This is a genomic window from Bradyrhizobium ottawaense, assembly GCF_900099825.1.
Lineage (GTDB): Bacteria > Pseudomonadota > Alphaproteobacteria > Rhizobiales > Xanthobacteraceae > Bradyrhizobium > Bradyrhizobium ottawaense_A.
Genome location: NZ_LT629693.1, coordinates 1,305,586 through 1,361,886 on the forward strand (window position 1 = coordinate 1,305,586; position 56,301 = coordinate 1,361,886).

Genomic DNA, 56,301 nt, shown 5'->3' on the forward strand with positions numbered 1-56,301 from the left:
CGGCAGTTTTTGCGCGAAAGCCAGCACCGCGGCTTCGTCGCTGCGCGACATCAGGCGGAATTCGATCTCGCCGGCGTCGGTCTTGACGTGGCGCGGATAGGAACGTGTTTCACTCATGTCGATCTCTTACCTAACCAGTTGTCCAGTTTGGGCCACAGCCGCTTGATGGCGTTGGCGCCGGCGACGAGGCTGACGTGACCGCCCTTCAGCATGATCTCTTCCTTATCGGACGAGCCGACCTTGGTGATCAGATGCTTGGCCGCCTCATAAGGCACGATGTGATCGTGCTCGGCGACCGCATGCAGGATCGGCACCTTGATCTTGGAAATATCCGCTGCACGCCCACCGACCGACATGGTGTCGTTGAACAGCTTGTTATCCCACATCAGGTCCTTGGTAATGGTGCGGAAGTACTCGCCGGCCAGCGGCAAGGTGTCCGAGCCCCAGCGATCCATCATCCGGTAACCTTTGACGTATTCGTCGTTCCAGATGTTCTCCCACAAATGCACCTGGCTTGCGGCGCGCGACGCCGGTCGCAGCATGTCGAACGACGTCATGATCATCTCGCCCGGCACGTTGCCAACGCTGTCCACCAGCTTGTCGACGTCGAAATAGCGCCGGTCCGCGAAATTCGAGAACAGCTTCATCTCGCGGAAATCGATCGGCGTGGTGAAGCAGATCAGGTTCTTCATCGGCCCGTCGTGAAAGATCGAGCCGTACAGCAGCGACAGCACGCCGCCGAAGCAATAACCGATCACGCTGACATCCTGCTCGCCGGAATCCTGCTGCACGCGGCGAACGCAGTCCGGAATGAAGTCGAGGACGTAGTCCTCCATCCCCAGCCGTTTTTCTTCCGGCTTCGGCGCGGTCCAGTCCAGCATGTAGACGTCGTAGCCGCGCTTGAGGAGAAACTCGACGAAGCTCTGGCCGGGCACCATGTCGAGGATATAGCCGCGATTGGTCGTCGCCATCACGATCAGGATCGGCACGCGGTAGATTTCGTCCGCCATCGGGCGGTAGTGATAGAGATTCATCGTGCCGCGAACGGCCAAGATGTCCTTTGGCGTCGAGCCGAGCGACGGACCCGACGACGAAAAATATTCGACACCCTTGATGCTGCGCTGGATCGCGCGCTGCACTTCGGACTGGATCCGCTCAGGGATGCCAGCCAGATCGAGGCCTGCGGGAGCGTTCATTTTTGCTCTCCCTCCGACGGTGGACGTTTGGTGCGCGGCGGCCGTGGCGTGCCGTAGCCGCCTTCGGGCGCCAGCGAATTGTGGTGCACCTGCTGCAGCAGCGCCTTGATCTCGTTGAGCTGGCCTTCGATCGACTGGATGCGTTCGGCCATGCCGACCATCTGGGCCCGGCTCGGCAGGTTCATGGCGAGGAGATATTTCTCCATCAGTTCGCCGAGTTGCTTCTGCGCACCCGCCGAGACGCCGCCGACCTGATTCATCACCCTGGAAAACTCAGGCGACGCCATCGCCTGATTGGCGAAGGAGTTGAACCCCTTTTCCATCTCCCCGATCATGGTCTGCCAGATCACGGCAGGATCGTTGCCCTTGTCGGCCATCTTCGCGCTCTCCCGGAATGGTTACGAGCGCTTGCCACGCTTCGATTTCTTTCCGCCATACCACACCGTTGCGGCGGGCCGGTCAACACCGTCGTGGGCCTGCCGCGTCGAAAGCCTTCTGCGTTACCAAAAACCGTGGCATAGAGTTCTTCATCGCGTTACCATCAAGGAATGTCCTCTTTGAACCTCCCTGCCCATCAGCCGCCGCAGATCATCCGCGCCAATGGCATCGACCTCTGCTACGAGATTTTCGGCGATCCAGCCGCGGAACCATTGCTGCTGATCATGGGGCTCGGCGCCCAGATGATCCACTGGGACGACGAGTTCTGCCGCCAACTCGCCGCGCGCGAGTTTCGCGTCATCCGCTTCGACAACCGCGATATCGGCAAGTCCTCAAGACTTTCCGGCGGCAAACGCCTGGGCCCGATCGAGCTGCTCAAGATGCGATTCCTGAAAATCCCGGTCGCCGCGCCCTACCGGCTGATCGACATGGCCAAGGACACGGTCGGCCTGATGGACGCGCTCGGCATCAAGTCGGCGCATCTGGTCGGCGCATCGATGGGCGGCATGATCGCCCAGGAAGTCGCGATCTCGTTTCCGCAGCGGGTGCGCTCGCTGACCTCGATCATGTCCACCACAGGCAACCCGAAGATTCCGCCGCCGACGCGGGAGGCCGCCGCGATGCTGATGGCGCCGCCGCCGGCCACCAAGGAGGAATATTTCGAACGGTTCGCCAAGACCTGGAAAGTGCTGCGGGTCGGCTCGTTCCCCGAAGACGAAGCGCTCGATGCCTCGCGTGCCGCGCGCACCTTCGAGCGCGGCCTCAATCCGGCCGGTGTCGGACGGCAGTTGCGGGCGATCCTGGCCTCCGGCAGCCGCAAGGAACGGCTGCATTCGGTGACGGCGCCGACGCTGGTCATTCACGGCACCGTCGATCCGCTGGTACGTCCCGAAGGCGGCAAGGATACCGCAGCCTCGATCCCCGGCGCGAAACTCCTGATGGTCGAAGGCATGGGCCACGCGCTGCCGATCCCGATGTGGCCGCAAATCATCGGCGCGATCGCCGAGCACGCCCATGGCGCGGCAACGAAGGCGGCGTAGCAGCCGCCTTACACCTTCACCGCAATCCAGATGATGTGGCGTGCCCCGCCGCCTCTGCCGGTGGCGCGCACGTTGACTTCGTTGACGTCGAAACCGGCGCCGCGAAGCCGCTTTGCGAATGCCGGGTTCGGCCCCGAAGACCAGACCGCGAGCACGCCGCCCGGCCGTAGCGCCGCGTGCGCCGCTCTCAATCCACCGGAATCGTAGAGCCCGTCATTGGCCTGACGCGTCAGGCCTTCCGGACCGTTGTCAACATCAAGAAGGATCGCATCGAATGTCGCGCGGCCTGATCGAATGACCTCGGTGACATCCATCTCGCGAATGCTGACGCGCGGATCGTTCAGGCTGTCGCCAAAAATCGCGGCCATCGGACCCCGCGCCCAGACGACGACGGCAGGCACCAGTTCCGCGACCACGATGCGCGCTTTCGCATTCAATACGCCGAGCGCAGCGCGCAGCGTAAAGCCCATGCCCAATCCGCCGATCAGCAGATGAGGGTCTTTGACCGATTCGATTTTCTTGGCCGCCAACGTCGCAAGCGCCGCCTCCGAGCCCGAGAGGCGACTGTTCATCAGTTCGTTGGTGCCGAGCATGATCGAGAACTCGGTCCCGCGCCGCATCAGGCGCAGTTCCCCGTCGGTACCGGGAATGCGTGTGGTGTCGAGTTTTTCCCACGGAATCATGGCAGAGGTATTAGCATGGTCGGCTTCTCCTCGTCGTCCCGGCCAAGCGAAGCGCGAGCCGGGACCCATAACCACAGGACAACGCAGCTGAAGCTCGCTGTGGCTACAGCTCGCACAACAACAGGTATCGGTGGCTATGGGTCCCCGCTTTCGCGGGGACGACGGCATGTTGAAAGTCGCGACTACCCGCCCGCCCACACGTCGAGTACGTAACGGTTCCTGGTTCCGAGTTCGTCGATCCAGCGCGCCCCCGCTGCGGCATCGGCGCCGGAGCGTTCGCAGTAGATCGCGACCAGGGCCGCCTTGACGTCCGGCTCCATCTTGCCGCCGTCGCCGCAGACATAGACGATCGCGCCCTGCTCGATCAGGCTCCAGACGCGATCCTTTTGCGCCGCGACCAGGTGCTGCACATAGGTCTTGGGCCCGTCAGCGCGCGAGAACGCGGTGTGCAGTTCGGTGACGCCGCCGGCCGCAAAACCTTTCAGCTCATCCGCATAGAGATAGTCCTGCTCGGGATGCCGGCAGCCGAAGAACAGCATCGCAGGCCCCAGACTGGCACCCTGCGCCTTGCGGTGCGCACGCTCCTGCAGGAAGCCGCGGAACGGCGCCAGACCGGTGCCGGGGCCGATCATGATCACGGGCACAGCCGCGTCGTCCGGCAGGCGGAAGCCGGCCTTGGTTTCGCGAATGGTGGCGTGGATGGTGTCGTTGACCCTGCGGCCGGCGAGATAGTTGGAGCAGACGCCCTTGTACACGCCGCGCCCGGAACTGGCGGGCGCCTCGACGACGCCGACGGTGACACTGCAGCGCGCCTGATCGCCCGACGGCGAGGACGAGATCGAATAATAACGCGGCGCCAGCAGCGACAGCATTTCGAGATAGGCGTGGAACGGCAGTTCACAGGCCGGATGTTCCTCCAGCAGGTCGAATACCGATTTGCGCTTTCCCAACACCTCGTTGCGGTAGCGCTCGGCAGATGCGTCGTCGTCGCCGAGATAGGCCAGCAGTTTGGGTTTGGTCATCGGGCAGCGCGTGTGCTCCGACATGATCTGGATCTGCTTGCGGGTCGCGATCTGCTGCAACTCGACGAACTCGGTCAACAGACGCCCGACCGAGACGGCGTCGCCGACCGGCAATTGCGCGCGGCGGCCTTCGGCGACCTGCAGGCGGATCTGGTCCGCCGGCAAAAAGCCGAAACGGCGTGCGACCTGGTCGACCAGCGCCGGATCGTTGCGCGGCACCACGCTGAGATGATCGCCGACGCGGTAGCTGACGCCTGCCGGCAACTGCACCTCGATGTGCCGGGTCGAGCGGTCGGAGGGTTGGGCGCCATCCTTGTTCTGCAATTCGGAATTGAGCTGCACCTTCATCGGCGAAACGCCGCCCGCAGCCACGATGGTGTTGACCGCCGACGGCGCCACCGGCTCGATCGCGTAGAGCGGCGCATCGTCGGCGCTGCGGGTGATGTTCGACGCCAGGCCGAATTCCTTCGCCGCCGCCGGGCCGAGCGATGCGAACCATTTCTCGAACTGGCCGTCGAGATCGCTGCGGGCATCGCCCTCGCCGCGACCAAAGACACTGCGCGCGCCATGCGCCGCCAGTTGCTCGTCGATCAGGCGCGGGACCGACTGGTAGGTCGCGGCCCAGTCGCTGTTGCCGCAACCGAACACGACGTAGCGCACCTTGGCGAAGGCATCCTTCGGTAAGTCGCTCCCCAGCCAGTTGACGAACTGGGTGGCGTTATCGGGCGCGACGCCATTGTAGGAGGCGCAGAAGATCAGCACGCCGCCCTGCCCCGGCAATTTGCCGGCATACTCGTCGAGCGGCGCCAGCGTGGTGGCAAAGCCGTTGACCTCGGCGAGATCGGCGACACGCGTCGCCAGTTCTTCCGCGGTGCCGAGGTTGGAGCCATAGAGCACCAAAAGCGGCGTGTTGTGTCCCGGACGGGTCCGGGCCTGCGGCGCCGCCGCGTTCGAGGCGGCAGCAGCGACGACGGCACGACCGGCGAACGCGCCGCGTTCCTTGTCGTCGCGCGGCCGCACCTTGATCTTGAAACCGTCGGGCTTGATCGTCAGCGTCTCTTTCAGGTGCATCTGATAACGATGCGTGTCGATCAGCTTGAAGCGCTGCAGGATCATGCCGAGCGCGAGCGCGGACTCATGCATCGCAAAGCCACGGCCGATGCAGGCGCGCTGCCCGTTGCCAAACGGCTTCCAGGCATTGACCGGGCGCGCCGCCTCCGCCTCCTGGCTGAAATTTTCCGGGTTAAAGGCATCGGGATTCGGTCCCCACACGCTGGGGTCACGATGCAACGCCAGCACATGCACCAGAACGAACGTACCCTTCTTGAGTTTGTATTTTCCGCCGATGACCTCATCCTTGATCGGCGCCACACCGTAGGCCGGCGCGGGCGGCCACAGCCGCAGGGCTTCCTTCAGGATCTGCGTAATGTAGGTGAGCTGCGTGACCTGCTGATAGGTCGGCTTGACGTTGAGGTCACCTCCAAGCACCCGGTCGACTTCTTCGTAGGCTTTCTTGAGCACTTCGGGGTGTTTGAGCAACGCATAGATCGCGCAGGACAACATTCCGCTGGTGGTCTCGTGGCCGGCGATCAGGAAGGTATTGATCTGGTAGCGGATGTTGACGTCGTCGAGTTGTTCGCCGGTGGCGCGGTCGACGCCGGTCATCATGGCGCCGAGCATGTCCTTCTTGTCCTCGGCTCCTGCCGCGTTCTTGCGGCGCTCAGCGACGATCTCGTCCACCATCGCATTCATAAACGCGACGTCGCCGGCAAGGTCGCGATTTCGATTGCGCAGCCACAGCCCTTCGAGCGGAAGACCGCGGGTCAGCATGATGGTCTCGAGCGAGCGCACCAGTGCCGCCACGAACGGATGATAGTCTTCTCGATAGAATGAATTGAACCGGTAATCGAACCCGCACAACCCGACGGTATCGAGTGCCAGCGCGGTCGTGTCGTGAACGACGTCGACTTCATCGTCGGCGTTCATCCGCTCCCATTTCTTGACGAGCTGCTCGGCAATATCGAGCATGCTCGGATGATAGGACTGCATCGCGCGGTTGCCGAACGGCGTCATCAGGATGTTGTGGGCCTTGCTCCAGTTCGGTTCGTTGGTATGGGCCGTGAATAGGCCGTCGCCGCCGACCGCGCGGACCCGGCGCAGGGAGCCGCGCACGGACTTGTCGAAGCGTTTCTCATCGCTGATCTCATCGACCAAATCGGCGCCAGAAACAACGACGAGTGGCGCACCCATCATGTCGAGCCAGTAGATCGGCCCGAGTTCCTTTGCCAGCCGCATCATGTGCTGGATGGGCGCGTTCGGGTCCAGCGACAGCATGTTGCCGACGACAGGCTTGGTCGGCGGATGCGGGATCGGATCGAGCTTGTTGGGGGAAGCCATTTACCAGTGTCTCCTACCGTCTCGTTGGACCCACGTCGTCATTGCGAGGAGCCAACGGGTCCGGCCTCTGGCCGGCCCGATGACAGGCTCCGCGACGAGGCAATCCAGTCTCGCTTTGCCGCGCCATGGATTGCTTCCGCCTTCGCTCTTAGAGCTTCGGCGGACAAGTCGCTTCGCTCGCAATGACGAGTTCACCCAAACCGCTTTCTACGCCATTCGATCAGCTTGGCGCTGACCTCTTCCGGCTTTTCCTGCTGCGTCCAATGGCCGCTGTCCCGCACCAGGTATTTCTCCAGGTCGGGAATGAACTTTTCCATGCCGTCGGCGGCCGACGGCGGCAGCACCGCGTCGTTCTCGGCCATGATCATCAGCGACGGCACGCGGACGGTATGGTCGAGCCCGGCCGACCGCTCCCAGTTGCGGGTAAAGTTACGGTACCAGTTGATACCGCCAGTGAAACCGGTCTTCGTGAACGTATCGACGAAGACCTTCTTTTCTTCCGGCGACAGGATCGGCGTCCGCGGATCATGCCTGGCGTCGTAATTCGCGATCATCTGCGGGAACGCCAGGTTGAGCCGGGCTGACGCGCCGACGCCGGCGATCGGCTCCTCGGCCGGCGCATCCGCGGGACGCGGCGCCGGCTTGCGCATGAAGGCGTCGAAGGTCTGCTCGACCCGGCTGCCGAAGATCCGGTCCGGTTCGCGCCCGGGGTCCTGGAACTGCACGATGTACATGTGGTCGCCGAAGCGTTGGCGCATCAGCGCGATCGGATCAGCCGGCGCGCGATCCCAGTGCGGCGTGTTGACGCCGACGACGCCGGCGACGCGATCGATGTGCCGCAATGGCATCTGCCAGACGATGAAGCCGCCCCAGTCGTGGCCGACGAAGATCGCCTTGTCGATCTTGAGATGATCGAGCAGGCCGACGAGGTCGCCGGTCAGATGCTCCATGTCGTACGCCTCGACCGGCTCGGGCCGGTCGGTCGCGCCATAGCCGCGCTGATCCGGCGCGATCACGCGGATGCCGGCCTCGCTCAATGCCTTGAGCTGGTGGCGCCAGGAAAACGCCATCTCCGGCCAGCCGTGGCACAGCACGAGCGGCGGCGCGTCGGTCTTCGGCCCCGCCTCGTAATAGCCCATGCGAATCCCGTTCACCTGGGCGAACTGCAGCGACGGCATTTCAATCATCGTCAAACCCTATTCGGCCGCGCTGGTCATGTTCGGCGGCGGCGCAAACGCTGCCTCCAGCGCTTCAAATTCGAGCGGAAGCATGTCGCACAAAACCTGGACATGGGGAATGATGTTGGCGCCGGAGATGAAGCCGAAATCAAGCTGGTCGCGGTAGCTCTGCACGGTGATGTTGAGCGCGAGCCCGTGGGTCGAGATCGACACCGGGAAGATGTGCAGCAATTCCGCGCCCGCCGCATACAGCGTCTGCCGCGGTCCCGGCACGTTTGATACCGTGATGTTCGCGGCCGGCGGCAACACGTCGGAGAGATTCGAGCGGCTGTAGAGCAGCGCCAGAATCTGGACCAGGATCGGCGCCCCCAGCATCGAGATGTTCGACACCTGCGGCATCAGGGCGCGCAGCGGGTGCGACATTTCCTTGGACTTGGTGGATTGCGCGATGATCGCCTCCAGCCGCTCCTTGGGATTCTCGACGTTGGTGGCGATCGAGCAGATCATGCCGAACACCTGGTTGTTGGAGTCGGTGTTACCCTCCTCGCGCAGCGAAATCGGCACCGCGGCGGTCATCGACTTGGCCGGCAACGCGCCGCGCTCCAGCAGATAACGCCGGACCACGCCGGAGGACAGCGCCAGCACCACGTCGTTCAGCTTTCCGCCGGACTGCTTGGCGAGCGCTTTGGCGCGCGACAGCGAGATCGAGGTGCCGGCAAAGCTGCGCTCCGACGAAATCGTCTTGTTCAGGATCGTCGAGGGCGACGCCATGCTGGCGATGCTGTCGCGCGATTTCGGATCGGAGATCTTGCCGACGACGTCGGACACGCTTTTCAGCATGGTTGGGATACTGCCGGCGAATTTTACCGCGCTCTCGATCTGGAACATGGCGTTGTCGAACAGGATCGATCCGAGATCGCTCTTTCCCGAACGCGGCAGGTCGATGCCCTTCGCCGCCGACGAGCCGTCGAATGGCTGCCGCCAGAGCTGCTGGTAGGAATCGATCAGGTTGGCGGCGATGTCGCGCGCCTCGTTGCCGCCCTTGGCCTGCGGTATCGGCTTCTCGACCTCACGCGGCACCGGTGTGATGTCATAGATCATGTTGGTCAGCGCCGCTCCGGCGCCGCCGTCGATGCAGGCGTGGTGCATCTTGGAATAGAGCCCGATCTCGTTGTCTTTCATGCCTTCGAAGACATAGAACTCCCAGAGCGGACGGGCACGGTTGAGCAGCTTGGCATGCATCCAGCCGACGATGCGCTCCAGCGTCGCGCGGTCATACGGCGCCGGCAGGCTGCCGCGGAAAATATGGCGATCGATGTCGAACTGGTCGTCCTCGACCCAGGAGGGGTGATCGATGTCGAGCGGCGCCTTTTCCAGACGGCTCTTGAGGATCGGCGCAACATGCAGCCGCGAGGCGATCATCGCCTTGAATTCCTCGAAGAAGTTGCCGTTGTAGTTCTCGGGCAGGCGGAAGATCGCCATGCTTCCGACATGCATCGGCATTTCCGGCGTTTCCAGATACAGAAACGACGCGTCCATTGATGACAGTTTCCTGGCGTCCGCCATGTGTTCCTCCCGCTACAACAAACGCGGCGCCTTGGGTGGCGCTTCTGGGCGTTCAGACAGTCCCTAAGATCAGGGCGCTAATCAGGATTGTGCATTTTCCCGGGGCGCATATGCAATGGCAAACGGCCCGGATCGGTCAAATTGCTTGAATTCCCCCTCGGCTTGCGCCAGGCGATCTGCCACGGCCCACAGGGCCGCCGGATTGACGCCGAGCCCGACATGGCTTGCCAGATACACCTCGATATTTTCGGCCGTTTCCGACGGGTTCAAATGGCAGGTATGCCAGTTCACGATGCCGTCGGTACGGGAATAGATCGAGGTGGTCGGGACCGGCAGGTCGCCGGCAATGGCCTTCTGGATCTCCGGGTTGTCGTTGATCCCCTCGCCCGACAGCGCCTCATAGAGCCGCGTGGCGTTGGTCGCCCTGACGTCGCTGGTAAACGGACTGCCGAGCGTGATCACGGAGCGCACCAGGTCCGGCATCTGCAATGCCAGATCACGCGCGTAGATGCCGCCGAGACTCCAGCCGATGACGCTGACCTTGCGGCCGGTGGTTTCATGAATTCGTTGCAGCAGATCACGCAGCGCGCCGCGCTTGGAGGCGACGCCGCCAAGGTTGCGGCCCATGTTCCAGGCATAGGTGTCGTAGCCGAGCTCCTTCAGATAGCGCCGCATCGGCGCCATCGACAGATCGCTGGCGAGAAAGCCCGGCAGTGCCAGCACCGGATGCCCGTCGCCCTTCGGCGCGCGCAACAATAGCGGCGAAAACAGCAGGCTCGAATTCAGCTCAAAGATGCTCCGCGCCTCGGCCAGCATCATAAACAGGCTCGGCGGCCGAAGCCGCGGCTCTCCGGCAGTCTCGCCGCCGTCGGCGGCGGCCACTTACTTCTTGTCCTTCTTGGCCATGCCGCCGAGGCCGGCCATGGTCACGAACATGTCCTGAAATCGCTCGGCGATCTTGGGATCGAAGGTGAACCAGCTTTGAATCAGCGATTCCGGCGAAACCTTTTCGATGTTGGCCATCATCTGCTGTTGCATCTTTTCCATCACCGCCGTCTGCATCGGCTGCACGTCCGGCAGGCCGATAAACTGCCGGGCCTCGAGCGGCGTGCAATCTATTTCGACGTTAACCTTCATGACCGCTCCTTTTGGTGGCTTGCCGCAGTATCGCCGCGGGAGCCTCTGTCGCGCAAGGACAACACCGGCCCCCGCCCCCCGTCAATCGTCGGATATGGTCAACCAAAGCGTTCGACGGCAAACGGCCTGACGTCGGCAAACGGGGTCTCCCCGGTCATCATTTCGGCCAGCAGGCGCCCGGTCGCGGGTCCGAGCGTCAGGCCGTGGTGCTGGTGGCCGAAATCGAACCAAAGCCCGCTATGGCGGGGCGCCTTGCCGATCACCGGCAGCATATCCGGCAAACAGGGCCGCGCACCCATCCAAGGCCTGGCGTCGACCGGCTCGCCCAGCGGGAACAGCGCGTGCGCCCGCGGCAGGGCCCGCTCGACCTGGATTGGCGTCGGCGGCGCATCACGGCGGGCGAACTCGGCGCCGGTGGTGATGCGAATGCCGCGGTTCATTGGCGCCAGCAGATAGCCATTGTCGGCATCCAGCACGGGATGATGCAGCACAGCATTGCCGCTCGCCTTCATATGCAGATGATAACCGCGCTTGACGGCAAGCGGGATCGAATAGCCGAGCGGGGCAAAAATCTGATCCGACCACGGCCCCATCGCCACCACGACTTCGCGCGCGGTGATAGTGCCCTCCAGCGTCGCCAGCCGCCAGCGCGTGCCGGATTGTTCGAGCGTTCGCGCATCGCCGACGAGATATCGCCCGCCCTTGCGGCCGAACAAGGCCGCATAGGCCTTGGCCAGCCCTCCGGGGTCCGGCACGAATCCCGGCGCGGGAAAATGGACGGCGCCGCTGAACGCGCCGCTCAAATGCGGCTCGCGCGCGGCAATCGCCGCAGCGTCGAGAACCTCGCCCGCGACGCCATATTGCCGGGCGCGCTCCAGCTCGCTCACCGCCGTCGCCAGCGTCGCATCGGACCGAAACAGTTTGATCCAGCCGGTCCGCCGCCACAGCTCCGGCACATTGGCTTCCTCGATCAGCGCCTCGTGCTCGATCAGGCTGTGCTGGATCAGCGGCAGTTCGGCCATCGCGCTGTGCAGCGCACGCTCCGGCGAAGAAGCGAGGAAGTAGCGCACCAGCCACGGCAGGAAGACCGGCAAATCCGAGAAGTGATAGCGCACCTGCGGCGCGCGAAGCAGCGCGTAGCGCAGGATCTGGCCGGCATCCCGGGGGAACATGTAAGGAAAGACCGAGGCGCACTCGATCAGTCCGCCATTGCCGTAGCTGGTCTCTTCGCCGGCAAGCTCATGCCGGTCGATCAGGACCACGTCCCTGCCCCTTTTCTGCAGGTGCAGCGCGGCACCGACGCCGACCATGCCTGCGCCCAAAACCAGAACGTCGGCCTTCAGTTCCGCCATCCGGCACTCCGAAAGTTCAATGCCACGCGCTCGCGCGGCGCCTCAAGGTGAAGCTAGTCATTGCCGCCTCGCCGCGCAAACCGGTCACGACCATCGGCGCACTTGCGCCGCGGCTGGACTCGGGCAACATGGATCGGCAATATCCGCCGCAACCTGGCGGAAAAAAAGCTGATCAAAGCGGGGAATTCGAACACATGTCGGTACGTCAGAGTATGCTTGCAGTGGCCACGGCTTCCGTCCTCGCTTTCGCGGCGGTGCCGGCATCGGCCCAGACCCTGCGTTACGCCAACCAGGGCGACCTCAAGTCGCTCGATCCGTACACGCTCAAGGAAACCACCACGATCGCCCATCACGGCCACGTCTATGAGGGTCTGGTCGCGCGCGACAAGGATCTCAAGATCATTCCCGCATTGGCGGAAAGCTGGGAAACTCCCGAACCGACCCGCTGGCGTTTTCACCTGCGCAAGGGCGTCAAGTTCCACAACGGCGATCCCTTCACGGCTGACGACGTGCTGTTTTCCGCGGAGCGTATTCGCAGCAATGGGTCGAACTTTCTCACCAACGTTCCCGCCGACGCCAAGTTCACGAAGATCGACGACTACACCGTCGACGTGACGCTGGACTCGCCGAACCCGATTCTGATTTCGCAGTGGGACGGCTGGTACATCATGGACAAGAAATGGTGCACGGATAACAATGCCGTAGCACCTACGCCGGCGTCCGCGACCACACCGAGCTATGCATCGCTCCATGCCAACGGCACCGGTCCCTTCATGATCGAAAGCCATCAACCCGGCGTGAAGACCGTGTTCAAGGTGAACCCGAACTGGTGGCGAAAACCGGAACATAACCTCAAGGAAATCATCTTCACGCCGATCGGCTCGGACGCCACGCGCGTCGCGGCGCTGCTGTCGGGCGAAGTCGACGTCATCGAGCCGGTTCCGATCCAGGATATCGCGCGGGTGGATTCCAGTCCGAACGCCCAGGTGCTGAAGGGACCGGAACTGCGCACCATCTTCATCGGCATGGATCAGACACGCGACGAGCTGCTCTATTCCAACGTCAAGGGCAAGAACCCCTTCAAGGACATCAAGGTGCGCGAGGCCTTCTACAAGGCAATCGACATCGAGTTGATCAAGACCCGCGTCATGCGCGGCCTCTCGACCCCTTCGGCGTTGATGATCGCCCCGCAGCTTTTCAAGCTGTCCGGCGACTTCACCCGTCCGAAATTCGATCCCGACGGTGCCAAGAAGTTGCTGACCGAGGCCGGCTATCCCGACGGTTTCGAGGTGACGATGGATTGCCCCAACGATCGCTACGTCAACGACGCCGCGATCTGCCAGGCGGTGGTCGGCATGCTGGCCCGCATCGGCGTCAAGATCAACCTGCTGGCGCAACCGAAGGCGCAGTACTTCGCCAAGGTGCTCAAGCCGGGTGGCTTCCAGACGTCGTTCTACATGCTGGGCTGGACGCCTGCGACATCGGATGCCCAAAATGTTCTTTACGACATCCTGGGCTGCCGTGACGACCCGAAGTCGGCGCGCGGCGAAGCCAATCTCGGCGGCTACTGCAACAAGCAGATGGACGCCATCGCCGACAAGGTTCTGCTCGAGACCGACACCGGCAAGCGCGACCTGCTGATCAAGGAAGCCTTCGAGATCGCCGCCAAGGATTATGCATATATCCCGCTGCACCAGCAGGCGCTGGCGTGGGGCGTATCCAAGAAAGTGAAAATGACCCAGCGCGCCGACAACCAGGTGTTGCTGTACTGGGCCACCAAACAGGAATAGGCAGGCTTCAATCCAGGGTCCCGGCGGCTTCAGGCTTCCGGGACTTCTCGTTTCCAGGCGACAGCGACGTCAGCCGCAGCAGAGAAAAGTGAAAGGAAACCATGCTCGCTTTCACTCTTCGCCGCGCCATACAGGCCATCGGCGTCATGATTGCGGTCGGAATTATCTCGTTCTCGATGTTCCGTTTCGCCGGCGATCCGGTCAACCAGATCGTCTCGATCGACACATCGGCCGCGGAACGCGCGGCGGTGCGCCAATCGCTTGGCCTCGATGATCCCGTACCGGTGCAATTCGTCCGTTATTTTGCCAATGCCGCGCAATTCAAGTTCGGGGTGTCCTATCAATTCCGCCAGCCGGTGGCGAACCTGTTGATGGAACGGATGCCGGCCACGCTGGAGCTCGCGGTCTGCGCCACGTTTCTCGCGATGCTGTTCGGCATCCTGATGGGGGTCTACTCGGCATTGCGGCGCGACACTGTGCTGACCAGAATATTCCAGGCGGTCTCGCTGATCGGAATATCGCTGCCGACGTTCCTGATCGGCATCCTGCTGATCTATCTGTTCTCGGTAACGCTGGGCTGGCTGCCGTCGTTCGGCCGCGGCGACGTGGTGCGGATCGGCTGGTGGACCACCGGCCTGCTCACGCTTTCCGGCCTCAAGGCGCTGATCCTGCCCTCGATCACGCTCGGCCTGTTCCAGATGACCCTGATCATGCGTCTGGTGCGCGCCGAAATGCTCGAAGTGCTCCGTACCGATTACATCCGGTTTGCCCGCGCCCGCGGCCTGACCACACGCGCCATCCATTTCGGCCACGCGCTCAAGAACACGCTGGTTCCCGTCATCACCGTCGCCGGATTGCAGTTTGGCTCGGTAATTGCTTTTGCGATCATCACCGAAACCGTGTTCCAGTGGCCCGGTATGGGATTGTTGTTCGTGCAGGCCGTGCAAAATGTCGATATCCCGATCATGGCGGCCTACCTGCTGATGGTGTCGTTGATTTACGTCACCATCAATCTGGTGGTCGATATCCTCTACACCGTCGTCGATCCGCGCCTGCGCTCGACCCTCAGCCGTCCGACATAGAGAGAACACCATGTCCGACGCCGTGGTCCCCCATCCCGCCAAGCCGAACGCGCAAGCAGCACGCTTCGGCACCGGCTGGCTGAAGCGCACGCTCGACAGCGACGTGTTCTATTCGTTCCGCCGTTCCAAAATGACGATGGTGGCGGCCGCCGTAACCGCACTGTTTTTCCTGCTGGCGCTGTTTGCATCGCAACTCTCGGTGCAGAACCCGTTCGACCCCGCGCAGTTGCAATTGATGAATTCGCGGATCTCGCCGCTGTGGACCGCGGACGGCCAGTCGCCGTTCCTGCTCGGCACCGACGAACAGGGCCGCGACGTGTTCTCGGCCATTCTCTACGGCTTGCGGGTTTCGCTCGTCGTCGGCGTGCTCGGCATGTTGTTCGCCGGTGTGCTCGGCGTCACGCTCGGGCTGGTCGCGGGCTATGTCGGCGGCGCGGTCGATGGGCTGATCATGCGCATCGCCGACGTGCAGCTGACCTTTCCCGCGATCCTGATCGCACTACTCGTCAACGGCGTCGCCAAATCCGTGTTCGGCAACCGGCTCGACGCCATGAGCACGCTGGCGGTGCTGGTGTTCGCGATCGGACTGAGTTTCTGGGTGCAATATGCCCGCACCGTCCGCGGCTCGGTCATGGTCGAGAAGAGCAAGGACTATGTCGCCGCCGCGCAATTGATCGGGCTTCCCGCCTCGAAGATCATGCTGCGGCACGTGCTGCCGAACACGATGGGGCCGATCCTGGTGATCGCCACCATCAACCTCGGGCTCGCGATCATCACCGAAGCGACGCTGTCGTTCCTCGGCGCCGGGATGCCCGACACGATGCCCTCGCTCGGCACCCTGATCCGGATCGGCAACAATTATCTGTTCGCGGGCGAATGGTGGATCGTTGCCTTTCCCGGCCTTGCGCTGGCGGGGCTGATCCTCTCCATCAACCTGCTGGGCGACTGGCTGCGCGACGCGCTCAATCCGAAGCTCCGATGACAACTCCTATTCTTTCCGTGCGTAACCTCCAGGTGGAATTCCTCACCCGCCGCGCGACCTTGCGCGCGATCGACGGCGTTTCCTTCGATATCGCCAAGGGCGAGGTGCTCGGGGTGGTCGGCGAATCCGGTGCCGGCAAGTCGGTCACCGGACTAGCGGTAATCGGGCTGATCGATCCGCCGGGCCGGATCAGTGGCGGCGAGATCTATCTGTCGGGCATGCGGATCGATCACCTGCCGCCGGAAGAAATCCGCCGCATCCGGGGAAAACGGATCGGCACGATCTTCCAGGATCCGCTGACCAGTCTCAATCCGCTCTACAGGATCGGCGACCAGATCGTCGAGACCATTCGCACCCATACCAGTCTCACGGAGACTGCCGCGCGCAAGCGCGCCATCGATCTGCTGGCGGAGGTCGGAATCCCGGCCCCGGAAAAGCGCATCGACGCCTATCCGCACGAATTCTCCGGCGGCATGCGCCAGCGCGTCGTCATCGCGCTCGCGATCTGCGCCGAACCGGAACTGATCATCGCCGACGAGCCGACCACCGCGCTCGATGTGTCGGTCCAGGCGCAGATCATTTCACTGATCAAGCGACTCGGGCGCGATCACGGCACCGCCGTGATGCTGGTCACCCATGACATGGGCGTGATCGCCGAGACTTCCGACCGGGTTGCCGTGATGTATTCGGGCCGGATCGCCGAGATCGGCCCGGTCAGGGATGTCGTGCAGAATCCGCTGCACCCCTATGCCAAGGGCCTGATGGGCGCGATCCCGACACTGGCGGGCGAGGACAAGCGGCTGGTGCAGATTCCGGGCTCGATGCCGCGGCTGTCGGCGATCCCGCCGGGCTGCTCGTTCAATCCGCGCTGTGCGTTCGCCTTCGACCGCTGTCGCGTCGACCGGCCGGAACCGCTGCTGCACGGCACGCAGTCGGTTGCCTGCCATCTCTACGATACCGCGCCCCATGAAGCCGCGAAGGAGACTGCGGCATGAGTGCGGCGCCCTTCGTCGACGTGAAGAACCTGCGCCGCGTGTTCGACGTCTCGAAACCGTGGCTCAACCGCGTGCTGGAAGGCGGCCATCTCGAATTCCTCAAAGCCGTCGACGGCGTCACCTTCGACATCAAGAAGGGCGAGACCTTCGCGCTGGTCGGCGAATCCGGATCCGGAAAAACCACGGTGGCGCGGATGGTCGTCGGCCTGCTGCCGCCGAGTTCCGGCGAAGTCGTCATCGACGGCGTGTCGATGACCAGCACCAGGCAGGCGCAGGTACAGCAGCGCCTGCGCCGCCGCATCCAGATGATCTTTCAGGATCCCTATGCCAGCCTCAATCCGCGCTTTCGGGTCGACGCCATCGTGTCCGAGCCGATCCGCGCCTTCGACCTGATCCAGGGCGAGCGCGACATCGCCGCCCGCGTCGGCGAATTGCTGGGCCTGGTCGGCCTGCATCCCGACGACGGCCTGAAATTTCCACATGAATTTTCCGGCGGCCAGCGCCAGCGGATCGCGATTGCGCGGGCATTGGCATCCGAGGCCGAGTTTATCGTCTGCGACGAGCCGACCTCGGCACTGGATGTTTCCGTGCAGGCGCAGATCCTCAATCTGATGCGCGACCTGCAGGACAAGTTCGGCCTGACCTACCTCTTCATCAGCCATAACCTCGCCGTGGTGCGCCACATGGCGACCCGGATCGGCGTGATGTATCTCGGCCGTATCGTCGAGATCGCGGAAGGGCGCGAATTGTTCGCCAATCCGCGGATGCCCTACACAAGGATGCTGCTGGGCGCGGTTCCAGATCTGGCGATGTCCGGCCGGCAGCGGATTCCGGTCCAGGGCGAGATCCCCAATCCGATCGATCCGCCGCCCGGATGCGCGTTCAACCCGCGCTGCCCGCTGGCGTTCGATCTGTGCCGCAAGGAAGCGCCCGCGCTGATCGGCGGTGTGGCCTGCCACGCCGTCAACAACCCGGCCGCCATCCCCGTCCCGGCATGATTTAATCGCGTATCGTACGAGCGGCGCGAGCGCTGCGGTCGCAGCTAGCATCGGTGCCGATCGCAAAGCCTGACGCGATCACGATGCCCCTCGTATTCCAGCCTTTGCCTTGTCGGCGGAATTTGGCTTGCGGCTCGTCGGGCGCCCCTTGCCAGCGGTGCGCTTGTGGCCCGCAGACAGTTCTTGCTGCGACGCACCGAGCGCAAGCGAAGGCGCTTGCGACACTTCGCGGCTGCTGCCTCCAGTTTCGGCCAGCGGGAAAAGCGGAATCTCACCTTCCGCATGGAGCCCGACCAGAAAGTCCATGCCGGCACGCATCACGTGTTCGGAAGCCAGCGTCGCGGCCGCGCGCTCGTCGCCCTCGATAATGGCCCGCAATATTGCCGCGTGTTCGTTCCAATTGCGCGCTTGCCGGGCCGGATTCATCGGCGAGAACAGCATCGCGGTTCTTTCCCGCAATTTCTGCATGATATCCCCAAGGACCGTGTTCTGTCCTGCCGCGGCGAGTTCGCGATGAAACTGCTGGTTTAGATCGAACAGCTGCTCGAACCGCCTGGCCGTGACGGCCGCCGTGCCCTTGTTCAAGACGGTCTCGATACGCTTGATGATCAGTTTGTCCTGACGGCGTGCCGCCAGTCTGGCATTGTGCCCCTCGAGCAGCGCACGTACTTCGATGGTCTCGCGCGCTTCCTGCTCCGTCATCGTCGCAACCGCCGCCCCGCGTCGCGCGGTGACTTCGATCAGGCCCTCGGATGCCAACGCACGAATCGCCTCGCGCACAGGGTTGCGGGATACGCCCAGTTCGTCGGCCAGCCGACCCTCGACTAACCGTTCGCCCGGTTTCAATCGTCCGGACAAAATCGCCTGACGAAGCTCGGTGACGACCCGGTCATGAAGCGAGGAATGGTCCTCGCCAAGCCGACGCTTCGGGAGTCCAGTGGTGAGCGCCATGTCGTTAACCTATCTCAAGAACCGATCGGCAAACCTGCAGGAATATGATGATCAACGCGCTGAAATGTCGATCGCCTGATGCTTGCACCAAGGCAGGCTGCCTGCAGCCATTCTACCGGAATCGCATTGATTTGCCATCCCGTTGCCCGAAACCAGCTCGTGTGTGAGCCGGCCGTCATGCTCACGGCTCCGGCTTGTCCTGCGCCGACGTCGTCATCGCCGCTGCCGGCTCGGCACGCGGAACAGCCGCGCCGCGTTCAGCCAATGGCACCCAGGACACGCTGACGTCGCCGTGCAGGAACGTCTGGCAAGCCATTCGGTACCCCGCCTTGAACTGTTCTTCGGTCAGATGCTTGCGTTCCTTGGGCTTGACGGCATCGGTGTGTTCAAGCCCGGCCTCGATCCTGCATTTGCAGGTGCCGCATAAGCCGCCGCCGCACTTGAAGGGGATGCCGCCCTGCTCCCGCAGCGAAACCCGCAGCAGATTGCTGTCGGCCGGAGCGCTGGCCACTTTGCCACCGTTGGTCAGGAATGTGACTTGAATCATGTCGCGACCGGAAGGGTTCAGCTTGCTGACAGCGGCATCTTGCGCAGCTCGGTATCCATGTGACCGAATGTCGTCAGGTGCTCGAGCTCCTTAAGCGCCTGCGCCGTGGTCTCGAATTTTTCGAGGAATTTTGAAGGCACCTCGTTGACGATGGCGGTGTCGTCCTCGACCACGCGGATTTTGATCTTCTCTTCAAGCAGCTCCGCGATCACGAAATGCGCCTTGATGTGCCCGTAGAACCTGTAGTCGTAAGCCTCCAGAGGCCGCAGCCCGTCGACAGCTTCAGTTCTGAACTGTCCAGGCTTGCTCGTCAGGATGACATACATGCTCATTCCTCCTTGCTGCCGGCGCCTTGCGGAACGACGGCCGACACAGCCGACGCCGACACTGCCGACCAGGGCTCGATCGGGTTCTTGTCCTGCGCCAACTCGACATCGTGATTGAGCCACAACTGGCAAATCAGGCGGTAGCCATCGTCCAGCCGGGGGCCGAGCTGCTTCCGTTCCTTCCAGTTCGGCACCGGCAGCTGCTCTGCACCCTTGAGAACGCGGCAGGCACATTTCGCGCATTTCCCCATCCCGCATCCGTAGCGCAGATGCGGAAAGGGAAACTGCTTGATGCCGGCCCGGACCACCAGATTGGTGTTCTCGGCAATCTCGCCCTGGTAGGCGTGGCCGTCGCGATGAAGAATGACAGTCGGCACCTGGTTACGCCTGCAGCAATCGACGCTCGTCCTGCGGGACCTTGCGCTCGACGGCCTCGAGTTCGCTCATCGGCACCTCCTGCGCGACATAGTCCCAATACAGCGCCGTGGTGTAGAGCAACCGCATCTGCGCGCCGACTTCGCAGATCTTCAGGCATCGCTGCTGCAGTTCAACGGTGTTGGCATGTTCGAGAACGATCTGATAGCCGCGCTCGCCATGGATTTCGTCGGACACGATGTGGAGATCGAAGAACTCGACCTCTTCGTCGCTGAACTTGTACTTCTCGCGCAGCGTCGGGGTCTGCTTGCGATAGATCGACGGCACCTGCGACTCCAGCCCGACGACCAGGCCGGCGACCGCGACGATCGGATCCTCGCGCATGGCAACGGAATAGCACCAGCTCTGCAGGCCGCGCGTCGTAGCGGTCATGTTGTCGGGATCGATCACCCGCTCGCGCGTGGTGCCGCAGGCTTCGGCGAAGCGAATCAGCAGGTCGGTATGGCGGTCGCCGCCGATCTCCTCCTCGTACATATTGGCGAGCAGGAAATCCTTTGCTTCGGTGTAACGATCCGGCATCCGTGCATAGATATAGGCAAGGTAGTCCGCGAACGGTCCGACGTAGTGGAAGTGGTTCTCGGCCCACCTCGCCAGATGGGCGCGGCTGAGTTTTCCGGCGGCCCAGGCGATGCTGAACGGCGCCTTGTTGGCGCTTTTACCCTTGATCGCATTCTCGAGGGCGGTGCGGAATTCCACATGGTTCATCAATTCGGGCATCTTCGCTCTCCCTTTGTGCCTTTATGGCGAATTGGCTGCTGCGCCTCGTCTGGCTTCAAGGCTTATGATTGAATATTGTATACAATTCTAGGAGCGAGTCAAGACGGCGGATGGGCCCTGCCCTTTTGCCTGTGCGAGCAAACCTCGGTGGAGCAAATGTAGCTGAGATTCCTAGAAAAATCGACTATTTCTTAGGCAATGGATCACTGCGCGATTGCCCTGGGTCGAAGGCATGACCACACAATCCGAATCGAAATCCGCAGTTTTCTATTGCATTTTGGAATACAGTATACAATTCTGCACATCATTGAAACGATATCGCGGTAATCATCCGCTTTTGCCGGTCTCTGGGGGGAGCCATGACAAGTCACATCACCATCGGCGCGGCGCACTGGGTCTATCTCGCCGGGGTCGCCATCATCGTCGTGACCATGATCTTGCGCGCCAATGTCGTCGTGCCGTCCATCGTCGCGACCCTTCTGGTGGCGCTGGCCTGGTCGCATAGCCCGGTGACGGCTGTTGGCAGCGTCTTCAACGCGAGCTTCACGGCGGCAAAGGAGCTCTTCAACATATTCCTCGTGATCGCGCTGATGACGGCGCTGTTGAATGCCCTGAAGGTGCTGCGTTCGGACATCCGGATGGTCGAACCGTTTCGCGCGGTCATGAAAAACGGTCATGCCGCATACTTTGTGCTCGCCGCGATCACCTATGTGATTTCCCTGTTCTTCTGGCCTACGCCCGCGGTGCCGCTGGTGTCGGCGGTGCTGCTGCCGGCCGCGATCGCCGCCGGCCTGCCGCCGCTCGCCGGCGCGATGGCGATCGCCATCGCCGGCCAGGGCATGGCGCTGTCGTCCGATTACGTGATCGGCGTGGCACCCGGCATCAGCGCGAAGGCCGCGGGCGCAGCGGTGAGTGCGGCAATGGTGGCCGACCGGGCCCTGGTGCTGTCGCTGATCACCGGTTCGATCGCCCTGTTGCTGGCCTACCTCTCGATCCGCAAGTCGATCGTGCCGCCCAGCAATTCCCTGCTCGATCGATGGCAGGCGCAATCGAGCAACGGCGACCTGGCCCGGATCGAGGCCGAAGGAACCTTCGACAAGGCCGAGATCGCGCGCGGCACCAGCCAGGAGCCGCTGGTCAGCGATGCGCAGGTTTCCAAAGAGCTCTCGATGATCGGCCGGAAGCGGATCGGATGGTCGAAGTTCTTTGCCATCGCGACGCCGCTGGCCTTCCTCTGTGTCATCGTGCTGATGATGATGTCCAAGCTCGGCTACGGCCACGATCTGAAGGGTGGCGAAGCCGCCGCGCTGGTCGGCGGTGTCGCGGCATTGCTGATGGTGTGCGCGGCATTCGCCACCGACGGGCTGCGCAAGGCGATGGACACCAGCGCCGACCATGTCACGGAGGGTTTCGTTTTTGCTTTCCGTGCCATGGGGTCGGTGCTGCCGATCGCGGGCTTCTTCTTCCTCGGCGCTGGCGGCGATCTTGCGGCTTCGATTCTCAACGTGCCGGCCGCGCAGGCCCCGAGCCTCCTGTTCGAACTGATTCAGAGCGCCCAAGGCTGGATTCCCAACAACCACTTCCTGGTGGCGTTCGGCGTCCTGGTGGTTGGCATGATCACGGGAATCGACGGCTCCGGCTTTGCCGGCCTGCCGCTGACCGGCTCGCTGTCCGGCGCGCTGGCACCCGGCGCCGGGCTCCACCCCGCGACGCTGGCCGCGGTGGGCCAAATGGGAGCGGTATGGACCGGCGGCGGCACGCTGATTGCGTGGTCGTCGCTGATCGCGGTCGCCGGGTTCGCGCGCGTGCCGGTGTTCCAGATCGTGAATTCGGTGCTCGTGCCGGTGCTGACCGGACTTGGCGTATCGACATTGTGCGCTGTGATGTTGTGGAACTAGCGAAGGGTAAAGGTCATGAATGACGCGGCAGTATCGATGGCGCGCGCTGCGCCGGTGCGCGACGGAATCGAAAAGTTCAAAAACTATATCGATGGCGAATGGGTAGCGGGCCGGACCGGCGCGTATTTCGACGACGTCAATCCCGCCGATACGTCCGACATCGTCGGCCAATTCCCCGCCTCTTCGGCGGCAGACGCCGAAGTGGCCGTGCGCGCGGCGGCGGCTGCCTGCGCGAGCTGGAAAAAGACCCCGATCACCGTGCGGGCAAGGATCCTCAATGGCGCCGCCAGCTATCTGGAGACGCATGTTGATCGATTCGCGGAGGAGTTGACGCGGGAGCAAGGCAAGGCGCTCAATCTGAGCAAGGACGAGATCCTGCGCTCGGCGCAAACGCTGCGATTCTATGCCGTCGAAGGTCAGTCGTTCGCGGGCGAGACCTTCCCCAATGACGATGCCGACATGGTCGTCTACACCCAGCGCGAGCCGCTGGGTGTGGTGTCGGTCATCACGCCGTGGAACTTTCCGGTATCCATCGCGGCGCGAAAAATCGCGCCGGCGCTGATCGCCGGCAACACCGTCGTATTCAAGCCGTCGTCCGACGCGCCGCTGAGCGGCTATCGCCTCACGGAAGCCTTCGTCGCCGCAGGAATTCCCAAGGGTGTGCTCAATTTTGTCACCGGGCGCGCCGCCGATGTCGGCCCGGCGATCACCGTGCCGCCGGTCGTACGCGCTATATCCTTCACGGGATCTACCTCGGCCGGCGAACAGATTCACCGCTCGGTCGGCTTCACCACACGCACCCAGATGGAGCTCGGCGGCAAGAATCCGCTGATCGTGATGGAGGATGCGGATCTCGACAAGGCCGTGGACCTGACCATCAAGGGCGGCCTGTCGCTGAGCGGACAAGCCTGCACCGGGACCAGCCGTGTGCTGGTAATGCAACAGGTCAAGGCGGCGTTCACCGACAAGTTCGTGGCCAGGGTGAAGGCGCTGAAGATCGGGAGCGGTCTTGTTGCCGGAAACGATATCGGTCCACTGGCTACGGCGCGCCAACTGGAAACCGTGCTGCGTTACATCGAGATCGGCAAGCGCGAGGCGACGTTGCTGTGCGGCGGCGAACGCCTGAGCGGTCCGGCTTACGGCCGCGGCTATTACGTATCGCCCGCGATTTTTACCGATGTCACCCAGGACATGCGGATCGCGCGCGAGGAGATATTCGGACCAGTGATCGCCCTCATCGAGGTGACGAGCTACGCGGATGCGATCGCGAAAGCCAACGATACCGAATACGGCCTGTCGGCTGCGATCGCGACGCGCAATCCGCGTTACATTCATGACTTCGCGAACGACATCGAGTCGGGAACCGTCAAGATCAACCGCACCACGACCGGCAATCTGATCAATGCGCCGTTCGGTGGGCTCAAGCGCTCCAGCACGTCGGCCTTTCGCGAGTCGGGTCGCGCCGGCCTAGAGTTCTACACGCAAATCAAGACGGTCTATCGCGGCTGCTGATCGACGACGGCTCGAACCATCCGTCGACACCTACAATTCGAACACCGGGACAAGGACATGAGAGCTGCATTCAAGCTGGAACTCGAGGAGGCGCGTCACATGGTTGCCGCTGCCATCCGCAAATCCAAGGAGATCGGCGTGCTGGAGACGGTCTGCGTCGCCGATGAAGGCGGCTATCCGTTGGCGCTGGAGCGAATGGATCGCGCCAGGGTGACTGGACCGCAGATCGCCTGGAACAAGGCCTTCACGGCGGCGGGCCACCGGCGATCGACCCATCTGTTCAATCAGTCGCCGAACGGGCCGGCGCTTCCCGGTAACGAGGCGTTCGGCATCCAGTGGAGCTTCGAGGGCAGGTTCGCCGTTTTCGTTGGCGGCTTTCCGATCGTGGTCGACGACGAAGTCGTTGGCGGGGTCGGCCTCAGCGGCGGCAATGGCGAGCAGGATATCGCCTGCGGCCTGGCCGCGCTTCAGGCTCTACAGGAACTGCTGGCGCCGAAGAACCATCGGGTGCTGGTTCTGGCCGACATCAAGATGTGATGGACCGCATGGTCTATCGGGTGCAGGTGGCCGGGACAGAGCGGGCGTTCGAGGCGACCCCGGACGAAACCATCCTCGACGCGGCGCTGCGTGCCAATGTCAACCTGCCGCACGACTGCAGACTCGGGGGCTGCGGCACCTGCCGCATCAGGCTGGTCGAAGGTTCGGTCAGCTATGCCGAGTTCCCGCTGGCGCTGACACCGGACGAGGAAAGCCGGGGTTACGCCCTCGCCTGCCAGGCGATGCCCGCCGGCGATCTGGTCATCGAACCGGCGCGCGGCCTGACTGAGATGCCGCCGGCGGCGCGCCACCACGCCGTGGTGACGGCCGTTCGACCGGTCAGCGCCCTGGTCACGCATCTTGTGCTGGAAGTCCCGGCAGCTGCTTTCCTGGACTACCGGCCGGGGCAGTACATGAACGTCATGTTGCCTGACGGAACCACACGCAGCTTCTCGATGGCGTCGATCCCCTGTGACAATCGGGTCGATTTTCAGATCCGGCAGATCGAAGGTGGATCGTTCACCCAGGGCATGCTGCAACGGGTGCAGGCCGGCGACAAATTGGAGGTCGAGCTGCCGCTTGGCACCTTCCACCTCCGTGCCGAGGACGACCGGCCGCTGCTGATGGTTGCCACCGGCACGGGGATCGCGCCGATCAAGGCCATCCTGGAATCGCTGATGGATAATCCGGATTGTCCGCCCGTCAGCCTGTACTGGGGCGGGCGCACGGCCGCTGACCTGTTTCTGTTCGACGAGATCCGGACATGGGGCAGACGGTTATTCGAGTTCAATTTCGTGCCGGTGCTGTCCCGCGCCGATGCAGCTTGGGAGGGGCGCAGGGGTCACGTGCAGCACGCCGTTACCGCTGATTTTGACGACCTCTCGGAACATGCTATTTATTTGTGCGGGTCGCCCGCGATGATCATCGACGCCAAACTGGCTTTCATCGACCGGCGCGCCTCAATGGAGCACATTTACAGCGAAGGCTTCAGCCACCAACGCGCACGACCCGTCCAAGCGTGATCCTTGGCATGATCACGCGGATGGGAGCAATGCGTGGCATACCACGGGTTGGCATCCAGCGCCGGCTGTGATCAAGTGCGGCCGCACCGAATACCAGCGCAAAATTGGACTCCCATGGGCAACATCAATCCCGATCCGTTCACAACCCGGCCGGAAATCGAAGGCACGTTCGGCGTGGTCACCTCGACCCACTGGATCGCGACCGCGGTCGGCATGGGCATCCTGGAAAAGGGCGGCAACGCCTTCGACGCCGGTGTCGCCACCGCCTTTACGCTGCAGGTGGTCGAGCCGCATCTCAACGGCCCCGGCGGCGACGTTCCGATCATTGTGCATGATACCAAACGCGGCCGCACCGAAGTGATCTGCGGCCAGGGCCCGGCGCCGGCGAAGGCGACCATCGCCCATTACAAGAGCGAGGGGCTGGAGATGGTGCCGGGCACCGGTCTTCTGGCGGCCTGCGTGCCCGGGACGTTCGAATCCTGGATGATGCTGCTGCGCGATTACGGCACGATGCGTTTGCGCGACGTGCTGGAACCCGCGATCGCCTACGCCCGCGACGGTTACCCGCTGGTCGAGCGCGCGGCGGCGACGATCCAGATCGTCGAAAAACTGTTCAAGAAGCATTGGCCCACCTCGGCCGCGGTGTATCTGCCGAACAATGAGGTGCCGAAGCCCGGCACGCTCTTCACCAACAAGCAGCTCTCGGAAACCTACGCCCGTATCCTGAAGGAAGCCGAGAGCGCCGGCTCCGATCGCGTGGCGCAGATCGAGCGCGCGCGGAAATCCTGGTCGCACGGCTTTGTGGCGGAAGCCATCGACAAGTTCTGCCGCACGCAGGAAGTTATGGACGTTTCCGGCTCGCCGCATAAGGGCGTGCTCTCGGCCGACGACATGGCGCGCTGGCAGCCGACCATTGAAGCGCCCCTCACCTACGACTACGGCCGCTATACCGTCTGCAAGCCGGGCGTCTGGAGCCAGGGCCCGGTGATGCTGCAACAGCTCGCGCTGTTGAAGGGATTCGAACTCGACGGGCTCGATCCCGCCGGACCCGACTTCATCCATCTGCAGATCGAATGCGCCAAGCTTGCATTCGCCGACCGCGAGAAATTCTACGGTGATCCTGACTTCACCGACATTCCGATCACGACGCTGCTGTCGGACGCCTATAACGACGAGCGCCGCAAGCTGATCTCGCGGGACAAGGCCTCGCTCGATTTCCTGCCCGGTTCGGTCGAGGGCTTTGGCTCGGTGGTCAAGATGCGCCGCGCGGAGGGGCATCGCGAGGCCGTTGGCGCCATGGGCGCGGGCGAGCCGACCGTCGGCCGCTTCGGCGAAGTGCGCGGCGACACCGTGCATTTCGACATTATCGACCGGGCCGGCAACATGATCTCGGCGACGCCGTCCGGCGGCTGGCTGCAATCCTCGCCGGTCATTCCCGAACTCGGCTTCTGCCTCGGCAGCCGCGCCCAGATGTTCTGGCTGGAGGAGGGTCACCCCGCGGCGCTGGCGCCGGGCAAGCGTCCGCGCACCACGCTCTCGCCGACCATGTGCTACCGCGACGGCGAGCCCTACATGGCCTGGGGTTCGCCCGGCGGCGATCAGCAGGACCAATGGACCACGCAGTTCTTCCTGCGCCATGTCCACGCCAAGCTGAACCTGCAGGAAGCGATCGACGCGCCGGCCTGGCACTCCGAACATTTCCCGATCTCGTTCTGGCCGCGCACCTCGCGCCCCGGCGTGCTCGTCGTTGAAAACCGCGTGCCGAAGCCGACGATCGATACCCTGAAGGACCGCGGCCATATCGTCGAGGTCGGCCCCGACTGGTCGGAGGGCCGCCTTACCGCCGCCTCCAAAATTGGCCGCCGCCGCCGCGCCGCCGCCAATCCGAGGGGCATGCAGGGTTACGCGGCGGGACGATAAAAGGCAGGGCGGCTTAGAGATGGTTTGCCGAACATGACCTGGTCGATCATCGCCCGCGATTCCCTGACCGGCCAGTTCGGTATCGCGGTTGCGACCAAGTTTTTCGCGGTCGGCGCCCGTGTGCCGCATATCGCGGCCGGCATCGGCGGCGTCGCGACGCAGGCGCTGGTCAATCCCTATTACGGCATTGATGGTCTCGCATTGTTGCGTGAGGGACGCGAGCCCCGCGCGATCGTCGAAACGCTGATCGCCGCCGATGCCGGCCGCGAGAGCCGGCAACTGCACATCATGGATGCCAACGGCCGTATTGCCGCCTTTACCGGCCGCGAATGCGTCGACTGGTGCGGCCATGTTCAGGGCGACGGCTTCTCTATCGCCGGCAACATGCTGGCGGGCGCATCCGTACTCGACGACACTGCAAAGGCGCTTGTCGCCAACGCCAGCCTTCCCTTTGCGCAGCGGCTGATCGCAGCCTTAAAGGCCGGCGAGGCCGCCGGCGGCGACAAGCGCGGCAAGCAGTCGGCGGCGCTGTTGATCCACGGCGAGGAGGAGTGGTCCGATCTCGACCTGCGCGTCGACGACCACGCCGATCCGCTGGCCGAACTCGAACGGCTCGAGCAAGTCAGCCGCGAGCGCTGGGTGCATTTCCGCCCCTTTCTGCCGACGCGAAAGAACCCGGCCGGAATCACCGACCGCGCGAAAATCGACGCAAGCGTCGAAGCGGCCACCGCGGGCAAGGCATGACGGCAGGCCCGCTGATCGAAATCGAGGGCCTGCGCGTCGTCTTCCATGGCGACGACGGCCGTACGACCCATGCGGTCGACAGCGTCGACCTCAGCGTCGCCAATGGTGCCACGCTTGGACTGGTCGGCGAGTCCGGCTGCGGCAAGAGCGTGACGTCGCTTGCCATCATGGGACTGTTGTCAAAGCACTCGGCCGAGGTCTCGGGCTCGATCCGCTTCGATGGCTTCGACCTGCTCGACGTGCCCGACCAGACCCTGCGCGACCTCAGGGGAAATCGCCTGGCGATGATCTTTCAGGAGCCGATGACGTCGCTCAATCCGAGTTTTACGATCGGCGACCAGATCATCGAGACGATTTTGCGCCATCGTGGCGGCTCCAAGCGCCAGGCGCGCGAGCGCGCGATCGAACTGCTGCGCCGCGTCCATATCCCCTCGCCCGACAAGCGGATCGACGACTATCCGCACAAGCTGTCCGGCGGCATGCGTCAGCGCGTGATGATCGCGATGGCGCTGGCCTGCGATCCCCGCCTGCTGATCGCCGACGAACCGACTACGGCCCTCGATGTCACCTTGCAGGCGCAGATCCTCGACCTGATGCGCGAATTGAAGGCGGCAAGCGGTGCCGCGATCATCCTGATCACCCACGACCTCGGCGTCGTCGCCGAAGTCTGCGACGAGGTCGCGGTGATGTATGCCGGCGAGATCGTCGAACGGGCGTCGGTGAATGAGCTGTTCGCCAACCCGCAACATCCCTACACGGTCGGCCTGCTCGGCTCGATCCCGCGGCTCGACCGCCGCACCTCGCATCTGGCAACGATCGAGGGCATGGTGCCGAACATGGCCAACCCGCCAGCCGGATGCCGCTTCGCCGCACGTTGCCCCTTCGTCGTCGCGGCCTGCATCGCCGCCCCGCCGCCGCTGGCGATGGTGAGCGACGGCCACGCCTCGCGCTGCATCCGGGCGCCGCTGGAGAGGCTGGTATCATGACAGCGCTCCTGGAAGTCGAAGGCCTGGTCAAACATTTCGTCGCCGCGCGTTCGGTGTTCGGCCGCCCCACCGCTCACGTCAAGGCGGTCGACGGCGTCAGCTTCACCGTCGAAGCCGGCAAGACGCTGGCGCTGGTTGGCGAATCCGGCTGCGGCAAGTCCACCGTCAGCCGATTGGTGCTGCGGCTGATCGAGGCGGATGCAGGCAGCGTCCGTTTCGAGGGCCGCGACCTCGGCACGCTGGACGCCACGGCGTTGCGGGCCTTTCGGCGCGACGCACAGATCATCTTTCAGGATCCGTATGCCTCGCTCAACCCGCGCATGACGGTCAGCCAGATCCTGACCGAGCCGCTGGCGCTGCACGACCTGGTGCCCTCCCCGCGCCGGCGCGAACGGGTCGAGCAACTGTTGCGGCTGGTCGGCCTCGAGCCACGATTCGCGCGCCGCTATCCGCATGAATTTTCCGGCGGCCAGCGTCAGCGTATCGCCATCGCCCGGGCACTGGCGGTGGAACCGAAACTGATCATCTGCGACGAACCGGTATCGGCGCTCGACGTCTCGATCCGCTCGCAAATCCTCAACCTGTTGCGCGACCTGCAGGACCGGCTTGGCCTAGCCTATATCTTTGTCAGCCACGATCTCGCCGTAGTGAAGCACATTGCCGACCGGGTCGCGGTGATGAATCTCGGAACCATCGTCGAGACGGCGGAAGCGCAGGCGCTGTTCGCCGCGCCAAAGCATCCCTATAGCCGCGCGCTGTTGTCGGCGATCCCGGTGCCGAGGCCGCCGGCCAAACGCAGCCGCATCGTGCTGGAAGGCGAGATGCCGAGCGCGCTCAATCCACCCTCCGGCTGCCGCTTTCACACCCGCTGCCCCTACGCCATCGCACGCTGTCGCGCCGAGGTTCCCCCATTGCTCGCCGATGCCTCCGGACACGCTACCGCCTGTCACCGCACGGCGGAGCTGCCACCGCCCGAAAACATCGTGCCGGCCGACGGCGGCTTTTCGCCGACGCTGGAAAAATTGGTCGCCGCCTTCAGCGGCGGTGCGGAAGGTGTGGCCCGCACCGGGGTTGATCAATCAGGAACACAGCCGGCAGTGGTGTAATCGTGGAGATGGGGATAGCAACAATGAAAATCCTGCGTTTGGCAGTCACCGCGGCGGCGCTGCTGCTGTCGTTCGAGACGAGCGTTCAGGCCCAGTCCACGCTGCGCATCGGGCTCGCCGAAGATCCTGATGTGCTCGATCCGACCATGGCGCGCACCTATGTCGGCCGCATCGTGTTCGCGGCTTTCTGCGACAAGCTGTTCGACATCGATGAAAAACTCAACATCGTGCCGCAGCTCGCGTTGAGCCACGAGACTTCATCCGACGGCAAAGCCGTGACGATCAAGCTCCGCCCCGGCGTCACGTTCCACGACGGCGAAGCCTTCGACGCCGAAGCCGCCAAGTTTTCGATCGAGCGCCACATCACCATGCCGGGCTCGTTCCGCAAGCCGGAGCTCGCCAGCGTCGACTATGTCGAGGTGGTTGATCCCCTCACCATCAGGCTGGTGTTGAAGGCGCCCTATTCGCCGCTGATCGCGCAACTGACCGATCGGGCGGGCATGATGGTGTCGCCCAAGGCCGCAAAAGCCGAAGGCGACAAGTTCGGATTGCATCCGGTCTGCGCCGGACCCTACAAGTTCGTCGAGCGCGTCCAGCAGGACCGCATCGTGTTCGAAAAATTCGCCGACTATTGGAACAAGGACAAGATCTTCATCGACAAGGTCGTGTTCCTGCCGATCGTCGACGCCACGGTGCGGCTCGCCAACCTGAAATCCGGCGGGCTCGATCTGATCGAGCGCGTGCTCGCGACCGACCTCAAGGAGGTTCGCGCCGACACAAGGCTGAAACTTTCGACCGCGATCGAGCTCGGCTACCAGGGCATCACGCTGAACATCGGCAAGGACAAGGCCAAAGGACCGCTGAGCCAGTCCGCCAAGGTGCGGCAGGCGCTCGATCTCTCGATCGACCGTGAAGCCATCAACCAGGTCGTGTTCAACGGCGAATTCAAGCCGGGCAATCAGTGGGTCAACCCGGATCACCCCTATTACCAGAAGGCGTTTCCAATTCGGCCGCGCGACGTTGCGAAAGCCAAGGCGCTGCTGAAGGAAGCCGGCGTCACGCCGCCGGTCAGCGTCGATTTCATGGTGCCGAAGGGCGCCGAGACCGAAGCGGTCGCCCAGGTGATGCAGTCGATGGCGGCGGAAACCGGCTTCGACCTGAAGATCAGGGTCACCGAATTCGCGACCTCGCTGAAACAGGCGGAGGCCGGCGAGTACCAGGCCTTCATGCTGGCTTGGAGCGGGCGGATCGACCCGGACGGCAATGCCTACATCTTCCTGCACACGGACGCGCCGCAGAACTACAGCGCCTGGAGCAATGCGGGCGCCGACAAGGCACTAGATGACGCGCGGCTGGTCACCGACATGGCGCAGCGCATGGCGCTCTACGAAAAGCTGACCAAACTGGAACTGGACGACGAAGCCATCCTTTACCTCTACCATCGCCGCATCATTATTGCGCACACCACCAAGCTCGAAGGCTACACGCAAATGCCGGACGGGCTCGTCCGCGTCGTCGGGTTGAAGCTGAAGTGACCACTGCAACGCTGGGGATGCGATAGCACCATGCTGAATTTCCTTGCGCGCCGCGTCATCCAGCTGGTTCCGACGCTGTTCTTTGTCTCGTTGTTGATCTTCTCGCTGCAGCATCTGCTACCGGGCGACCCGGCGCTGGTCATGGCCGGCGAAGAACGCGATCCCGCCGTGATCGCGCAAATCCGCCAGCAATACAAACTCGATCAGCCGATCCCGGTGCAATACGTCTACTGGGTCAAGGGCGTGCTGTCGGGCGATTTCGGCGAGTCGCTGCGCAACAAGATGCCGGTACGCGCGCTGATCGCGCAAAAACTGCCGGTAACGATGCAACTGGCCTCGATGGCGATCGTGATCGCGTTCCTGATCGGCATTCCCGCCGGCATCGTCTCGGCGGTCAAGAAGGGCACGGCGTGGGACTATGGCGCCAACCTGTTTGCGCTGTGGGGCATCTCGACGCCGAACTTCTGGCTCGGGATCATGCTGATCTTCCTGTTCTCGATCGAACTCGGCTGGCTGCCGGCATCCGGCTATGTCCCGCTCACCGAGAACTGGCGCGCCAGCCTCGCCTCCACTATCATGCCGGCTTTCGTGCTCGGCAATGCCATCGCTGCGGTCCTGATGCGCCATACCCGCAGCGCCATGCTGCAGGTGCTGGAAAGCGATTACGTCCGCACCGCGCGCGCCAAGGGGCTTTCCGAACGCTCGGTGATCCTCAAACACGCCATGCGCAACGCGCTGACGCCGGTCATCACGCTCGGCGCGCTCGAACTCGGCACACTGCTGTCGGGCGGGGTGCTGACCGAACAGATTTTCTCGATTCCAGGCTTCGGCAAGCTGATCGTCGATGCCGTATTCAACCGCGATTATGCCGTGGTGCAGGGCGTCGTGCTGACGACGGCAACGATCTACATCACGCTGAACCTGATTGCCGACATCGCCTATATCCTGGTCAATCCCCGGCTGAGGGCGTAACGCGATGACCGACGCAGCGCTCACCGCCATCCCCCCTGCCGTCTCCGAGGAACTGGAAAGCCCGTCGCGCCGCGCGCTGCGCCGGCTGTTCCAGCGCAAGGGCGCGGTGGCGGGCCTTGTCGTGATCGCGACGTTCGCGCTGCTCGCTGTGTTCGCGCCGCTGATCCTGCCCTATGATCCGATCGCGACCAGTTGGTCGCTGGTCCGCAAGCCGCCCTCCGCGCTGCACTGGTTCGGCACCGACGAGCTTGGCCGCGACATTCTCAGCCGTGTCGTCTATGGGGCGCGGGCCTCATTGATGGCCGGTGCGATCTCGGTCGGGATCGCGCTCGGTATCGGTGTGCCGCTGGGTCTGCTGTCGGGTTATCGCGGCGGCTTCATCGACGCCCTGATCAGCCGGATGACGGATGCGATGCTGGCCTGCCCGTTCCTGATCCTCGCCATTGCGCTGGCGGCGTTTCTTGGGCCCAGCCTCGGCAATGCCATGATCGCCATCGGTATCTCCGCGACGCCGATATTCGTGCGCCTGACGCGCGGGCAGGTGATGAGCGTCAAGGTCGAGGATTATGTCGAGGCTGCGCGCGCCATGGGCAATCCGCCCTGGCGCATTGCACTGTTTCACATCCTGCCGAACATCATGCCGGCGCTGTTGGTGCAGGCGACGCTGTCGATCGCGGCCGCCATCATCGCTGAGGCCGCATTGTCCTTCCTCGGCCTCGGCCAGCAGCCGCCGGCGCCGTCCTGGGGCAGCATGCTGAATTCCGCCCAGCGCTTCCTGACCAATGCACCCTGGATGGCGATCTGGCCGGGACTGGCGATTTTTCTGGTGGTGCTGTCGTTCAACCTGGTCGGCGACGGCCTGCGCGACGCGCTCGATCCCAGGGAGCGGTAGCCATCGGAAGCACCGTGGCAAAGTAGCCCGGATGAGCGAAGCGACATCCGGGACGGGTGAGTGTGTTCCCGGATATCGCTTCGCTCATCCGGGCTACGAAGCTGGCTGACCGCCCTCGCCGCGGAGATTTCAGATCACCACTTCCCGCATCACCCTTCGGCAATCCATCTCATATTCAAGATCGATCACGGGCGGTCGCGCGAAATGCCAGGTCAGGCCGGCGCGCGCGGCGCCGCGGCTTACCAGTGCATCGGCAAGGACGGGATGAAAGTCGTGGATGGTGTAGGCCTGCGTCGCCGTCGCATCCTTCCAGCTGAGCCCGAACTCGCCCATGCGCTTTTCCATGACGCCGACGACATAGCGGACTTTCTCCTTGATGCCGTCAGGACTGATATCCCGGTAGCGGACCGTGCGTTCGGCATAGCTCGCGGCCCCATCCTGCGACTCGCCGCTGCCCGCGATCACGAAACTCGGCGTAGCGCCCGGGCTCGGCCGCGTGAACGAGAAAGCGTAGAACGATGGCTCGGCCGGCGGATCGATCTCGGGGCAGACATTGCTGCGCGCCACCGGATTGGTTTTGCCGTCGTAGATACCCCATCCGGCCAGCGTCTTGACGTAGTGCAGGTTGAAATTCCGGAACCCCTCGTCGGTGAACGCCGCGGGCGAGCGCAGCTCACAGGCGCAGAACGAAGTCAACGGCCGCCCGGCGGCCTGAATATATTGCGCGATCCGCGCAAAGCCTTCCGCCAGCGGCACCCATTTGTCGAAGCGTACGCGCTCGATTTCATATCCGGGGTTGGCTGCCGCACCAGCCGAATACTGGAACACGGCCGGGATGAACCGGTAATTGCCGGCGGCGAAGTCACTGGTCATGTCGCTCCCTTTTCTTGTTATTCCAGTTGCATGCGGACGCCCTTGGCGCCGTTGAGCAGCCGTTTCAGGTGAAATCCGGCCAGCGCATCGTCGGCATGAAGGCCAACCAGCGCCGCAAAGGCCGGCATTGCCGTGGCGTCGCCGGCCTCGAGCTTGGCGAAGGCCTCCACATATTGCGCAGTCGCAGGTGCCTTGAACGGCGCGTCCTGTAGCGGTTCGAAGGCGCGAAGCGGCTCGCTGCGGCCGCGCAGCATAATATCGCCGACCGGCCGTCCCTGAAAATCGCCGGCGGCCTCCGCTACCGCGGCGCTGACGCAGATGCGGGTGCCGAGATGCTTGTTGGCGGCCTCGAGTCTCGCAGCGGTATTGATGGTGTCGCCATACGCGGTGTAGTCGAAAAAGCGACTGCCGCCGAAATTTCCGACCAGCGCCGACCCGGCATGGACGCCGATCCGCGTGACGCCGAAATTGACGCCCTTCTCTTTCCACCGTTCGCGGAACGCCTGGGCCCAGATGTCGAGGTCATGGGCGCAGGCAATGGCACGCCGGGCATAGTCCGGCTGGTCGCCGGGCGCATTGAACAGCACCTGGATCGCGTCGCCGATGATCTTGGCGACCGTCCCCTCATGGGCGAACACGACGTCGGTCATGCCGCCCACATATTCGTTGAGCAGCGCGCCCAGCACTTCCGGTGCCGCGGTCTCCACCAGCGAGGTGAAGCTGGTGATGTCGGTGAAGATGGTCGCGATCTCGCGCCAGTGCACTTCCATGCCGTCGCTGTCGCCGATGGCCGCGAGACGGCTCGCGATCTGCGGCGAAAAATACCGCGACAGCGAGGCGTGCGCGCGCTCGGCTTCGGCCTGGCGGCGGCGGGCCTCGCGCATCATCTCGACGTGGCGGATGGTCTTGTCGATCGTCATTTCGAGATCGCCGAAATCGATCGGCTTGGTCAGGAAGTCGAATGCGCCGCGGTTCATCGCGGTGCGGATGTTGCTCATGTCGCCGTAAGCCGAAACGATGATGGTCGACTTCTTGTCCTCGGCTTCCTGCAGCTTGGCCAGCAGCGACAGCCCGTCCATCCGGGGCATGTTGATGTCGGATACCACCATGTCGACATGCGGATGCTGCTCGATCGAGGCCAGCGCCTCGATGCCGTCATGGGCAAATACGAACGCCACCGCGCCGTCGCGGATCTGGCGGCGGAATTTCTGCAGCACCAGAGCCTCGAGATCGGGCTCGTCATCGACGACGAGGATGGTCGCGGTCATGCGGCTTGCCCGAGCCTGGCGTCGATCTCGTGCCGCAGCAGCGCGAAATCAATCGGCTTGGTCAAAAGGCCGATGGCACCGTTCTCTATCGCCTTGCGGCGCGTTTCGGCATCGCCATAGGCGGTGATCATGATAACGGGCACGTCGGGACGCTCGGCGCGCACTTTCGGCAGCATTTCGAGTCCGCTCATGCCGGGCATGTTGATGTCGGACAGGATCAGGATCAGCGACGGATCCTTGATATCGGCGGCACGCGCCAGCGCCGCGGGCGCCGACGGCGCGAACTCCATGGTAAAGCGGCCGGATTTCAGATCGCGGCGGAACTGCTGACGGAACAGGGCTTCGACGTCGGGCTCGTCATCCACGACGAGTATGTAAACGCTCAATTCTTGCCTCCATTAATCGGCTGTGCCGCCCCGCTTCTGGGCAGCGTAATAATGAATTCGGTAAATGCGCCGGGCTCGGTGGCGACGTCGATGGTACCGCCGTGCTGCTTCACGATAATGTCGTGGCTCATCGACAGGCCGAGGCCGGTGCCCTCGCCCGCCGGCTTGGTGGTGAAAAAGGGATTGAACATCTTCTCCTTCACCTCTGGCGGAATCCCGGTGCCGTTGTCGCGAATCCGGATTTCCACCTTGTTGCCCAGGCTCTTGGTGGCCGCGCTTAAGGCAGGCTCAAAGCCCTCGTCGCCGGCCTCCTTGCGCTTGGTCGCGGCATAGAACCCGTTCGAGATCAGGTTGAGGAAGACGCGGGTAATCTCCTGCGGATACAGATCGACCTGGCCCGCGGAGGGATCGAAGTCGCGCTTGAGCGTGATGTTGAAGCCGGACTTTTCGGCACGCGCGCCGTGATAGGCGAGATTGAGGCTTTCCTCGACGATCGCGTTGATGTCGGCGGGCCGGTGCTCGCCCGAGCCTTCGCGCGAATGCAGCAGCATGTTCTTGACGATCGAATCCGCCCGCTTGCCGTGCTGCACGACCTTTTCGAGGTTGCCCTTCAACATATGGGTGAGCTCGTCGATCTCTTCCCGGGTCTTGTCGTCAAGCGCCGCCGGCTTCAACACGTCGTTCAACTCGTCGATCAGTTCCCCCGACAACGCCGCGAAATTGTTGACGAAATTGAGCGGGTTCTTGATCTCATGGGCGATGCCGGCGGTGAGCTGGCCGAGCGAAGCCAGTTTCTCGGTCTGCACCAGGCGGTCCTGCGCGGTGCGCAACTCTTCGAGCGATAGCGAAAGCTCCTTGGTGCGCTCCTGCACCTGCTCGAACAAACGGACGTTCTCGATGGCGATGACGGCCTGGTCGGCAAAGGTCTGGACGAGATCGATCTGACGCTGGCTGAAAGGTCCGGGTTCCGGCCTTCCCAGCAACAGCACGCCCTCGACCGCGCCATCACGCATCAGCGGCACCGCGAGCACCGCGCGGTAGTTGCCAAGCGCCGGCGCACGGCCGAAATTATATTCGGAATCGCCTTTCACGTCAGGGACGTGGGCAGGCTTGCCATCCATGAAAACCCGGCCGGTGATGGTGTCGCGGCCGGGTTTGATGGGGTTGGCATGCATGAAATCGATGAACGCCTGGGTGCAGCCCGACTCGGCCTGCAGCCGCATCACCTCGCCGTCGCGCAGACAGATGATGCCGAGCGATGCGCCGCACAACGCCTTGGCCGATTCCGTCAACGTCGTCAGCACCGACTTCAGGTCGAACGCCGAGCGGCTGATGACCTTGAGCACGTCGGCGGTTGCGGTCTGCTGTTGCAGCGATTCACTCAGTTCCGACGTCCGCTGCTCGACCTTGTTCTCAAGGTCCGCATAGGATTCCTGAAGCCGTGCGCCCATGTCGTTGAATTGATTGGCAAGACCTTCGAGCTCGTCACCGGTCCTGATCGTGATGCGCTGGGCGAAATCGCCGCCGCCGATCCGTTCCGCGCCGGCGCTCAGTGCCCTGATCGGGCCGACCATGCGGCGGGCCAGGAAGATTCCGGCGAGCACGGCGAAGATCGACGCTCCCAGCAGCACGATCGCAAGCCGCTGCAACGCCTGGTACAGCGACGCATAGGCTTCCTTGACCGGCAGCTCGACGAACATGGTCCAGCCCAGCGGCGCGATCGGCGCGGATGCTGTCAGCACCTCCTGGCCCTGGATGTTCAGCGAACCCTGCAGCGCATCGGCGTCGTTCGCGTTTCCGTCGCGGGCAGCCTGAACCTGCACCAGCTTCGACATGTCGGTGTTGCGCAGCACCAGGCTGATGTCGGGATGGGCGATCAGCCGTCCTCCCGAACCCACCACATAGGCATGACCGCGCTCGCCTACCTTGATCTGCGAGACCACGTCCCAGATCAGCTTCAGATTGACCTCGGCGATGCTGACGCCGGCATCCTTGCGGGTACCGGCCAGCGACAGCGTCATGTAGGGTTCGGACTCGCGGCGGAAATAGACCGGCCCGTAATAGACTTTGTTGGCGACCGCCTCGGTGAATTTCGGGTCTTTGGAGAGGTCGAGGCCGGAGTCGACGACATCCATGGCGAGCCGCGATACCCGCAAGCGCTCCTTGCCGGTCGAATCGACCTGCGACAGTTCGGTGATGGCCGGCACCTGTCGCAGCAGCCGGAGCGCGTCGAAGCGGCGGTCCTGCAGCGAGCCGGCCGACCATGGCAGTTGCGTGGTCCAGCCGAGCTGGCTTTCGATTTCCTTGATGAACTGGCCGATTTTGGCGGCGGCGGCCTCGGCCTGTTCGTGCTGAATCCGGATCAGGGCCGCCTTGTGCTCGCGGTAATAGAAGAAAACCTCGAAAATCCCGTTGGAAAGCAGCGCCACGCCCACCACCGCGACGAACAGCGCGACATATTTGGCGAACAGGCGGGCGCGAACTTTCGGCCCCTGAGCTCCCTGCACGGGCGGCGCGGCCGCCGCGGATGAAGCCGCTAGCGTTCGTCCTTCCGAACTATCCGGATGCAGGGAAATACTCATCCCGGCCAAGCTAGCAAGAAGACTTGGGCTTGTCTCTTGCCGCAGCGCAACAACTCACTCGATGACCTCGTCGGCCAGTGCCACCAGTCTGGGCGGGATTTCAAGCCCGGTGGCTTTGGCTGTCTTGAGGTTGAGCACGAAAGGGTAACGGGTCGGCTGCTCGAACGGCAGATCGCCGGGGCTAGCGCCCTTGAAGATACGGTCAACCAGGGCGGCCGTCCGTTCGAACGACTCCGTCAGATCAGGCCCGTAGGACATCAGGCCGCCGTCACGAACCAGGAAGTCAAATTCATAGATCGCCGGCAGCTTCCTGGCCGTGGCGAAATCGAACACCCGCTTTCGATTGAGATTGGTGAGCGAGTCCGCCACCATCAGGATCGCATCCGGCATATCGCCGTCCATGGCGGTGAAAGCCTCGTTGAAATCGTCGGGTTCGCGAACACCCACGGCCTGCACCGTGATTCCGAGCGCTTCGGCCACCTTGGCCGATGCCTCGTAACGCAGCGTCATGCCAAGGTCGTCCCTGTTCCAGAGCATGGCGACCTTTTGCAATTTGGGCGACATTTCCTTGAGAAGCTGAAGACGCTTGGTGGTCAGCGTCGTCGCCACATCGGAGATGCCGGTAATGTTGCCGCCCGGATGCGCCAGACTATCGATCAGCCGGGTCTCGACGGGGTCGCCCAAGCCGGTGGCGCCTATCGTCGGAATGCCGGTCGGCTTCGCCGCCAAGGCAGTCGGATAGCCGATGACGACGATCGCATCGATGCCGCGCGATTTCAGCTCTTCGAGCATCGCAGGGATCTTCGCGATTTCTCCCATCGAGCCACGGGCGTCCCAGGTCAGGTTTTGGCCGACGGTGTAGCCGCGTTGTGCCAACGCCTTCACCACGATCTTCCCGAAGGGGCTATCTTCCGTCATGGGCGCTACCGGCGTCAGCGTTCCCAAATGATAGATCCGTCCCTGCGTCTGGGCCATCGCGCGCGGAGTCGTCAGCGCAGCCCCGCCGAGGAGTCCGAGGAATTCGCGTCGCTTCATCCGGACGTCCTGTTGTTGCGGGCCGGCAAAACCCCTCGCGCCCCCCCGAAAAGGCTAGCACGGGACAACGAAAAGGCGGCAACGGCTATTGCCGTTGCCGCCTGACTTTACCGGCATTACCAAAAGGACTTCAAGTCGGCTTGAGTGCCTCGTGGCCAAGATCGAAGTCCGCGATCTCCCTGGTGCGGTCGGATTCCGCATTGGCGCGGTGGTCGGTCGCGATCGCGACATAGACCGCGGGCAGCACGAACAGCGTGAACAGCGTGCCGATCGACATGCCCGACACCACGACGAGACCGATCGAGAACCGGCTCGCAGCACCTGCGCCCGATGCAGTCAGCAGCGGTATCAGGCCGGTAACCATCGCCGCTGTCGTCATCAGGATCGGACGGAGCCGGACGCGAGCCGCCATTTCGATGGCCGAGCGCCGGTCGAGCCCTTCCTTGAGCTGCAGTTCGTTGGCGAACTCGACCATCAGGATGCCGTGCTTGCTGATCAGGCCGACCAGGGTGAGCAATCCGACCTGGGTATAGATGTTCATGGTCGCCAGGCCGAAGAACAGCGGAATCATCGCGCCGACGATCGCCATGGGAACGCTGATCATGATCACCAGCGGGTCGCGCAGGCTTTCGAACTGCGCCGCCAGCACCAGGAAGATGATGATCAGCGCGAAACCAAAGGTGACTGCGAGCTGATTGCCTTCCTGCACGTATTGGCGCGAGTCGGCCAGATAATCGTGGCTGAACCCGGCCGGCAGATTCTTCGCAGCACTTTCGAGGAAGTCGACGGCCGCGCCCACCGTCACGCCAGGCATCGGCACCGCCGAGAAGGTCGCGGAGTTGAGCTGATTGTAATGCGTCAGCGCGTTCGGATCGGTGACGGTCTCGATCGAGACGATGGTCGAGAGCGGCACCAGCTGCCCGGTGTTGGTCGGGACGTAATAACCGCCGAGCGCTTCCGCCGACAGCCGCATGCCGCGCGGCACCTGCGGAATCACCTGATAGGAGCGGCCCTCGAGATTGAAACGGTTGACGTAATTGCCGCCAAGCAGCGTCTGCAGCGTGTTACCGACCTGCTGCATGTTGATGCCGAGGTCGCTGGCCTTCGAGCGGTCGATATTGACCCGCACCGTCGGCTGGTTGAAGTCGAGGTCGCTGTCGGAAACGATGAACATACCGCTCTTGCGCGCGGCGTCCTTCAATTTCGCCATCTCCTCATAGATGGCCCGGAAGCCGGCGGTCGAGTTGATCACCATCTGCACGGGCAGACCGCCCGGCCCGCCCGGCAGCGGTGGCAGGTTGAACGCGAACGCGTTGACGCCTTCGATCTTGGAGAGTTCGGCCTGCACCAGCGGCTTCAGCTTGATCGACGAGCGCTCACGCTCGTCCCACGACTTCAGCAGCATGCCGGCAATGCCGCCCTGCGGGCCGTTGATGCCGTTCAGCACGAAACGCAGATCGGTCTCGGGGAATTTGGCGAACATCCCGTCGAGCTTCTCGCCGTAGAAATCGACATAGTCGATGTTGGCGTATTTCGGCGCCTTGGTCACCGCGAACACGATGCCCTGGTCCTCTTCGGGCGCGAGCTCCTTGGAGGTGTGCATATAGAGGAAGCCGACCAGACCGAGGATGGTCAGCGCGAACAGCCCGGTGATCGGACGATAGTCGAGCGAACGATCGAGCTGGCGGCCGTACCAGTGCGTCAGGGCGCCGAACACCCTGTTGACGACCTTGGCGAACCGCCCCTCCTCGGCGCTCTTGAGGAAGATCGAGCACATCATCGGCGACAGCGTCAGCGCGATCACGCCCGACACGATCACCGAGCCCGCAAGCGTAAAGGCGAATTCGCGGAACAGCGATCCGGTCAAGCCGCCGAGGAAACCGATCGGCGCATAGACCGCGGCCAGCGTAATCGTCATCGAGATGACGGGCCCGACGATTTCACGCGCGCCCTGCAGCGACGCCTGCACCGGCGATTTACCCTCTTCCAGATGGCGGTGGATGTTCTCCACCACCACGATGGCGTCGTCGACCACGAGCCCGATCGCCAGCACCATCGCCAGCAGCGTCAGCAGGTTGATGCTGAAGCCCATCACCAGCATCAGGCTGCAGACGCCGACCAGCGACAACGGAATCGTGACCACGGGAATGATGACCGAGCGGAACGAGGCGAGAAACAGGAAGATCACCACGACGACGATCAGCACGGCTTCGCCGAGCGTCTTCTCGACCTCGTCGATCGACGACTGAATGAACTTGGTGGAATCGTAGGCCACCTTCATCTTCATCGACGGCGGCAGATTGCGTTCGAGTTCCGGGAACAGCGCACGGACACCCTTGACCAGCGTCAGCGGGTTGCCTTGCGGGGTTGCCTGCACACCGATGAAGATCGCGTGCTCGCCATTGAAGGCGACGCTGGCGTCCGAGCTCTGGGCCGCGAGTTCGACCTGCGCAATGTCCTCGATCCGCACGAAGCCGCCGTCCTTGGACTTGACGATCATCTTCTTGAACTGGTCGAGGTTCCGCAGGTCGGTATTGGTCGACACGTTGGAGACGATGAAATAGCCCTTGGCCTGTCCGGCGGCGGCCTGGAAGTTGTTGGCGGCGATGGCGGCCTGGACGTCGGTCGGCGACACGCCGCGACCGGCCATCTTGAGCGGATCGAGCCACAGCCGCATCGCGAACGTTTGCCCGCCGAGAATGTCGGCTGAGGCCACGCCGTCCACGGTCGACAGCACCGGCTGCACGACGCGCGTCAGGTAATCCGAGATCGCCGAGCCAGACAGCTGCTCGCTGGAGAAGCCGAGATACATCACGGCGGTGGTCTGGCCCGTCGTCTTGGTCACGATCGGGTCGTTGGATTCCTTCGGGATCAGATATTTGACCGAATTCACCTTGGCGAGGACTTCGGTCAACGCCTGGTTCGGATCGAAATTCAGCTTGACGTAGACCTGGATGGTGCTGGTGCCGAGCACCGACGACGACGTGATGTAGTCGACGCCTTCAGCGGAGGCGACCGCCTGCTCGATCGGCGTGGTGATGAAGCCCTGGATCAAATCCGCCGACGCGCCGGGATAGACGGTCGTGACGTTGACGACCGTGTTCGACAGTTTCGGATACTGCCGGATCGGCAGCACGGTCGCCGCCCGCAGGCCGATCAGGAGGATCAGGAGGCTGATCACGACCGAAAGAACCGGGCGCTTGATGAAGATATCGGTTAAGGCCATCGCGATTTATCCCGCTAAGTTCGGCAATTGGGCGCGGTCTCCCGAAGGAAACCGCGGCCCGCTTTTCATCTGCATGCGGCCCGTCGGGCCGTAAATCCTAGTAACGCGGCGGTGTTGCCGGAATCGGCGGCACCGGATCGGTCGAAATCGCAACGGCCGAGCCCGATTGCAGCTTGAGCTGTCCGACGGCGACGACGCGATCGCCCGGCTTCAACCCGGTGAGGATTTCAGCCCGCCCGTTGATACGGTTGCCGGCCTTCACGAAGGTGCGCACCACCGTCAGGCTGGTCTTGCCATCCTCGGCCTTCTTCTCGGTGAGCAGGTAGACCGAGTCACCATAGAGCGTGTAGTCGACCGACGTTTCGGGCACGGTGACGACCGCCGGCTTCTCCGGCAGCACCACGGTGGTGGTCGCGAACATGCCGGGCTTGAGGATGCGATCGGGATTGGCGATCGTCGCCTGCACGCGGATGTTGCGGGTATCGGTCGCGATCTGCGGCTCGATGGTCGTGATCTTGCCTTCGAAGCTGCGCCCCGGATAGGCATCGACCGCGATGCGAACGGTCTGCCCGACCTTGAGCTGGGCGGAGTCCTTTTCGGTCACGGTGAAGTTGGCATAGAGCTCGGACAGATCGGTCAACGACACGATCTGCGTACCCGCGGTCAGATATTGTCCGACCTCGACCTTGCGCACGCCGAGTTCGCCGTCGAACGGCGCCCGCACCAGCTTCTGCGAAATGATCGCTTCGGTCTTGGCGATGCCGGCATTGGCCTGGTCGAACGCTGCCTGCGCCGTATCGACGGTCGCCTGCGGCCCGAACTGGCGCGAGGCCAGTTGCTTGGCGCGATCGAGCGAGAGCTGCGCCACCGTCGCCTGTGCCTTGAAGTTGGCGAGATCGCCCTGGTCGGGGGCATCGAACAACTGCACCAGCGGCGTGCCGGATTTCACGCTGGCGCCCGCGGTGAACATGATGTCGGTGATGCGTCCGTTGACGTCGGAGGTGACGTTGACCTGATGCACGGCGGCGAGATCGCCGACGGCGGTCAAAAGATTCGGAATCACTTCGGACGCTGCCGTGGCGATGCTCACGCTGGTTGGCGGCGGCTTGTTGTTGGCGAAGAACTGCGCGATCATCTTGCCGCGGAAATAGTTGAACCAGACGAGGCCGCCGACCAGCAGCGCCAGCACCAACCCGACGATGATGAACCAGCGCACCATCCGGATCGGACGCTTGCGCTGGGCCTCGCCGATCGGCTTGCCCGACAGTTTCGGTTCAGTCACGATATTCATGTCATGCACTTTCTGCAGTTACCGATTGTCCCGAATTCGGCGACAGCTCGCAGTCCAGATGGGAAGCAATTGCAGCCTCGTTAAGTCCGATGCCGCGCAGGATAAACTGGCAAAGCTGCCGCTCGACGTCGGCGGCGTTGCCATAGGAAAGACAGGGTATGGCCGGAAGCCGCGTCAGCGCGGCCATCAACACGGTGTGGTGGGCGAACCAGAACAGGTTGAGCGGTTCGCTGCCGATCCGCGCTGCGTCGCCGGCCGCAACCGCGCGTTCGATCGACGCGGCGAATACCGGCCCAATCAAGGCGCCGACCTTGTCGTACAGCAGCCGCGCGAACTCGCCGTCATCGAGATGGCTCGTCGCCATCAACCTGATGCGTTGAGCCTCCTGCTCGTCCGGGCCGTCCGAGACGTGCATGAAGTGGCCGACCATGCCTTTGACCAGTTCGACCAGGGTGCCGGTCGACGGCTCCTGGCCGAGCAGATGCGCCAGATCCGGGTCGGCTTCGCATTCTTCCGCCAGGATCTCCGCATAGAGCGCGGCCTTGGAGGGAAAGTGCTTGAACAGCAAGCCTTCCGAGATGGCCGCCGCCGCCGCCACGCTCTTGGTGGTGGTGCCGGCAAAGCCGTTCCGGGCAAAGCATCGCTTGGCGGCGCTCAGTATCAATTGACGCCGTAAATCACTTGTCATGCGCAGGGTGGACATGGGCGTGTGAGTAATCACTCACCACGTCAGATGTCAAGGTTTTATTGCAGTGCGAAACGGCCATTTCGGTCAAAATCGCCAAGAATCTCAGCAATCCCACCGCCCGCAGATGCCTTGACCCCGGCGCCGGCACGAGATTTAAGATAGTTGCAGATGCGACTAATTCGAGACCGTCGCGCAACCATTCTGTTTCCACGATGAGCATAACGCGCCATGAATCAGGATGCACGCGAACTGGCTGACACGTTCGACCTCGAGAAACTGACACCGGACTTCTATGCCGACCCCTACCCGACCTATCGCGCGTTGCGGGAGCACGAACCGGTCAAGCGGCTGCCGAACGGTTCCTGGTTCCTGACCCGCTATGACGATCTGGTCGCGGCCTACAAGAACACCAAGGTGTTCTCTTCGGACAAGAAGAAGGAGTTTGCGCCCAAATATGGCGCCTCCCTGCTCTACGAGCACCACACCACGAGCCTCGTTTTCAACGATCCCCCCGCCCACACAAGGGTGCGGCGGCTGATCATGGGCGCGCTGTCGCCGCGTGCGATTTCGGGCATGGAGCCTGACCTGATTGCCCTGGTGGACCGGCTGCTCGATGCCATCGCCGCCAAGGGCAAGGTCGACCTGATCGACCACTTTGCGTCCGCGATCCCGATCGAGGTGATCGGCAATCTGCTCGACGTGCCCCAGGACGAACGCGAGCCGCTGCGCGACTGGTCGCTGGCGATCCTCGGTGCGCTGGAGCCGGTCGTCGCGCCGGACGTATTTGCGCGCGGCAACCAGGCGGTGAAGGATTTCCTCGTCTATCTCGAAGGTCTGGTGGCGCGCCGCCGCGCCAAGCCCGGCAATCCCGAGCGCGACGTGTTGACGCGGTTGATCCAAGGCGAGGACAATGGCGAGCGGCTGACGGAAAAGGAACTGCTGCACAATTGCATCTTCCTGCTCAACGCCGGCCATGAAACCACCACCAATCTGATCGGCAACGGGCTGGTGGCGCTGCTGGGTCATCCGGCCGAAAAGCAGCGGCTGATCGACAACCCCGCGCTGATCAAGACCGCCGTCGAGGAAATGCTGCGGTTCGAGAGCTCCAACCAGCTCGGCAACCGCATGACGGTCGAGCCGGTCGAACTCGGCGGCATCGCGCTGCCGGCGGGCACGCCGGTCACGCTGTGCATCGGCGCCGCCAATCGCGATCCCGCCCAGTTCGCCGATCCCGAACGTCTCGACATCGGCCGCACGCCGAACCGGCATCTCGCCTTCGGCACCGGCGCGCATCAATGCGCCGGAATGGCGCTGGCGCGGCTGGAGGGCGCGATCGCGATCTCGCGCTTCCTGGCGCGATTTCCAAACTACGCGCTCAGCGGCAAACCAGTGCGCGGCGGCCGGGTACGGTTTCGCGGATTCCTGAGCGCGCCGTGTCAAGTCGGCTAAGGCAGCGGAAGTAAATCAGCGGCTTAGCGCGGCTTCCTTGAACGCAGACAAAAGCGGAATTTCCAGCTTCCCATGCATGCCGCGCATGATCTCATAGGCCTGCTCGCGCGGCATCCCCGGCTTGTACGACCGCGCCTCGATGAGGGCTGCGAAAATATCTGAAATGGTCAGCATGCGTACAATGTCGGAAATGCTTGCCGCACAGAGCGCGTCGGGATAGCCGCTGCCGTCGAGATATTCATGGTGGTGACGGACGGCATCGAGAACTTCCGGAGAAATGCCCGACGTTCCCTTCAGCACTTCGTATCCGGCTGCCGGATGGGTTTCGATCAGCGCCCGCTCCTGCGGATCCAGGCGCCCCGGCTTGTCGAGAACGGCAAGCGGGATTCTGGCTTTGCCGATGTCATGAAACATCGCCGCCGTATGCAGGCGTTCGATATCGGCCTTCGCCAATCCCAGGCTCAAACCGAAATCGACCGCCACGCCCGTCACGAGAAGGCAGTGCTGATACGTGCCCTCATGATGACGGCGCACGGTATCCAGCCAATTGGACAGGCCGTCCTCGGCGATGTTGTCGGCAATACGTCTCGCCGCGCCCTTGGCGGCGGCCACGTCGATTGCACCACCCGTCAGCGCCGAGGAGAACATCGATGCGATGGCGGCTGCGCCGCCTGACGCGACATCGCGTGCGTCGCCCGTCGCTTGTCGGGTGGGAGCAAGCGGCGCGCCGCGGTCGGCCAGTGTCGCGATCAGAGATTTCTTGCCGACCGGATTGACGAGCACGTGCGTCGCACCGAGCGCGTAGGCCTGCGCGGCGAACAGCCGCTCCTGGTGGTCGATAATAAAAACCCGCTTTCGAACGTGCTTCAGCCGGGAAAGCAGTTCCTTTATCGCGGCAATGTTTTCGACGCTCCGAAGATCAGCGGCGACGATGGCCGCATCGCATCCCTGGTGCACGCCTGCTTTGCCCGTGAGCGGCGCACAACTGACCACGAACTCCGGCACCAGCATCGAACGCAGGTCCGCGGATTTACAGGGATTGTCTGTAATGACTTCGACGGACACCTGAAAAGTCCCTCTAGATCATAAAATGTCAGGCGCGGCGTATCCCCGCTAAAATTGTCCGGAGAAATGCTGCCACCGCAGTTTGCGGAACACCCGTTATTTGCAGGTTAACGTTCGTTGCAGAACGATATCGAAACTCGGCAAGCGGACTGCCCGCTTTTGCGGCAACTCAACGGGTTCCGCTGCCGCGGCCGGATCGGACAAGCAGGTTCCCGTTGCCGTCGATCTCGCCGACGCGGCCGCCAGACCGTTGCCGCCCGCGCGAAAGTGGCGAGCCTTCGCCGCGTCCACCCGCCGTCCAGCCGCACTAGGTGCCAGGCTGGTCTCCGGCGATGGCGCGGTCGATCGCGTCCACTCCCTGCGTCTCCACGAACTTGGCGCGCGCCCGTTCCGCCTTGTCGCGATCGAACGGGGCCGCGAGAACCTTCGCATGCGCATCGCGCTCCTCGACCATGCGGTCTCTTGCCTTTTTCAGCGTGTCCAGCCGTTCGCCCATAGGATGCTCGCTTTGTCTGTTCCATGTCCGCCGAACCGCGCGAACGCGCCGCCATCATGGTTCGGCGGTCTTTGTCAGCCTGGCAACGCGGAGAATCGCCGCGCGACCTTACGACATGGCAAGCCCGGTCGATTGAATTTAAATCCGCTTTTGCTCAACCGGCCCTATCTATTGCGCGCCAGGTTGCTACCTTTGCATAGTTCGATGCCCCTTTGAGACACCGGACGACATCAACCGCAGGGAGAGATCGGTATGCCCAAGGGCGAGCAAAAGGGTAATCGGGAAAAGAAGAAGCCGAAGAAGGAAAAGATCAAGTCGATCGCTGCAGCACCGAGCCAAAAGGGCGTCGGAAGTCTGCAGTCAGGCTTCGGTAACAAGAAATAGCGTCATGCTCCGGGAAGCCGGCGGATCGGCGCCGCCGCCGCCGGCGCGTTGACGCGCGCCTGAACGGGTTGGATCGCTATCAGTTTCCGGCGGTGTTGAAGCGGTCGAGGTCGCAATCCTTCGCCGCATATCTGGTCCGGCGGATGCCGTCGCTATCTTCCTCAACGGTCGGCTTGCAACGCGCGCTCCAGGCCTCTTCCGCCAACCTGTCGGCCTTGAGCTCTTCCTCCGTTCGCGGCACGACCTGGATGGTTGTGCGGCCGCCGACGGCGAAGTCGGTCTTTTGGCTGGGGAGAAGCGGAGTACCGTTCAGAATGGCCGAAGCCTTGGCATTGGCCGCGGCTTGCCTCTCATAGATGGCCTGGACGGCATCTGCCGCGTGCCCGTGATCCAGCGCAAACTGGGCTGACGCCGACGAGATCGAGGCGATGACAATCGAGACGGCGAAGACGATACGCATATTGGTTGCCTCATGAGATGAGCACTGCCTGTCAGCAATGACGGACAGGCATTGAGGCGCGGTAAAGCAGCGTAACTAACCGCTTCGCAATTTTTTCGTTAAAGATTTAACCGTCTCGCCGGCACCAAAAATGCGGGCCGCGAGATCACACGGCGAATGCCGGAATTCATTCGCGCGCGCCGCACGACACGGCGCGGGCGCGACAGGCATCGACTACTCGCTGCGGCCGAACTCGCAGCCCTTCTTGGCATAGGCCAGGCGGCCGACGCCTTCATTGTCGTAGGTGCGTACCGGCTTGCAAAACGCTTCCCATTTCTCGATCAAGGCGCGTCTTGCTTTTTCGTCTTCCTGTTCCTGGGCGAGGTCGCGCGCCGGCGCATCACGATAGGACGTCGTGCACATTCTGCCGAAGAACTTGCTGTAGGTGCATCGCTCAACGACGTCCCATCCCTCGGCCGAGGCCGATGTGGACAGAAGGGCGAGAGTTGCAATCGCGTAGAAGGTTTTCATGGTGTCGCTCGTCGCTGCGGATAAACATCCTTACGAAACAGCTAACGCCGGAGCGGGCGCGGGCACAATGATAACCCTTTGTTAAGCTGAATAGCACCGAAAAAGGTTAAATCTGGAACCGGAAATTCGAAGGCGCGCACTCACCGCCGCTCGCGATCGACCAGGCGCGCAGTTCGATTGCGAGACAACATCGCCCATCATTGGCACAGCGAATGCGCCGCATTGAACGAACTTGAGACACCGCCTCGATGGTGTGTCCGCTAAACCGCTGTCCGGTGCCGCGCGATGCAGGTTTTCAAAACCTCGTCCATCGGCTTGCTCCACCAATCATCAGAGAAAATCTCGATCTCGGAATAGCCGGAAAAGCCCTGCGCCTCGACCGCAGCACGCACCGAGGGGATGTCGATGACGCCGTCGCCCATCATGCCGCGGTCGTTGAGGATATCCTTTGTCGGCACCAGCCAGTCGCAGACGTGAAACGCCATCAGGCGCTGCTTGCCGGCCCGCGCGATCTGCGGCAGCAGATCCGGATCCCACCAGATGTGATAGACGTCGAGCGCGACGCCGAGCGCGCCGCTGCGCGTGGGGTCCAGCGCGTCGCAAATATCCAGCGCCTGTTTGGTCGTGTTGACGCAGGCACGGTCGGCGGCATAGGCCGGATGCAACGGCTCGATCGCGAGCGGCATCTTGGCGGCCTTCGCGTAGTCGAGCATCTCGGCGATGGCGTCATGGACCTGCGTCCGCGCGCCCGCGATGTCCCTGGAGGCCACGCTGCCCGGACGCGAATATTGCGGCAGGCCGCCGACCACCAGCACGACGCAGGGCGCGCCCAGCGCGCGGGCCTCGTCGATCGCGCGGCGGTTGTCGTCCCGCGCCTCGATCCGGTGCGCCGCATCGGCCACAAACATGCCACCGCGGCAATAGCCAGATAATTCGAGCCCGGCATCGCGCACGGCCTTTACCGCACGATCGAGGCCCGTGGCCGCGACCTGGTCGCGCCAGGGATCGATGGCGCGGATGCCGTGCCGCGCGCAGGCTTCGATAATGGCAACGAGATCGCCCTGTTTGCGGACGGTCGCCGTGTTCAGCGACAGCCAGCGATGATCATTCGAAAAATCACGCATCACGGCTCGACGCCGCGCGTTGCCAGCACGGTCTTCATACGCCGCGTCGCCAGTTCGGGATTGGACAGCAGCCCGGCCTTGTCGGCGAGGCGAAACAGTTCGGCCAGATGCAGCGTCGAGCGCGTGCTCTCCTGCCCACCGACCATGGTGAAATGGTCCTGGTGGCCGTTGAGATAGGCCATGAACACGATGCCCGTCTTGTAGAACCGCGTCGGCGCCTTGAAGATATGGCGCGACAGCGGCACCGTCGGCCCGAGCACGTCGTGGAAGCCGGCCTCGTCGCCAGCGGCGAGCCGCGACAGCGCATAGGAGGCCGCCGGCGCGATGGCGTCGAAGATGCCGAGCAACGCGTGCGAAAATCCCTTGTCGTCGCCGGCGATCAGTTCGGCATAGTTGAAGTCGTCGCCGGTATACATCTTGACATTCTTGTCGAGCCGGCGACGCATGTCGATCTCGCGCTGCTTGTCGAGCAGCGACACCTTGACGCCATCGACCTTGGCGGCGTTGGCGTTGATGATGCCGACCGCGATATCCATCGCGGTATCGAGGCTCGCCGTGCCCCAGTAATTGGCCAGCGCGGGATCGAACATGTCGCCAAGCCAGTGGATGATCACGGGTTCGCGAACCTGGCCCAGCACGCGGTTATAGACCTTGGCGTAATCGTCGGCGCTGCGGCCGAGTTTTGCCAGTGCGCGCGAGGCCATCAGGATGATGCGGCCGCCGGCCTTTTCAACGGCCGCGATCTGCTCCTCATAGGCGCGGATCACATCGTCGATGGATTTCGCATCTTCCACCGCGAGATGATCGGTGCCGGCGCCGGAAAACACCAGCGCGCCGCCCCTCGCCTTCGCGGCCCGCACCGAACGCTGGATCAGCTCCAGCGAGGTCGGCCAGTCCAGTCCCATGCCGCGCTGCGCCGTGTCCATCGCCTCGGCCACGCCGAGGCCGAGATCCCAGACATGCTCGCGAAACGCAATCGTCCGGTCCCAGTCGATCGCCGACGTCAGCCACGGATCGCCGTCGGCAAGCGGATCGGCCACCACATGGGCGGCGGAAAACGCCACCCGGTTCAGCGTGCCCTCGAGCTTCGCCGGAAACGTCCGCGACGCCGCCAGGCGGTAGGTCTCGATCAAGCCTTCGCCGGTCGGCAGCTTCAGGGACAACGACGATTGCGGCATCACTGGCTTGTTCATGGTCCTGTCCTCACACCTTGATCGGGGCGACATCGATCCAGCGCCGCTCGCGCCAGCTCTGCAGCGCGCATTCGGCGAGTTGCACGCCCTTGGCGCCTTCGAGCAGCGTATACTTATACGGCGCGTCCTCGCAGACGTGGCGGATGAACATCTCCCACTGCTCCTTGAAACCGTTGTCGTAGGTGACGTTCTCCGGCAGCTTCTGCCAGTCGGCGTAGAAATCGTGGGTGCGCTTCTCGTCCGGGTTCCACACCGGTCGCGGCGTGGCCTGCCGCGCCTGGATCATGCACTCAGTGAGACCCGCCACCGCCGAGCCGTGGGTACCGTCGACCTGGAAGGTGACGAGATCGTCGCGATAGACCCGCGTCACCCAGCTCATGTTGATATGGGCGATCACGCCACCCTTGAGACGGAAGGTGGCGTAGGCGGAGTCATCGGCGGTCGCGGTGTACTTCTTGTCTTTCTCGTCGAAACGTTCCGGGATATCCGTGGTGCCGGTGCAGCTCACGCTCTCGACTTCGCCGAAGAGGTTGTCGAGCACGTAGCGCCAGTGGCAGACCATATCCAGAATGATGCCGCCGCCGTCCTCGCTGCGGTAATTCCATGACGGCCGCTGCGCTTCCTGCCAGCCGCCCTCGAACACCCAATAGCCGAACTCGCCACGCACCGAGAGCATGCGGCCGAAGAAGCCGGAGTCGCGCAGGAACGCGAGCTTCTTCAGGCCGGGCAGGAACAGCTTGTCCTGCACCGTGCCGTGCTTGACGCCTTTGGCGTTGGCGAGTCGCAGCACCGCGACGGCCTCGTCCAGGTTGGTTGCGATCGGCTTCTCGCAATAGACGTGCTTGCCGGCCTCGATCGCTTTCGTCAGCAGCGTCGGGCGCGCCTGGGTGGTGGCGGCGTCGAAGAAGATGGTGTCATTTTTGTCCGCCAAGGCCTTGTCGAGATCGGTCGACCAGCGCGTCACGTTGAAGCGCTTGGCCAGACGCTCGACCTTGTCGGCATCGCGGCCGATCAGGATCGGATCGGGCAGCATGCGGTCGCCGTTCGCGAGCAGCACGCCGCCGGAATCGCGGATCGCGATGATGGAGCGGATCAGATGCTGGTTGAGCCCCATGCGGCCGGTCACACCGTTCATGATCAGGCCGAGGCGTTTGGTCGTCATACTGCGTTCTCCAGGGATATTCCGGCTGTTGGCTGCGCCAGCGGCGACATCGCGGACCAGTCCGGATGCACCGAGGTGGCAAAGCCTGGTGTCGTCAGCGATCCCGTCAGGAGATCGCCGTTGTGGATGGCGAGACGGACCTTGTGGCCGTCTTTGGCATAGAGGTCCGGATGCGCCGTGAGAAACGCCTCGGCCTCCACGGCCGGCGTATCGCCAAAACCGTCGACATAATGGTGACCGTTGCGCTCGGCATGGGTGACACCGATCAGCGCGCCAAGCGCGAGATCCTGCTGCACGGCGAGACCCGCCTGGCAGGTCAGGTCTTCGCCGGCGATAAAGCATTTGGTGCCGGCCGCGCTCCACTTGGCCGCACGCGTGGCATTGATCACCGATTTGTAGATGCCCTTGCAGGATTTCGACGAGATACCGCGATAGCCGAGCGCGCGAGCCACCGGGAAAGCGTCATAGGAATCGTCGGCCTCGTCGACGATGAAATCGCGGCGGGCCAGCGCGCCGAGCGGCGATTGACGCGTGATGTCGCGCGGCATCGGCTGTTCGATATAGAGCAGCTTGGCCGCGATCGGCCGCAGCGCGGCGTCGCGGTCGAGCCGGTCGATCAACCCTCCGAGAGCGCCGAGGTCGGCATATTGCTCATTGGCGTCCAAGGTCACCCGATAGTCATGCGGCAGCGTCGCCAGTTCGCTGCCGATACGGGTCAGTCGGTCGGCATCATGCGCGGGATCGCCATTGAGCTTGAGCTTGAAATAGCGAGCACCGGCGTTTTCGTTTGCGTCGGCGACACCGCCCGCGCCCTCGATCGCGTCGTCCATGCCGACGGTGTGCCGGATCGCGACCCGCTCCAGCCGCCTTCGTCCCGCCAGGAATTGCGCGATGTCGTCGTTGCCGAGATCGCGCGACAGCCGCGCGTCGACGCCACCGATATTGGCCGCCATGCCGTCGAAGAAATTGGTGCCGGCAGCGCGCAGCAGCGCGTCGAGGATCGCCTTGTCGATCTCGGCCGGGCCATAGGCCGCCGCCAGCGGCGGAATGTCTTCCCTGGCGCACGCCTCGACCTGTGCTCCGATGCAGGCCGCGTGCAGGGCGAAGGCGGTCTCATAGCCGGAATGCGCCAGATAAATTTCCCGCGCGATCAGCAGCGAGCGTCGCAGTTCCGAAACCGTCTGTTCCGGCGAAAGATGCGGCCGCTTGTCGAACCATTTCGGCACCAGAAATTCGGCGCTGGCGCCGGTGGTCTTGCCTTTGCCTTCCACCTCGATCTCGACACGCACGAACATCTGCGGCGTCGCGTTGACGACAACGGCGCCGAACCGGAACGGCCGCGCAAAGGTGACCGGGCGTTCAAAGAACGCGATATCTCGTACGGCCAGGCGATACGGCATCGGGCCAGCTTTCAGTCCAGCGCGCTTTGGGTGAAGAAATGTTTGCGAATCCGCTGCACCAGTTCGGTGAACGCGGGATCGGCCATCGAATCCAGCGAACGCGGCCGCGGCAGCGGCACGTCGTAGATCGCTGCGATCGCGCCCGGCCGTTCGGTCATGACTAGCACGCGGTCGGCGAGGAACACGGCTTCCGGTATAGAATGCGTAATCAAGAGCACAGTCTTGCCGGTCTCACGCTGGATCCGCATCAGTTCGACATTCATCTTCTCGCGCGTCATGGCATCGAGCGCGCCGAACGGCTCGTCCATCAGCATGATCTTGGGATCGTGCACCAGCGCCCGGCAGATCGAGGCGCGCTGCTGCATGCCGCCGGACAACTGCCAGGGCAGTTTCTTCTCGAACCCTTCGAGCCCGACCAGCTTCAACAGCGCCTTGGCGCGCTGGAGATACTCCGCGCGCGGCAGCTTCTTCATGTCGATCGGCAACATCACGTTGGAGAGGATGTTGCGCCATGGCAGCAGCAGCGCGTTCTGGAACACGATGCCGACATTGCCGTGCGGCTTTGTCACCTGCTCGCCGTCGACCAGGATTTCACCGGTCGATGGCGCGAGCAGCCCCGAGATCATCTTCAGCAGCGTGGACTTGCCGCAGCCGGACGGGCCGACCACGACAAAGAACTCGCCCTCGTTGATGTGAAAATCCAGCGGCTTTAGCGACGGCACGTCGCCGTCGCGCGAGCGATAGGTTTTGGACACGCCCGACAGCGTGATCCCGGGCGTCGCCTGCCCGGCACGATCGGACACCAGGCGCAGATGCGCGCCGGGCTGCTCGATCTCGGTTGGTTTGGTCGCGGGGTTCATTGCATCAAGTCCGTCACCACGTGTGCGTGCACGGCTTCATCCTTCGAGACGGCGCTCCGCGCCTCCTCAGGATGAGGTCTGAGATCCTCATGGTGAGGAGCGCGGCACCGCCGCGCGTCTCGAACCATGAGGCCCCAACGCTCGCCGCGCGTACGTTTCTCACGAGCCGCCCTTCGGCAGGTAGTCGTTGGTATAAAACGCCTTCGGATTGTCCTTGGCCTTGGCGTCGAGCCCGCCATATTCGACCATGAGGTTGACCGTATCGGTCATGTTCTGGTCGGTCACTTCGAACGGCCGCTTGGCCTTGGTTTCCGGTGTCCGGTACAGCGGGATCGTCAGCTCGAAGCCTTGCGTCAGCGTTTCGATCTTGCCGCCCTTCGGGTTGGCGTCGAGGATCGACTGCGCCGCACCCTTGGGGTCCTTCTCGGCGGCTTCGACCGCCTTGGTCGTGGCCGACATGAAGCGCTTGACGAGGCCGGCATTGGCCTTGACGTAGTCGGTGTTGGCGACGATGCCCGACGAGACCATGTTGATGCCGTAGTCGGCGAACTTGATCGGATAGACGTCCTTGCCGGTGGCGTCCTTGATCTTCATCGACTGGTCCATGACGTAGCCGAGCAGGAGATCAGCCTGGCCGTTGATGACGGCGTTGAGCTTGGTCTGGCCGTCGCCGGCGACCGTGGTAAAATCGCTTTCCTTCAGGCCGGTCTTCTTCAGGAACAGCGGCCAGATCTGGGTCATGGAATCGGCCGGGGTGATCGCGACCGTCTTGCCCTTGATGTCCTCGGGCTTTTTAATGTTCTTCTCGACGAAACCCATCGCCGACATCGGGCTGGTCTGCAGCAGCACGCCGGTGGCGACGATCGGCGCGCCCTTCACCGCGGCGCGCATCA

Annotated in this window: 52 protein-coding genes (2 of these 52 cut by a window edge); 19 read left to right on the top strand and 33 right to left on the bottom strand. The window is 63.3% G+C overall.

The annotated features are described in order from the left end of the window. The 3 genes in view from BLR13_RS06220 to BLR13_RS06230 are tightly spaced (each overlapping or abutting the next) and all read right to left on the bottom strand, a layout consistent with a single transcriptional unit that may run on beyond the window. Positions 1-117, bottom strand: partial view of a GNAT family N-acetyltransferase gene (locus BLR13_RS06220; protein WP_074826464.1) — the 5' end (the start) only. Its footprint begins 477 nt before the window's first position; the window shows 117 of its 594 coding nt (coding positions 1-117); its start codon is at positions 115-117; its stop codon lies off the left edge, out of view. After that, positions 114-1,196 (bottom strand): PHA/PHB synthase family protein, encoded by a 1,083-nt coding sequence (locus BLR13_RS06225; RefSeq protein ID WP_074826461.1) that lies wholly within the window; start codon positions 1,194-1,196, stop codon positions 114-116. Before BLR13_RS06225 ends, BLR13_RS06220 begins: the two co-directional genes overlap by 4 nt. Beyond that, positions 1,193-1,573, bottom strand: coding sequence for a hypothetical protein (locus BLR13_RS06230; protein ID WP_074826458.1), 381 nt, complete (start codon positions 1,571-1,573; stop codon positions 1,193-1,195). The genes BLR13_RS06225 and BLR13_RS06230 overlap by 4 nt, the downstream gene beginning before the upstream one ends. A 171-nt stretch (positions 1,574-1,744) precedes the next feature. Here BLR13_RS06230 and BLR13_RS06235 point away from each other — a divergent pair, with 171 nt between their 5' ends. Further along, the gene (locus BLR13_RS06235) at positions 1,745-2,674 is read left to right on the top strand and encodes an alpha/beta fold hydrolase (RefSeq protein WP_074826455.1); all 930 of its coding nucleotides are present in this window, start codon (positions 1,745-1,747) and stop codon (positions 2,672-2,674) included. An 8-nt stretch (positions 2,675-2,682) separates the two neighbouring features. Here the strand turns inward: BLR13_RS06235 and BLR13_RS06240 are convergent, their stop codons facing one another. The 7 genes from BLR13_RS06240 to BLR13_RS06270 form a co-directional block, all read right to left on the bottom strand. Further along, complete coding sequence (locus tag BLR13_RS06240) at positions 2,683-3,357, bottom strand: hypothetical protein (RefSeq protein WP_074826452.1); 675 nt, start codon at positions 3,355-3,357, stop codon at positions 2,683-2,685. Between the two features lie 182 nt (positions 3,358-3,539). Continuing rightward, complete coding sequence (locus BLR13_RS06245; protein ID WP_074826442.1) at positions 3,540-6,776, bottom strand: bifunctional cytochrome P450/NADPH--P450 reductase; 3,237 nt, start codon at positions 6,774-6,776, stop codon at positions 3,540-3,542. A 191-nt stretch (positions 6,777-6,967) separates the two neighbouring features. Continuing rightward, positions 6,968-7,963 carry an alpha/beta fold hydrolase gene (locus BLR13_RS06250; protein WP_074826439.1) on the bottom strand — a complete coding sequence of 332 codons (996 nt, stop codon included), beginning with the start codon at positions 7,961-7,963 and terminating at the stop codon, positions 6,968-6,970. Between the two features lie 9 nt (positions 7,964-7,972). Next, positions 7,973-9,520, bottom strand: coding sequence for a WS/DGAT/MGAT family O-acyltransferase (locus BLR13_RS06255; RefSeq protein ID WP_074826436.1), 1,548 nt, complete (start codon positions 9,518-9,520; stop codon positions 7,973-7,975). Between the two features lie 81 nt (positions 9,521-9,601). Continuing rightward, on the bottom strand, positions 9,602-10,339 hold the full coding sequence (locus BLR13_RS06260; protein WP_091977429.1) for an esterase/lipase family protein: 738 nt from the start codon (positions 10,337-10,339) through the stop codon (positions 9,602-9,604). A 63-nt stretch (positions 10,340-10,402) separates the two neighbouring features. After that, complete coding sequence (locus BLR13_RS06265; RefSeq protein WP_074826428.1) at positions 10,403-10,657, bottom strand: DUF6489 family protein; 255 nt, start codon at positions 10,655-10,657, stop codon at positions 10,403-10,405. Positions 10,658-10,755: 98 nt separating this feature from the next. Further along, positions 10,756-12,009, bottom strand: coding sequence for an NAD(P)/FAD-dependent oxidoreductase (locus BLR13_RS06270; RefSeq protein WP_074826426.1), 1,254 nt, complete (start codon positions 12,007-12,009; stop codon positions 10,756-10,758). Between the two features lie 194 nt (positions 12,010-12,203). On the opposite strand from BLR13_RS06270, the gene BLR13_RS06275 reads away from it, so the two are divergent. The 5 genes from BLR13_RS06275 to BLR13_RS06295 all read left to right on the top strand — a co-directional run bounded on the left by BLR13_RS06275 (position 12,204) and on the right by BLR13_RS06295 (position 17,856). Further along, positions 12,204-13,799 carry an ABC transporter substrate-binding protein gene (locus tag BLR13_RS06275; protein WP_074831842.1) on the top strand — a complete coding sequence of 532 codons (1,596 nt, stop codon included), beginning with the start codon at positions 12,204-12,206 and terminating at the stop codon, positions 13,797-13,799. A 101-nt stretch (positions 13,800-13,900) separates the two neighbouring features. Further along, positions 13,901-14,881, top strand: a complete 981-nt coding sequence (locus BLR13_RS06280) for an ABC transporter permease (protein WP_074826423.1) — start codon at positions 13,901-13,903, stop codon at positions 14,879-14,881. 10 nt (positions 14,882-14,891) lie between these two features. Next, positions 14,892-15,863, top strand: a complete 972-nt coding sequence (locus BLR13_RS06285) for an ABC transporter permease (RefSeq protein ID WP_074826420.1) — start codon at positions 14,892-14,894, stop codon at positions 15,861-15,863. Beyond that, on the top strand, positions 15,860-16,858 hold the full coding sequence (locus BLR13_RS06290) for an ABC transporter ATP-binding protein (protein WP_074826418.1): 999 nt from the start codon (positions 15,860-15,862) through the stop codon (positions 16,856-16,858). Before BLR13_RS06285 ends, BLR13_RS06290 begins: the two co-directional genes overlap by 4 nt. Beyond that, positions 16,855-17,856, top strand: a complete 1,002-nt coding sequence (locus BLR13_RS06295; RefSeq protein WP_074826416.1) for an ABC transporter ATP-binding protein — start codon at positions 16,855-16,857, stop codon at positions 17,854-17,856. The genes BLR13_RS06290 and BLR13_RS06295 overlap by 4 nt, the downstream gene beginning before the upstream one ends. A 78-nt stretch (positions 17,857-17,934) precedes the next feature. Here BLR13_RS06295 and BLR13_RS06300 read toward each other — a convergent pair whose 3' ends face one another. From BLR13_RS06300 to BLR13_RS06320, 5 genes are all read right to left on the bottom strand, one after another. Continuing rightward, complete coding sequence (locus tag BLR13_RS06300; protein ID WP_074826411.1) at positions 17,935-18,807, bottom strand: GntR family transcriptional regulator; 873 nt, start codon at positions 18,805-18,807, stop codon at positions 17,935-17,937. Positions 18,808-18,988: 181 nt separating this feature from the next. Next, complete coding sequence (locus BLR13_RS06305) at positions 18,989-19,354, bottom strand: 2Fe-2S iron-sulfur cluster-binding protein (RefSeq protein ID WP_074826410.1); 366 nt, start codon at positions 19,352-19,354, stop codon at positions 18,989-18,991. Between the two features lie 17 nt (positions 19,355-19,371). Beyond that, a complete protein-coding gene (locus BLR13_RS06310) occupies positions 19,372-19,686 on the bottom strand; it encodes a ferredoxin (RefSeq protein ID WP_244525108.1) in 315 nt (104 codons plus the stop codon). After that, positions 19,683-20,057, bottom strand: a complete 375-nt coding sequence (locus BLR13_RS06315) for a 2Fe-2S iron-sulfur cluster-binding protein (protein WP_074826404.1) — start codon at positions 20,055-20,057, stop codon at positions 19,683-19,685. Before BLR13_RS06315 ends, BLR13_RS06310 begins: the two co-directional genes overlap by 4 nt. Before the next feature lie 4 nt (positions 20,058-20,061). Continuing rightward, on the bottom strand, positions 20,062-20,832 hold the full coding sequence (locus BLR13_RS06320; protein WP_074826401.1) for a TenA family transcriptional regulator: 771 nt from the start codon (positions 20,830-20,832) through the stop codon (positions 20,062-20,064). Positions 20,833-21,191: 359 nt separating this feature from the next. Between BLR13_RS06320 and BLR13_RS06325 the strand changes: the two genes are divergently transcribed. The 11 genes from BLR13_RS06325 (at position 21,192) to BLR13_RS06375 (ending at position 33,956) form a co-directional block, all read left to right on the top strand. Continuing rightward, complete coding sequence (locus tag BLR13_RS06325; protein WP_074826397.1) at positions 21,192-22,730, top strand: hypothetical protein; 1,539 nt, start codon at positions 21,192-21,194, stop codon at positions 22,728-22,730. Positions 22,731-22,745: 15 nt separating this feature from the next. Continuing rightward, the gene (locus BLR13_RS06330) at positions 22,746-24,242 is read left to right on the top strand and encodes an aldehyde dehydrogenase family protein (protein WP_197679523.1); all 1,497 of its coding nucleotides are present in this window, start codon (positions 22,746-22,748) and stop codon (positions 24,240-24,242) included. A 57-nt stretch (positions 24,243-24,299) separates the two neighbouring features. Beyond that, entirely contained in the window at positions 24,300-24,779 is a 480-nt protein-coding gene (locus BLR13_RS06335; RefSeq protein WP_074826394.1) for a GlcG/HbpS family heme-binding protein, read from the top strand. Continuing rightward, positions 24,779-25,801, top strand: coding sequence for a 2Fe-2S iron-sulfur cluster-binding protein (locus BLR13_RS06340; RefSeq protein ID WP_244525109.1), 1,023 nt, complete (start codon positions 24,779-24,781; stop codon positions 25,799-25,801). The genes BLR13_RS06335 and BLR13_RS06340 overlap by 1 nt, the downstream gene beginning before the upstream one ends. Positions 25,802-25,915: 114 nt before the next feature. Further along, the gene (locus BLR13_RS06345) at positions 25,916-27,721 is read left to right on the top strand and encodes a gamma-glutamyltransferase family protein (RefSeq protein ID WP_074826391.1); all 1,806 of its coding nucleotides are present in this window, start codon (positions 25,916-25,918) and stop codon (positions 27,719-27,721) included. 33 nt (positions 27,722-27,754) lie between these two features. Next, positions 27,755-28,465, top strand: coding sequence for a DUF1028 domain-containing protein (locus BLR13_RS06350; protein ID WP_074826387.1), 711 nt, complete (start codon positions 27,755-27,757; stop codon positions 28,463-28,465). Continuing rightward, complete coding sequence (locus tag BLR13_RS06355; RefSeq protein WP_074826384.1) at positions 28,462-29,451, top strand: ABC transporter ATP-binding protein; 990 nt, start codon at positions 28,462-28,464, stop codon at positions 29,449-29,451. Before BLR13_RS06350 ends, BLR13_RS06355 begins: the two co-directional genes overlap by 4 nt. Next, positions 29,448-30,557: an ABC transporter ATP-binding protein gene (locus BLR13_RS06360; RefSeq protein WP_074826379.1), complete on the top strand. Its 1,110-nt coding sequence runs from the start codon at positions 29,448-29,450 to the stop codon at positions 30,555-30,557. The genes BLR13_RS06355 and BLR13_RS06360 overlap by 4 nt, the downstream gene beginning before the upstream one ends. Before the next feature lie 23 nt (positions 30,558-30,580). After that, the gene (locus tag BLR13_RS06365) at positions 30,581-32,092 is read left to right on the top strand and encodes an ABC transporter substrate-binding protein (protein ID WP_074826376.1); all 1,512 of its coding nucleotides are present in this window, start codon (positions 30,581-30,583) and stop codon (positions 32,090-32,092) included. A 30-nt stretch (positions 32,093-32,122) separates the two neighbouring features. Next, positions 32,123-33,064 (top strand): ABC transporter permease, encoded by a 942-nt coding sequence (locus BLR13_RS06370; RefSeq protein WP_074826374.1) that lies wholly within the window; start codon positions 32,123-32,125, stop codon positions 33,062-33,064. Positions 33,065-33,068: 4 nt separating this feature from the next. Further along, positions 33,069-33,956, top strand: coding sequence for an ABC transporter permease (locus tag BLR13_RS06375; RefSeq protein WP_074826371.1), 888 nt, complete (start codon positions 33,069-33,071; stop codon positions 33,954-33,956). 129 nt (positions 33,957-34,085) lie between these two features. Here the strand turns inward: BLR13_RS06375 and cnbZ are convergent, their stop codons facing one another. The 8 genes from cnbZ to BLR13_RS06415 all read right to left on the bottom strand — a co-directional run bounded on the left by cnbZ (position 34,086) and on the right by BLR13_RS06415 (position 45,320). After that, positions 34,086-34,829 (bottom strand): 2-amino-5-chloromuconate deaminase CnbZ, encoded by a 744-nt coding sequence (cnbZ, locus tag BLR13_RS06380; protein ID WP_074826368.1) that lies wholly within the window; start codon positions 34,827-34,829, stop codon positions 34,086-34,088. A gap of 17 nt (positions 34,830-34,846) precedes the next feature. Next, entirely contained in the window at positions 34,847-36,097 is a 1,251-nt protein-coding gene (locus tag BLR13_RS06385) for an adenylate/guanylate cyclase domain-containing protein (protein WP_074826367.1), read from the bottom strand. Further along, positions 36,094-36,483, bottom strand: a complete 390-nt coding sequence (locus BLR13_RS06390; RefSeq protein WP_074826364.1) for a response regulator — start codon at positions 36,481-36,483, stop codon at positions 36,094-36,096. The genes BLR13_RS06385 and BLR13_RS06390 overlap by 4 nt, the downstream gene beginning before the upstream one ends. Then, positions 36,480-39,065, bottom strand: a complete 2,586-nt coding sequence (locus BLR13_RS06395) for an ATP-binding protein (protein ID WP_074826361.1) — start codon at positions 39,063-39,065, stop codon at positions 36,480-36,482. The genes BLR13_RS06390 and BLR13_RS06395 overlap by 4 nt, the downstream gene beginning before the upstream one ends. Before the next feature lie 54 nt (positions 39,066-39,119). After that, positions 39,120-40,100, bottom strand: coding sequence for an ABC transporter substrate-binding protein (locus BLR13_RS06400; protein ID WP_074826358.1), 981 nt, complete (start codon positions 40,098-40,100; stop codon positions 39,120-39,122). Positions 40,101-40,230: 130 nt separating this feature from the next. Further along, positions 40,231-43,326, bottom strand: a complete 3,096-nt coding sequence (locus tag BLR13_RS06405; RefSeq protein ID WP_074826355.1) for a MexW/MexI family multidrug efflux RND transporter permease subunit — start codon at positions 43,324-43,326, stop codon at positions 40,231-40,233. A 97-nt stretch (positions 43,327-43,423) separates the two neighbouring features. Continuing rightward, positions 43,424-44,617 (bottom strand): efflux RND transporter periplasmic adaptor subunit, encoded by a 1,194-nt coding sequence (locus BLR13_RS06410; RefSeq protein ID WP_074826353.1) that lies wholly within the window; start codon positions 44,615-44,617, stop codon positions 43,424-43,426. 1 nt (position 44,618) lies between these two features. Next, positions 44,619-45,320: a TetR/AcrR family transcriptional regulator gene (locus BLR13_RS06415; protein ID WP_074826349.1), complete on the bottom strand. Its 702-nt coding sequence runs from the start codon at positions 45,318-45,320 to the stop codon at positions 44,619-44,621. 213 nt (positions 45,321-45,533) lie between these two features. Between BLR13_RS06415 and BLR13_RS06420 the strand changes: the two genes are divergently transcribed. Then, positions 45,534-46,754 carry a cytochrome P450 gene (locus BLR13_RS06420; protein ID WP_074826345.1) on the top strand — a complete coding sequence of 407 codons (1,221 nt, stop codon included), beginning with the start codon at positions 45,534-45,536 and terminating at the stop codon, positions 46,752-46,754. Positions 46,755-46,769: 15 nt separating this feature from the next. Here the strand turns inward: BLR13_RS06420 and BLR13_RS06425 are convergent, their stop codons facing one another. Beyond that, positions 46,770-47,819 carry an HD-GYP domain-containing protein gene (locus BLR13_RS06425; protein ID WP_074826342.1) on the bottom strand — a complete coding sequence of 350 codons (1,050 nt, stop codon included), beginning with the start codon at positions 47,817-47,819 and terminating at the stop codon, positions 46,770-46,772. A gap of 307 nt (positions 47,820-48,126) precedes the next feature. Beyond that, the gene (locus tag BLR13_RS06430) at positions 48,127-48,315 is read right to left on the bottom strand and encodes a hypothetical protein (protein ID WP_074826338.1); all 189 of its coding nucleotides are present in this window, start codon (positions 48,313-48,315) and stop codon (positions 48,127-48,129) included. 252 nt (positions 48,316-48,567) lie between these two features. On the opposite strand from BLR13_RS06430, the gene BLR13_RS42200 reads away from it, so the two are divergent. Beyond that, positions 48,568-48,699 (top strand): hypothetical protein, encoded by a 132-nt coding sequence (locus BLR13_RS42200; protein WP_283806850.1) that lies wholly within the window; start codon positions 48,568-48,570, stop codon positions 48,697-48,699. 79 nt (positions 48,700-48,778) lie between these two features. Here the strand turns inward: BLR13_RS42200 and BLR13_RS06435 are convergent, their stop codons facing one another. The 8 genes from BLR13_RS06435 to BLR13_RS06470 all read right to left on the bottom strand — a co-directional run. After that, a complete protein-coding gene (locus BLR13_RS06435; RefSeq protein ID WP_074826335.1) occupies positions 48,779-49,159 on the bottom strand; it encodes a hypothetical protein in 381 nt (126 codons plus the stop codon). Between the two features lie 213 nt (positions 49,160-49,372). Next, positions 49,373-49,669 carry a hypothetical protein gene (locus BLR13_RS06440; protein WP_074826333.1) on the bottom strand — a complete coding sequence of 99 codons (297 nt, stop codon included), beginning with the start codon at positions 49,667-49,669 and terminating at the stop codon, positions 49,373-49,375. Positions 49,670-49,929: 260 nt separating this feature from the next. Continuing rightward, positions 49,930-50,793 (bottom strand): sugar phosphate isomerase/epimerase family protein, encoded by an 864-nt coding sequence (locus tag BLR13_RS06445; protein WP_074826330.1) that lies wholly within the window; start codon positions 50,791-50,793, stop codon positions 49,930-49,932. Then, positions 50,793-51,986, bottom strand: coding sequence for a dihydrodipicolinate synthase family protein (locus BLR13_RS06450; protein ID WP_074826327.1), 1,194 nt, complete (start codon positions 51,984-51,986; stop codon positions 50,793-50,795). The genes BLR13_RS06445 and BLR13_RS06450 overlap by 1 nt, the downstream gene beginning before the upstream one ends. Before the next feature lie 10 nt (positions 51,987-51,996). Continuing rightward, positions 51,997-53,148, bottom strand: coding sequence for a Gfo/Idh/MocA family protein (locus BLR13_RS06455; RefSeq protein ID WP_074826325.1), 1,152 nt, complete (start codon positions 53,146-53,148; stop codon positions 51,997-51,999). Further along, entirely contained in the window at positions 53,145-54,548 is a 1,404-nt protein-coding gene (locus BLR13_RS06460) for a mandelate racemase/muconate lactonizing enzyme family protein (protein WP_074826322.1), read from the bottom strand. The genes BLR13_RS06455 and BLR13_RS06460 overlap by 4 nt, the downstream gene beginning before the upstream one ends. An 11-nt stretch (positions 54,549-54,559) precedes the next feature. After that, a complete protein-coding gene (locus BLR13_RS06465; RefSeq protein WP_074826320.1) occupies positions 54,560-55,408 on the bottom strand; it encodes an ABC transporter ATP-binding protein in 849 nt (282 codons plus the stop codon). A gap of 159 nt (positions 55,409-55,567) precedes the next feature. Then, positions 55,568-56,301: the 3' portion of an ABC transporter substrate-binding protein gene (locus tag BLR13_RS06470; protein ID WP_074826317.1), read on the bottom strand. Its footprint extends 265 nt past the window's final position; 734 of the gene's 999 nt are visible here — the last part of the coding sequence; its start codon lies beyond the right edge, outside the window — the gene reads right to left on this strand; it ends in the stop codon at positions 55,568-55,570.

What these genes read in the sequence shown, in the direction of transcription:
- BLR13_RS06320 (WP_074826401.1), bottom strand. Translation starts at nt 20,832, where the DNA reads ATGCCCGAATTGATGAACCATGTGGAATTCCGCACCGCCCTCGAGAAT.
- BLR13_RS06305 (WP_074826410.1), bottom strand. Translation starts at nt 19,354, where the DNA reads ATGATTCAAGTCACATTCCTGACCAACGGTGGCAAAGTGGCCAGCGCT.
- BLR13_RS06365 (WP_074826376.1), top strand. Translation starts at nt 30,581, where the DNA reads ATGAAAATCCTGCGTTTGGCAGTCACCGCGGCGGCGCTGCTGCTGTCG.
- BLR13_RS06350 (WP_074826387.1), top strand. Translation starts at nt 27,755, where the DNA reads ATGACCTGGTCGATCATCGCCCGCGATTCCCTGACCGGCCAGTTCGGT.
- BLR13_RS06445 (WP_074826330.1), bottom strand. Translation starts at nt 50,793, where the DNA reads ATGCGTGATTTTTCGAATGATCATCGCTGGCTGTCGCTGAACACGGCG.
- BLR13_RS06405 (WP_074826355.1), bottom strand. Translation starts at nt 43,326, where the DNA reads ATGGCCTTAACCGATATCTTCATCAAGCGCCCGGTTCTTTCGGTCGTG.
- BLR13_RS06265 (WP_074826428.1), bottom strand. Translation starts at nt 10,657, where the DNA reads ATGAAGGTTAACGTCGAAATAGATTGCACGCCGCTCGAGGCCCGGCAG.
- BLR13_RS06295 (WP_074826416.1), top strand. Translation starts at nt 16,855, where the DNA reads ATGAGTGCGGCGCCCTTCGTCGACGTGAAGAACCTGCGCCGCGTGTTC.
- BLR13_RS06455 (WP_074826325.1), bottom strand. Translation starts at nt 53,148, where the DNA reads ATGACGACCAAACGCCTCGGCCTGATCATGAACGGTGTGACCGGCCGC.
- BLR13_RS06400 (WP_074826358.1), bottom strand. Translation starts at nt 40,100, where the DNA reads ATGAAGCGACGCGAATTCCTCGGACTCCTCGGCGGGGCTGCGCTGACG.
- BLR13_RS06435 (WP_074826335.1), bottom strand. Translation starts at nt 49,159, where the DNA reads ATGCGTATCGTCTTCGCCGTCTCGATTGTCATCGCCTCGATCTCGTCG.
- BLR13_RS06275 (WP_074831842.1), top strand. Translation starts at nt 12,204, where the DNA reads ATGTCGGTACGTCAGAGTATGCTTGCAGTGGCCACGGCTTCCGTCCTC.
- BLR13_RS06270 (WP_074826426.1), bottom strand. Translation starts at nt 12,009, where the DNA reads ATGGCGGAACTGAAGGCCGACGTTCTGGTTTTGGGCGCAGGCATGGTC.
- BLR13_RS06245 (WP_074826442.1), bottom strand. Translation starts at nt 6,776, where the DNA reads ATGGCTTCCCCCAACAAGCTCGATCCGATCCCGCATCCGCCGACCAAG.
- BLR13_RS06235 (WP_074826455.1), top strand. Translation starts at nt 1,745, where the DNA reads ATGTCCTCTTTGAACCTCCCTGCCCATCAGCCGCCGCAGATCATCCGC.
- BLR13_RS06240 (WP_074826452.1), bottom strand. Translation starts at nt 3,357, where the DNA reads ATGATTCCGTGGGAAAAACTCGACACCACACGCATTCCCGGTACCGAC.
- BLR13_RS42200 (WP_283806850.1), top strand. Translation starts at nt 48,568, where the DNA reads ATGCCCAAGGGCGAGCAAAAGGGTAATCGGGAAAAGAAGAAGCCGAAG.
- BLR13_RS06430 (WP_074826338.1), bottom strand. Translation starts at nt 48,315, where the DNA reads ATGGGCGAACGGCTGGACACGCTGAAAAAGGCAAGAGACCGCATGGTC.
- BLR13_RS06440 (WP_074826333.1), bottom strand. Translation starts at nt 49,669, where the DNA reads ATGAAAACCTTCTACGCGATTGCAACTCTCGCCCTTCTGTCCACATCG.
- BLR13_RS06335 (WP_074826394.1), top strand. Translation starts at nt 24,300, where the DNA reads ATGAGAGCTGCATTCAAGCTGGAACTCGAGGAGGCGCGTCACATGGTT.
- BLR13_RS06450 (WP_074826327.1), bottom strand. Translation starts at nt 51,986, where the DNA reads ATGAACAAGCCAGTGATGCCGCAATCGTCGTTGTCCCTGAAGCTGCCG.
- BLR13_RS06260 (WP_091977429.1), bottom strand. Translation starts at nt 10,339, where the DNA reads ATGATGCTGGCCGAGGCGCGGAGCATCTTTGAGCTGAATTCGAGCCTG.
- BLR13_RS06230 (WP_074826458.1), bottom strand. Translation starts at nt 1,573, where the DNA reads ATGGCCGACAAGGGCAACGATCCTGCCGTGATCTGGCAGACCATGATC.
- BLR13_RS06285 (WP_074826420.1), top strand. Translation starts at nt 14,892, where the DNA reads ATGTCCGACGCCGTGGTCCCCCATCCCGCCAAGCCGAACGCGCAAGCA.
- BLR13_RS06255 (WP_074826436.1), bottom strand. Translation starts at nt 9,520, where the DNA reads ATGGCGGACGCCAGGAAACTGTCATCAATGGACGCGTCGTTTCTGTAT.
- BLR13_RS06250 (WP_074826439.1), bottom strand. Translation starts at nt 7,963, where the DNA reads ATGATTGAAATGCCGTCGCTGCAGTTCGCCCAGGTGAACGGGATTCGC.
- BLR13_RS06415 (WP_074826349.1), bottom strand. Translation starts at nt 45,320, where the DNA reads ATGTCCACCCTGCGCATGACAAGTGATTTACGGCGTCAATTGATACTG.
- BLR13_RS06300 (WP_074826411.1), bottom strand. Translation starts at nt 18,807, where the DNA reads ATGGCGCTCACCACTGGACTCCCGAAGCGTCGGCTTGGCGAGGACCAT.
- BLR13_RS06325 (WP_074826397.1), top strand. Translation starts at nt 21,192, where the DNA reads ATGACAAGTCACATCACCATCGGCGCGGCGCACTGGGTCTATCTCGCC.
- BLR13_RS06345 (WP_074826391.1), top strand. Translation starts at nt 25,916, where the DNA reads ATGGGCAACATCAATCCCGATCCGTTCACAACCCGGCCGGAAATCGAA.
- BLR13_RS06310 (WP_244525108.1), bottom strand. Translation starts at nt 19,686, where the DNA reads ATGAGCATGTATGTCATCCTGACGAGCAAGCCTGGACAGTTCAGAACT.
- BLR13_RS06290 (WP_074826418.1), top strand. Translation starts at nt 15,860, where the DNA reads ATGACAACTCCTATTCTTTCCGTGCGTAACCTCCAGGTGGAATTCCTC.
- BLR13_RS06465 (WP_074826320.1), bottom strand. Translation starts at nt 55,408, where the DNA reads ATGAACCCCGCGACCAAACCAACCGAGATCGAGCAGCCCGGCGCGCAT.
- BLR13_RS06280 (WP_074826423.1), top strand. Translation starts at nt 13,901, where the DNA reads ATGCTCGCTTTCACTCTTCGCCGCGCCATACAGGCCATCGGCGTCATG.
- BLR13_RS06385 (WP_074826367.1), bottom strand. Translation starts at nt 36,097, where the DNA reads ATGACCGCGACCATCCTCGTCGTCGATGACGAGCCCGATCTCGAGGCT.
- BLR13_RS06370 (WP_074826374.1), top strand. Translation starts at nt 32,123, where the DNA reads ATGCTGAATTTCCTTGCGCGCCGCGTCATCCAGCTGGTTCCGACGCTG.
- BLR13_RS06410 (WP_074826353.1), bottom strand. Translation starts at nt 44,617, where the DNA reads ATGAATATCGTGACTGAACCGAAACTGTCGGGCAAGCCGATCGGCGAG.
- BLR13_RS06330 (WP_197679523.1), top strand. Translation starts at nt 22,746, where the DNA reads ATGAATGACGCGGCAGTATCGATGGCGCGCGCTGCGCCGGTGCGCGAC.
- cnbZ (WP_074826368.1), bottom strand. Translation starts at nt 34,829, where the DNA reads ATGACCAGTGACTTCGCCGCCGGCAATTACCGGTTCATCCCGGCCGTG.
- BLR13_RS06460 (WP_074826322.1), bottom strand. Translation starts at nt 54,548, where the DNA reads ATGCCGTATCGCCTGGCCGTACGAGATATCGCGTTCTTTGAACGCCCG.
- BLR13_RS06225 (WP_074826461.1), bottom strand. Translation starts at nt 1,196, where the DNA reads ATGAACGCTCCCGCAGGCCTCGATCTGGCTGGCATCCCTGAGCGGATC.
- BLR13_RS06420 (WP_074826345.1), top strand. Translation starts at nt 45,534, where the DNA reads ATGAATCAGGATGCACGCGAACTGGCTGACACGTTCGACCTCGAGAAA.
- BLR13_RS06360 (WP_074826379.1), top strand. Translation starts at nt 29,448, where the DNA reads ATGACAGCGCTCCTGGAAGTCGAAGGCCTGGTCAAACATTTCGTCGCC.
- BLR13_RS06340 (WP_244525109.1), top strand. Translation starts at nt 24,779, where the DNA reads ATGGACCGCATGGTCTATCGGGTGCAGGTGGCCGGGACAGAGCGGGCG.
- BLR13_RS06395 (WP_074826361.1), bottom strand. Translation starts at nt 39,065, where the DNA reads ATGAGTATTTCCCTGCATCCGGATAGTTCGGAAGGACGAACGCTAGCG.
- BLR13_RS06375 (WP_074826371.1), top strand. Translation starts at nt 33,069, where the DNA reads ATGACCGACGCAGCGCTCACCGCCATCCCCCCTGCCGTCTCCGAGGAA.
- BLR13_RS06355 (WP_074826384.1), top strand. Translation starts at nt 28,462, where the DNA reads ATGACGGCAGGCCCGCTGATCGAAATCGAGGGCCTGCGCGTCGTCTTC.